This is a genomic window from Actinomadura sp. J1-007 (assembly GCF_009793335.1).
Classification (GTDB): domain Bacteria; phylum Actinomycetota; class Actinomycetes; order Streptosporangiales; family Streptosporangiaceae; genus Spirillospora; species Spirillospora yumaensis.
Genome location: NZ_WING01000001.1, coordinates 3,809,168 through 3,866,838, shown reverse-complemented (window position 1 = coordinate 3,866,838; position 57,671 = coordinate 3,809,168). Strand labels below are relative to the sequence as shown.

Sequence of the window (57,671 nt, the reverse complement as noted above, 5' to 3'; positions counted from 1 at the left end):
GCAGCGGGCGCGGAGGGCGAGGGCGGAGGCGGCAGAGTCCGGTTCAGTGCCAGTGACATCGAGGTCGACGCGGACGGGAGCACGCCGCTCCTGGACGCCGGGGAGGGCGCGGGCGCGCTGCTGCCGAGCGGCTGCCGGATGGGCATCTGCTACAGCTGCGTCGGCCGCCTCCGCTCCGGCCGAGTCCGCGACCTGCGCACCGGCGAGGTGCACGGCGAGGAGGGCCACGTGATCCAGACCTGCGTCTCGGCCGCCGCCGGCCCCGTGGACATCGAGCTGTAAGGAACGAGAGGTCATGACCGCCACCACCGCGCATCTCACCCGCGCCGACTACGAGGCCATCGCCCGCGAGCTGGACGCCATCCGGGACGAGGTGGCCGGCGACCTCGGCGAACGGGACGCCGCGTACATCCACCGGATCATCCGCCTCCAGCGCGGCCTGGAGATCGCCGGCCGCGCGATGCTGCTGGCCTCCTCGCTGCCGCCCGCCTGGATCGCCGGGACCGCGACGCTGGCGTTCGCCAAGATCCTGGAGAACATGGAGATCGGGCACAACGTCATGCACGGCCAGTGGGACTGGATGCGCGACTCCAAGATCCACTCGACGACCTGGGAGTGGGACAACGTCTCGCCCGCCGAGCAGTGGAAGCACTCCCACAACTTCGTCCACCACACCTTCACCAACATCCTCGGCAAGGACAACGACGTCGGCTACGGCATCCTGCGCGTCACGCCCGAGCAGGAGTGGCACTGGGCCAACATCCCGCAGCCGGTCTACAACACGCTGCTCGCGATGTTCTTCGAGTACGGCGTCGCGCTGCACGACCTGGAGCTCAACAAGATCCTGGAGGGCACGAACGACCCGGAGGAGACCGCGGCGAAGCTGCGCGCCATCGGCCGCAAGATCCGCCGCCAGTGGGGCAAGGACTACCTGGCGTTCCCGCTGCTGTCGGGCCCGCAGTTCCTGGCGACGCTCGGCGCCAACTTCACCGCGAACGTCACCCGCAACGTGTGGGCGCACATGGTCATCTTCTGCGGGCACTTCCCCGGCGACATCGAGGTGTTCGAGGAGGGCCGCCTGGAGGACGAGACCAAGGGCGAGTGGTACGTCCGCCAACTCCTCGGCTCGGCCAACATCAGCGGCGGCCCGTTCCTGCACCTGATGACCGGCAACCTCAGCCACCAGATCGAGCACCACCTGTTCCCCGACCTGCCGAGCAACCGCTACGCCGAGATCGCCCCGCGCGTGCGCGCGCTGTGCGAGAAGTACGACCTGCCGTACCACACGGGTTCGCTCGCCAAGCAGGTCGGCAGCACGTGGAAGAAGATCTTCCGCTATGCCCTCCCGGGCCCGCGCGGCGTCGTCCCGTCCCCCTCCCCGAAGGCCCCCGCCGAACACCCCGTCGCCGCCTGACCCCACCCACCGAACGACCGTCCGCTGAACAGGATCGAACGACAACGAGCGACGGGCGGAGGACTGCGGACGGCGCACGCCTCTGGACAGCGCACCACCGCACACGACTGCGGCTGTGGACGGTCCGCTTCGGCACACGACGCCAGCCGATGCCCGGCAATGTCCGGCGGCGCACGCCGCGCAGCCGACGCCCAGCGGCAAGACGCCCGGCGGTGCCCGGCGGCAGCCCACGCCTGGCGGTGCCTAGCGGTGCCCGGCGTCCGCTGCTCGGTGCTCGCCGCTCGGTGCTCGGTGCTCGGCAGTGGCCGGCGTGCAGTGGGGCCCGCCGAAGGGCGGGTTCAGCGGGCTCGGGTCTGAGTCCAGAGGGGGCTGTCGAGGAAGTGGTTGTCGAAGCGTTCCTGCGATTCGAGCAGTTCGGCGAACACGTCCTCGCCCGCCGCGAGCCGTCCGAGCAGGCGGAAGTAGTCGAAGCGCTCGACGCCGGGCGTGATCACGATGAGCAGGTCGGCGTCGTGGCCGGGAGCGGCGCCGAACGCGTGCGCGGTCAGCGGCGGAACGACCAGCAGGTCGCCCTTCCCGGCGGTGATCACTTCCTCGCCGGACAGGACCTGGAGCGTTCCGTCGAGTACGAAGAACAGTTCGCTCGCGGTCTCGTGGTGATGCGGCGTCGCGCCGTCCGCGCCGTCCGCGAGCGTGATCCGCTGGGCGCTCAGCGCTCCCCCGGTGGCGCTGCTGTCGGCCAGCAGCGTCCCCATGACGGGCAGCGCCCCGATCGTCTCGGCGTCGGCGGCGCGGACGACCACCGGGTCATGTGAAGGGATCAACGACATGGGTCATCCCTACAGCACCCCAGCTCACGCCGCCACCCCAAGCCCCTTCGACCCCGCGCCCCCACCAGCCACAGACGCCCAGTACACCCCCGCCTTGCCCAGCCGCAGACGCTCAGGACACTCGGACCGCGCTCTAACCACTGCGCAACAGAGTGAACGTGCGGAGCGCGCCGTTCAGGAGGGCTCCTCGCCGTACATCTGGTCGTGCTGCTTGCGGGGCGAGCAGACGGATGCGGACGGGCAGGAGCAGCGGCGCGAGCCGACCTTGACCGTGACGCGGTCGCCGGGGACGTTGTAGCCGATGACTTGCCCCTCCCCCTCGGGCGTGCTGACAGTGGACCCGAGGCGCGGCGCGCGTTCCTTGAACTCCATGTAGAGCGGGTGCTCGTACTTCAGGCAGCACATCAGGCGGCCGCACGCGCCGGCGATGCGCAACGGGTTGACGGGCAGGTCCTGTTCCTTCGCCATGCGGACGGAGACGGGCTCGAAGTCCTTGAGGAACGTGGCGCAGCACAGATCGCGTCCGCACGGCCCGATGCCGCCCTGAAGGCGGGCCTCGTCGCGCGGGCCGACCTGGCGCAGTTCGACGCGGGCCTTGATGCCGCGGGCGAGGTCACGGACCAGCGCGCGGAAGTCCACCCGGTGCGGGGCGGAAAAGTAGATCTTGAAGACGTTCTCGCGGTCGAGGTAGTCGACGCCGATCACCTTCATCGGCAGTTCGTGCTTGCGGATCAGCCGCTTGGCGATGCTCTTGCCCTCGGCGCGCCGCCGCCGGTTGGCCTCGTCGCGGCCGAGGTGCTCCTCGGTCGCGGGGCCCTCGCAGACCGGCAGGCCGTCGATGTCCTCCGACACCCACTGCGGCGCCCAGACGCATTCGGCCACCTCGGGACCCGAGTCGGTCGGAACGAGCACCCGGTCGCCCACCTTCGGGCTGTGCTCCCCGGGGTCGAGGTAGTAGAGCCGGCCGTACCGGGTGAAGCTGACTGCCATCACCATGCCCACGGTTTCGCTCCGTTCGCCCGGTTTCGTCAGCCCAACCCTACGTCCCCGACCGCCACCCCGCAGCGCCCAGTTTCCCCACAGCGCCCGCACTCCCGCACGGTCCGCACTCCCCGCAGCGCCCCATCCGCGCAGCGTCCACACTCCGCGCAGCGCCTGCGCCCCCCCCGCAGCGCTCGTCCCCGCAGGGCTTGCGTTCTGGGCCCGCGAACGTCGGGGGCGTGGGCGGGCGGTGGGGGGTTACCAGGCGGCGTCGGCTAGGTCTTTGCCGGGGAGGGCGCGGGTGCCCTGGGCGTAGAGGTGGCCGTCGCTGACGGAGGCGAGCAGGTGGCCGCCCGTTCGGTCGGGAACGAGGCGGGCGAGGCTTCCCGCGGCGTTCTGGCGCCACAGCACCTTGGTGGGGCGGCCGGTCTCGGTGGAGTACGCCTGGAACGCGATCTGCGTCCGCTGGGGAACGCCCGTGACGACGGTCCGGCCGTCCTTGCTGATGACGGCGACGCCGCTGCCCCTCGGCAGCTTGAGGACGGGCTTGCTGGCCTTGAGGTCGCCGGACGGAACGGCGGCGGTGTCGATGACGCGCACCTGGTGGCCGAGGGCCGTGGCGCGGCCGTTCACCCTGCGGTACGGGGTCCAGACGAACGAGAGGCGCCCGCCCGCCCACGACAGGCTGCCCACGCGCCCGGCGGCACGGGTCGTCCACGTCTTGCGGGCGCCACCCGACAGCGACACGACGTCCACGCGCGCCCGCGCGCCGCGGTACGTCACGTACGCGAGGGTCTTCCCGTCGGGGGTCACGGCGAGGTCGGACCAGGCGGTGGAGGCGCCCGCGACGGTCGCCTTGGGGAGTTCGGACAGTTCCTTGGGACGGCCGTCCTTCTCCAGCTTCAGCCGTTGGAACGTGACCTTCCGTGCGGCGGACGAGGCGACGATGTAGGAGCGTTCGCCCGCCGACGCGATCCGCTGGAACCGGCGGCCGTTCGACGCGGCGACGGGGAGTCTGACGTCCTCGCCCGTACGGACGTCGCGGACGACGACGGCGGTGCCCGGCGTGCGGACGCCGACGACGAAGCGCGGCTCGGTCCGCTGCTTCTTCGCGGCGGGCTTGGCGGCGTGCTCGGTCTCCTCCGCGATCCGGTGCCGGTGCACGACGTCCATGCCGCCGCCGATCACCAGCGCCGCCGCGGTGGCGACGCCGACCGGGACTAGGCCCTTCCACGCCGCCCCGAGGCGCCCTCGTGGGGCCCGTTCCTTGTGCCTGCCGTCCATCGGGATGTCCCCGCACCCGCCCTTCCGTGGCGCCGAGCCGTCATCGACCCGTCGTTTCTATCTCATCTTCCAGAAGACAAACAGCCATGATTGCGGAGTTACCAAGTCGAAGCGAAAGCGGGGCTCAGCCCCCGGCGCCGAGCGCCGCGGACGCCGCCTCGACCAGCGCCGAACGGTACGAGCCGCCGAACAGCGCGACGTGCACCAGCAGCGGATGGAGCTGGTGCAACGGGACGCGCTCGCGCCACCCGTCCGCGAGCGGCGCGCCCCGCTCCCGGGCCGCCCCGGCGTACGCGGCTAGGATCCGGTTCAGCATCGGCGTGCCGAACAGCGCCAGCATCGCGAGGTCCGTCTCCCGGTGCCCGCCGTGCGCCGCCGGGTCGATCAGCATCGCGCGCCCGTCCGTCCACAGGACGTTGCCGGACCACAGGTCGCCGTGGATCCGGGCGGACGGCTCCGCCGGCCCCGCCAGCCCGCCGATCCGCCCCATGACGCGTTCGACGAGCGCCACGTCGTCCCGCGACAGCGAACGGGACGCGCGCCTCAGGAACGGTTCGAGCCGCCGTTCGGCGTACCAGGCGGACCAGTCGCCGCCGTCCAGGGTGTTGTCGAGCGGAAGGTCGGCGATGAACCCGTCCCACGGCGCCCCGAACGCGCCCGGCGACGCGGCGTGCATCGCGTCGAGCTCGCGCCCGAACCGTTCAGCCGCCTCAGGCCCCGCCGCCCCCTGCTCCAGCCATGGCAGGACGAGCACGCGATCGTCGCTCGCCAGCACCTCGGGAACGGGCGTCCCGTCCCCCGCCTCCCCCAACCAACGCAACCCCGCCGCCTCAGCCGCGAACACCCCCGCCCCACCTGAACGATCCGCACCACCCGAACGATCCGCAGCAGCACCCAAGCCGCCTGAACGAGCCGCACCACCCGAGCCACCCGCAACGCCCGCACCACCCGAGCCGCCCGCGCCTTCCGCACCACTCGCACCACCCGCGCCTTCCGCGCCACCCGCGCCACCCGCGGCGCCCGCGTCAAGCGGGCGGTCGGTGAGGGCCTTGATGAACACCTCGCGTCCGTCGGACAGGGTCGCGCGGTGCAGGGTCCACGCGTGGCTCGATCCGAGGCCGGCGATCCGTTCGACCGGCGTCCCGAGCAGCGCGGCGACGCGCTCCCGCACGGCTCAGCGGTCCTTGAGCGCCGCGCGGACCTCGTCCAGCAGCCCCGGCATCGCGGCCTCGACCAGTTCCAGCGCGTGGTCGAAGTCGGCGCGCCCGCCGTAGTACGGGTCGGGGACGTCCAGGTCGCTCCCCGCCTCGGGGTCGAACTCGCGGAGCAGCCGCACCTTCTCGCGGGCCCCGGCGTCCGGCGCCATCGCCCGCAGCGCCCGCAGGTGCCCCTCGTCCAGCGCGATGATCAGGTCGTACTCGGCGAACCATTCCGGCTCGAACCGACGCGCGATGTGCGCCGACCGGTACCCGGCCCGCCGCAGCGCCGCGACGGTCCGCGCGTCGGCCTCGTCGCCGGCGTGCCAGCCGCCGGTGCCGGAGCTGTCCACCTCGACGTCCAGGCCCTCCTCCTCGACGCGGTGGCGGAAGACCCACTCGGCCATCGGCGAACGGCAGATGTTGCCCGTGCACACGAACGTGACTCTGTACGACCTCTTCGGGCTCATCGGAACGCTTACCACCAGGGAAGACGGGATCACGGGGAAGTCCAGGTCAACCAACATACTCCGTCCCCCTCGACGCCCCGAGAGGCACCTCCGCCCCCCGGCTCCGCCTCTTCCCCGGACGACACCGCATAGCAGCGCGGTCCCCGGCGGAGGTGCCGGGGACCGCGCGGGGAGAACGGGTCAGTGTTGGACGGCGTGCAGGGCGTCCACGATTCCGGCTCCGTAGAAGCCGTTGTGGTCGGACGACCCTTCACAGGTCTGCTTGGAGGTGTTCTTCACCCACTTGCCGTCCGTCAGCTTGTACCAGACGTATTCGACGGTCCGCGGGGACGGGCAGGCCCGCGGGGTCGCGGTCCCGGTGAGGACGCGCTCGACCTTGCCCGGGTCCATCGTGAGGCCGCCGCGGCGCCGGTCCTTCGTGCCGTACCTGCTGACGATCAGGGCGGCGACGCCCACGGCGTGCGGGGACGCCATCGAGGTGCCCTGGATCGACTGGTAGTAGCCGCAGGTCTTGCCGGTGCACTGGCGGATCACGTTCGGCACCTTGGGCGTGCCGTCGGCGTTCAGCTCGCCGCGCTCCTTGGCGAGCCGGGCGGGGTACGCGGCCCAGATGCCGAGCTTGTCGTCGGGCTTGCCCGAGGCGTTGTCGGCCTTGTCGCCGCCGGGCGCGGCCACCGCGACGTACCCGTTGCCGAAGCTGGAGTAGTACGACTTGCGCTTGCTGATGCCCGTCGCGGAGACCGGGATGACGTTGCGGCCCTCCGACGGCATCGACACGCAGCTCGCCGGGACGGTCCGCCTGTACGGCTTCTCGCCCGGAACCGACGGGAAGTCGGGGCTGGTCTCGTCGATGTTGGTCTTGGTGTAGTCGACCAGGTCGTTCCCGGCCGCGGAGATCAGCGTGACGCCGCGCTCGTGCGCGAAGTCCAGCGCGCGCTGCGTCGCCTTGATGATCGTCCGCTGCTCCAGGCGGTCGTTGGCGGAGTCGGCCGGGTTGTTCCCGCAGTTCCACAGCCAGGGGTCGATGTAGTACGACATGTTGACGACGTCGATGCCGTGCTTGCCGGCGTACGTCAGGCCGTCCACGGTCGGGCCCAGGTAGAACTGCCCGGAGTCCTGGCCGACGCGCAGGTTGACCAGCGACACGTTCGGCGCGACGCCCGCCGTGCCGAGCCCGTTCAGCGGCGAGGCGATCTCGGACGCGACGTGCGTGCCGTGGTCGTTGTCGTCCCAGTCGTTCGGGTCGACGCACGACGTGAACTCGCAGGGCCCGTCGACCTCGTTGCCGTCGGCGTCCTTCGGCACGTCGGTGGTGAAGTTGCGGCTGAGCCCGCGGTTGAAGTTCGGCTTGATGTCGGGGTGGTTCCCGTCCACGCCGGTGTCGAGCACGCCGACCAGCACCCGCTTGTCACCGCGCTCGTGCTTGTACGAGCCCTTCACGGTGGCGTGCATCTGCTTCATGTCCCACTGGAGGTCGGCGAGGGGGTCGGCGCCCTTCTCCGGCTTGCCGGGCGGCGCGGCCTTCCTGCCTCCGGCGCCCTTCACCCGTTCGACGGCCTTCCCGGCGCCCTTGGCGGCCTTCGGCGCGTTGCCGATCACGCGGTTGTGCGCCACGCCGTCGATGACCCGCTGCCCCATCGCGGCCTGCGTGAACTTCGCGTTCTCGGTGCGAACGGTCGCCACGCCGACGTCGGTGTTCTCGTGGACGATCCGTCCGCCGGCCGCCTTCACGGCCGCGTGCGCCTTCCCGAGGGAGGCCCCTTCCTTGTAGAGGACGACGTACTCCGACTCCGGTCCCTGCTTGTGGACGGGGTTCGGGGCCGCTGACGCTGGCAACGCGAGCGCCGTCGTGGTGACGACGGCGCAGGCGGCGGAGAGCAAGGCGCGCCGCAAAGCAGACCTCCTGGCTGGGGGGTTGCCCGTTCTGCTGGGCTTAGCCAGGCGACGTTAGGCGTGTGCCGGTTGAGAGACGCGTACGGATATGTAACGAAAAGGGACAACTCTTGTAAGTCGGACGAACCGGACCGCCCGCGCGCCGGAGCACCGCCGCCCGTAACCGGCGCACCGGAATCCGTTCGCCCGCGCGCGGGGTCAGCCGGTGCGGAGGGCCAGGGTCAGGGCCTCGACGGCGAGGAGGGGGTTGACGTTCGCCTCCAGGCTCTCCCGGCAGGCCATGATCGCGTCGAGGCGGCGCAGGGTCCGTTCCGGGGACCCCTGCGACGCGGCGGTGCGCAGCTCCGCCGCCAGCTCGGTGTTGACCAGCTCGGTGCCCGCGCCGAGCTGGAGCGTCAGCACGTCCCGGTAGTACGAGGCGAGGTCGAGCAGCGCGCGGTCGAGCGAGTCGCGCTTGACCCGCGTCGCGCGGGACTTCTGCCGGTCCTCCAGGTCCTTCAGCGCCCCGGCCGTGCCGCGCGGCATCCGGCCCTTGGCGCTCTCGCCGAGCGCCTGCCGCAGCGCGCTCGTCTCCGACTCGTTCAGCTCCTCGGCGCCGGCCTTCGCCTCCGCCTCGGCGGCCTTGACCAGGGCCTCCGCCGCGGCGACCGCCGGGCCGACCGACGTCAGCCGCCGCGGGAGGGCCAGCACCTCGGCGCGCCGGCTCCGCGCCTCGGGGTCGGCCGCGAGGCGCCGGGCGCGGCTGATGTGCCCCTGCGCGGCGCGCGCGACGACCTCGGCGGTGTCGCGGTCGATCCCGTCGCGCTGGACGAGCAGGTCGGCGACCGCGGCGACCGGCGGCGTGCGCAACGTCACCAGGCGGCAGCGCGACCGGATCGTCACCAGCAGGTCGTCGGGCGAGGGCGTGCACAGCAGCCACACCGTCCGGGGCGGCGGCTCCTCGATCGCCTTCAGCAGCGCGTTGGCGGCCGCCTCGGTGGCGCGGTCGGCGTCCTCGAACAGCACGATCTGCCAGCGCCCGCCGCTCGGCGAGGACGACGCGCGCAGCACCAGCTCCCGCGTCGCCCCGACCCCGTACGACAGGCCCGCCGGGCGGACGACCTCCACGTCGGCGTGCGTGCCCTGGAGGACCTGGTGGCAGGACGCGCAGTGCCCGCAGCCCCGGGGCGCCTCGGTGCACTGGAGCGCCGCCGCGAACGCCCGCGCCGCCGCCGAACGGCCCGCGCCGGGCGGCCCGGTGAACAGCCAGGCGTGCGCCACCCGGTCCGTTCCCGCGGCCCCGTCCGCCGCCGCGCTCAGCTCGGCGACGACGGAGTCCTGGCCGACCAGGTCGTTCCACACGCTCACGCCGTACCCCCGCCGCTCATGCCCACCAGGGTAGGGCTCAGTCGGTGATGGCGGGGAACGTGCTGGTGATGTCCTCGGTGGCCGCTGGGACGGGATCGGGGAGCAGCTCGCGGATGCGGTCCTGGATCGCGCGGCTCAGCTCGGCCTGCGGACGGCTCGCGTCCAGCACCAGGTAGCGGTCGGGATACGCCTCGGCGAGGGCGCGGAACCCGGCGATGACGCGCTCGTGGAACTCGTTCGGCTCGGCCTCGATCCGGTCGGCCGGGGAGGTGAGGCGGCCGAGGCCCGCCTCGGGCGGCAGTTCGAGCAGGACGGTCAGGTCGGGGATGAGGCCGCCGGTCGCCCAGGCGTTGACGCGGGCGATGTCCTCGACCTCCTGCCGCCGTCCGAAGCCCTGGTAGGCGAGCGAGGAGTCGATGTAGCGGTCGCTGACGACGATCGCGCCGCGCTCCATCGCGGGACGGATCACGTTGGCGACGTGGTCGGCGCGGTCGGCCGCGTACAGCAGCGTCTCGGCCCGGTCGGACAGCCCGGTCGTCTCGCGGTCGAGCAGCAGCGCCCGCAGCCGCATCCCGGTCTTGGTCGCGCCGGGCTCGTGCGTGGACACCACGTCGTAGCCGTGGTCGCGCAGCCAGATCGAGGCGAGCCGGGCCTGCGTGGTCTTGCCCGCGCCCTCGCCGCCCTCGAACGCGACGAACACGCCCCGCTCGTGCCGTACGGGGACGGCCGCGGTCGCCGCCTCGGCCGGCGCGGGCGGCGTGTAGACCTCCCCGCGGACGGCGGCGGCGAGGTCGGGGAGCAGCGGGACACCGCGCCGGTCGTCCAGCCGCCGGTACGCGACCAGGCCGGACAGCAGCACGAGCACCGCGGCGACGAGCAGCGCGAGGCCCGCCCCGCCGAGGTCGTACGAGCCGCCGCCGACCGAGAACCGGTGCGAGCCGAAGGCCCCGGCGAGCAGCGGCGCGACGATGAACGCGGCGAGCGTCGTGACGAGCGCGACGGAACGCGGGTAGGCGAGCGGGCCGGACGCGCCGTCCTCGCCCGCGTCCTCGTCGGGACCGGCGAGCGCCGCGGTGCCGGTCGCCCAGGCGGCCCCGGCCGCGACGCCGAGGAACGCCGTCACGAACACGACGACGACCAGGTTCTGGACGAGCGCCACGACGAGCAGGGCGAGCGCCGCGGCGACGACCGCGAGGCCGAGCAGGCGGCGGCGGCTGAACGGGCGCAGCACGCGCGGCCCGAGGAACAGCCCCGACGCGACCCCGATCGCGAGGGCCGCCAGGACGCTGCCGTAACCGGCGTCGCCTCCGCCCAGTTCCCGGGCGTGCACCTCGGCGACCGCGGCGACCGCCGCGCCGGCCAGCGTCGCCGCGGCGACCGCGAGGCCGAGGCCGCGCGCGGCCGGCGTCCCGTCCGCCGAACGGGGCGCCCGGAACGCGGCGGCGAGCGGCGCCGGGATCGAGAAGCCTTCGGGCGTCGGGCCGGACAGCTCGCCGAGCGACGCGACCACCGCGCCCCCGCCGAGGAAGACCACCGCCGTGGCGTACAGCGCGAGGTCGGCGCGTCCGGCGGTGTCGAACGCGCCCTCCGCGATCAGCGCGAGCACCGCGAACAGCACGGCCGCGACCGGCGCCGCCCCGTACACCGCCCGCGCCGCCGAACGGCGCGCGGCGCCGCGCAGCCCCTCGGGGACGAGCGCCGGGACGGCCGCGCCCGCGACCGGGATCCACAGCAGCGTCAGGCAGGAGACCAGGAACGCGGCGGCGAGCGTCCACGGCAGCGCGTCCACCAGCGGCACCGACAGCACCACCGCGAACCGCAGCACGTCGGCGACCGCCAGCGCCAGCCGCCGGTCGAGCCGCGCCGTGGCCGGGCCCGCGAGCGGCGCGAACAGCACCAGCGGGAGCACCATCAGCACCAGCGTGCCGCCGACCGCCTGCGCCCGGCCGGCGAGGTCCTCGTCGCGGGCCAGCAGCGCGGCCGTCGCGCTGAGCGCGGGCACGCTCAGCCACGTGCCGAGGCTGGACAGCGAGAGCGCGGACCACAGCCGCCGGAAGGGCCTCATCGGCGTTACCTCCGGCGGCGCGGCGGGGTGCGGCCGGGAGGCGCCCGTTCTGGTCATGTCGGTCAGGGTATCGGCGTAGATGTCCCTATGAGCCGGACTTTGACGAGGTGCGGCGGCGAGTTGGCGTCTTCTTCTTCCCGCCGCCCGCGGCCACCTTCTCACGCCGCTCCGCGAGCAGCTCGGCGGCGCGCTGGATCGTCACCGACTCGACCTCGTCGCCCTTGCGCAGGCTGGCGTTCGTCTCGCCGTCGGTGACGTAGGGCCCGAACCGGCCCTCCTTCACCACCACCGGCTTGCCGCTCGCCGGATCGGCCCCGAGCTCGCGCAGCGGCGCCGCCGCCGCGGCCCGCCGCCCGCGCTGCTTCGGCTGCGCGAACAGCTCCTTGGCCTGCTCCAGGGTGACGGTGAACAGCTCCTCCTCCGAGCCGAGCGAACGGCTGTCGGTGCCCCGCTTGATGTAGGGCCCGAACCGCCCGTTCTGCGCGGTGACCGGCTCGCCGTCCAGCTCGCCGAGCGTGCGCGGCAGCGACAGCAGCTTCAGCGCGTCGTCCAGCGTGATCGTGTCGAGCGACATCGACTTGAACAGCGAGCCCGTGCGCGGCTTGGCCGCGTCGGCCTTCTTCGTCCGCTTCTTCTTCTCGCCCTCGGCCGGCGCCGCCGGCTCGGGCAGGATCTCGGTGACGTACGGGCCGAAGCGGCCGGACTTGGCCACCACCGTGTGCCCGGTCTCCGGGTCGGTGCCGAGCTCGCGGTCGCCGCTCGGCTGCGCGAACAGCTCCTCGGCCTTCTCCGCCGTCAGCTCGTCGGGCGCGATGTCCTCGGGGATGTTGACCCGGTCGCCGTCGCGGTCGAGGTAGGGCCCGTACCGGCCGACCCGCACCATGATGTCGGTGCCCTTGATCGGGAACGAGCTGATGCCCTTGGCGTCGATGTCGCCGATGTCGCCGACGAGCTCCTTCAGGCCCTCCTCGCCGCCCTCGCCGTTGGCGCCCTGGGTGCCGAAGTAGAACCGGTCGAGCCACGGCACGCGCGCCGCGTCGCCCCGGGCGATCTCGTCGAGGCCGTCCTCCATGTGCGCGGTGAAGTCGTAGTCGACCAGGTTGCCGAAGTGCTGCTCCAGCAGGTTGACCACGGCGAACGCCAGGAACGACGGGACCAGCGCCGTGCCCTTCTTGAACACGTACCCGCGGTCGAGGATCGTTCCGATGATCGAGGCGTACGTGGACGGCCGCCCGATCTCCCGCTCCTCCAGCTCCTTGACCAGGCTCGCCTCGGTGTAGCGGGCCGGCGGCCGGGTCGAGTGCCCCTCCGCCTCGACCGACAGCGCGCTGAGCGCGTCGCCCTCGGCCAGGTTGGGCAGCCGCCGCTCCTGGTCGTCGCGGTCGGTGGACGGGTCGTCGGCGCTCTCGACGTACGCCTTGAGGAACCCGTGGAACGTGATCGTCTTGCCGGTCGCGCCGAACTCCGCCACCTCGTTCTGAGTGGACGTGCCCGTCACGCGGATCGACACCGACTGGCCCTCGGCGTTCTTCATCTGGCTGGCGATCGTCCGCTTCCAGATCAGCTCGTACAGCCGGAACTGGTCGCCCCGCAGCCCCGTCTCGCCGGGCGTGCGGAAGCTGTCGCCCGCCGGGCGGATCGCCTCGTGCGCCTCCTGCGCGTTCTTGACCTTCGAGGCGTAGACGCGCGGCTTGTCGGGCACGTACTGCGCCCCGAACAGCGTTGACGCCTGCCGCCGCGCCGCCGTGATCGCCGTCTCCGACAGCGTGATCGAGTCGGTGCGCATGTAGGTGATGAAGCCGTTCTCGTACAGCTTCTGCGCGACCGACATCGTGTACTTGGCGGAGAAGCTCAGCTTGCGGCTGGCCTCCTGCTGCAACGTCGTCGTCCGGAACGGCGGGTAGGGCTTGCGCGTGTACGGCTTGCGCTCGACCGACCTGACCTCGTACGGCCGCTCCTGGAGCCGTCCGGCCAGCCCGCGCGCCGCGTCCTCGTCCAGGTGCAGGACCTCGCGCGTCTTCAGCGTGCCGTCGGACGCGAAGTCGCGGCCCTGCGCGACCCGCCGGCCGTCCACCGAGACCAGCCCGGCCTTGAACGCCGTCGGCTCCTCGTCCTTGCCGGTGTCGAACTGGGCCGCGATGTCCCAGTAGTGCGCCGGGACGAACGCGATGCGCTCCCGCTCCCGCTCCACGACCAGCCGGGTCGCCACGGACTGCACGCGGCCCGCCGACAGCTTCGGCATGACCTTCTTCCACAGCACCGGGCTGACCTCGTAGCCGTACAGCCGGTCCAGGATGCGCCGCGTCTCCTGCGCCTCGACGAGCGCCTTGTTGAGCTCGCGCGGGTTGGCGGCGGCCCGCTGGATCGCGTCCTTGGTGATCTCGTTGAAGACCATCCGGCGGACGGGCACCTTCGGGTTGAGGACCTCCCAGAGGTGCCAGGCGATCGCCTCGCCCTCCCGGTCCTCGTCCGTCGCGAGGAAGAGCTCGTCGGCCTCGGCGAGCAGCTTCTTGAGCTTGGCGACCTGCGCTCTCTTGTCGGTGTTGACGACATAGAGCGGCTCGAAGTCGCGCTCGACGTTGACGCCGAGCTTGGCCCACGGCTCGCCCTTGTACTTGGCCGGCACCTCCGAGGCGCTCCCGGGCAGGTCCCGGATGTGGCCGATACTGGACTCCACGACGTAGCCACGGCCCAGGTACCCGGCGATCGTCTTCGCCTTGGCAGGCGACTCCACGATCACCAGCCGGGTCCCGGAGCCCCCGTCCTGGCCACTCTTCGCAGTGCCGTTCTTGGCTGGCACAGTCGCTCCAACCTCGCTGTCTGGTCTTCTTACACGAGCTTTCCTACAACGTCGCACGGCGCGTCGTTCATGCCCGCGAGTTCCCTACGTCGCGTTGCGATCCTCGTCCGCAGCCGCCGGACGGGGCCGTGGTCTCCCGCCACGACGAGCCTCCGACAGGATGACACGTCACCACGGGAGCCGGGACACAAGGCCGCCACCGTACGGTCCGCCGGCCCTTGAAGGCCAGGCCATAATGGGTCCCGATGGTGGAGTACACCTACCTCGTCCTACGACTGCCGCGCGGCACGACCCGTGACGCCGCCCGGCGGCTCCTGACCGAGCACGCCGAGCACGGCGGCTGGGAACTCGACAGGCTGCGCCTCTACCCAGACGGTAGCCGCCGAATCCAACTGCGCCGGAAGATCATCCGCCAGGTCCGCACGTTCTGACTGTTCCCGCCCGGATCGTAGCACTACGTACGCACATTATGACCACTGGTAACAGCTCGGCGCCCATCCTCGCACGCCCAGAGCCCAGCGACGCCCCCTGGCCCGCAGCGGCCCTGGCCAGCGGCGGCCGCTCGAGGTCCGTCTCCGGAGCCGAGCACCCGATCAGCAGCAGCCTCGGATCCTGCGGCCGCCCACCCGGGGGCCAGGCCGGCCCCCGGGCCAACGGCGGCCCCTGACCTGCGGCTCCCCTGGCCTGCGGCGGCCCGCCTGCGATCTCAGGGACCGACCGACCGTCGCCGGGCAACGGCGGCCCCTGGCCAGCCGCCCAGGGCTAGGGGCCAGGGGCCGGTCACTGATCAGCGATCAGCGACGGCCCCTGGCCCGCGGCGGCCCTGGTCAGCAGCGGTCGTCCAGGGCCTCAGGGTCCGGCCCGGTCACCGGATCAGCGGCGGCCGAGACGGAAGCGGCGGGTCACCGCCAGCGCGCCGGACGCGACCGCGAACATCGAGGCCATCGCCAGCACCCAGAACGACCCGGCCTTCGTGGCGTTCACCATCGGCTCGTCGGCCGCCATCGGCGCCATGCGCACCGGCTCGCCCGGCTTGGCGGGCTTGGCGGGCTTGGCGCCGTCCGCCTGCCCGGTGATCTTGCCGAGCGGGCTCGCGTGGTCCGTCACCCCGCCGATCTCCGGAGCCTTGACCTTCGTGGACACGGGCAGCGGCAACGAGCTGACCCCCTTGCCACCGACCAGCCCCTCGGCCGAGGGCAGCACCCCGGCAACCGAACCGGCCGCCGGAACGCCGTCCACCAGAGAAGCCGCCCCCACCTCGCGCTTCCCGCTGACAGGCAGCCCGCTGATCGGCAGGCCGCTGCTGGGCAGCCCGTTGATCGGGAGGCCGCTGGTCAGACCGTTGACCGGCAGGCCCTTGACGGGAAGGCCGTTGACCGGCAGGCCGTTGGTGGGGAGGCCGCTGGTGGGCAGGCCCTGGACGGGGAGGTTCATCGTGCTGGGGTTGCCCGTGCGGAGGTTGCTCGCGGGGAGCCCGTTGGCGACGGGAAGCCCCCGGAGGCCCTCAACTCCCTTGAGGCCGGCGAGCCCCTGAACGTCCTTGAGGCCGGCGAGCCCCTTGGTGCCGGTGAGGCTCTTGGGGCTGGGCAGACCCTTCGTTCCGGTGATGCCCTGGGTGCCCGGGATGCCGTTCTTGGTCAGGTCGCCGCCGGGGATGCCGGTCGTCGGCAGTTCGGCCCCGGACAGCGGCGAGGTGGAGGCGGTCCGGGCGTTCGGCACCGTACGGGTGTGCGAGGCCGAGCCCATCTCCGAGGCGGGCACCGGCACGACCGGGTTGAGGGCAGCGCCGGAGCGGACGAGACGCCGGGAATCTGCGGGGCATGGACAGCAGCGCCGACGCGTCCGGCAGTCCGGCGCCGTCGGAGACGCCCGAGAGGTCGCCGAGCCCCGGAAGCCGGTCGGTCAGGGGCTGCGACGCCAGGCCGTCGGTAGGCACGCCAGGGAGAACGCCGGTCGCGCCGTTCCTCAGCGCGCCGTTCCCGTTCTCGCGGGCCACATCTCCCTTACCCGAGCCCTTCCCCTTTCCCTGGCCGCCGTCCTTGCCCTTCCCCTTTCCGGCCCCGTTCCCCTTGCCGTTCCCGTTCGCGTTGCCCTTGCCGTTGCCGTGCCCCTTGCCGAGCAGGCCGTTCACGTTCGGGAGGGTGTTGCCGCTGGTCAGGCTGCCGGTGTTCGGGAGGCTGGTGACGACGGGCAGGCCGTCTCCACCGCCGAGGCCGTCAGCGCCCGGGATGCCCTCTCCTGCCCGGAGGCCGTCCACGCCGGGAACGCCCGGGAGGCCCTTTCCGGCGACGAGGGCGTCGGCAGGGACCGTTTGGCGCTCGTTGGAGTCCCCCTTCGGGCTCAGGGGCCGGGGGGCCGGGGCGTCGACCGGTAGCTGGGGCAGGCCCGGGTACACGGCGGACGGGTTCATCGGCAGCGTCCCCGGCAGTTCGGACAGGCCGAGACCGTTCGCGGCACCGAGCGCGTTCGGGCCCCCGACATCGGCGACGCCACCCGTGCCACCGGCGCCACCCTTTCGGTCGGCCGTACGGGTGAACGAGGTGACACCGCCCCACTTCGGGCCGTCGTCGCACTGCGGCTTCGGGAGACCGAGCACGGCGGCGACGTTGCCGCACACGTCCACGGGGGCCTTGGCGGGGGCGTTGGCCTGGTTGCCCGCGCCGACACCGGACGTGCCGGACGTGTGCTGGCCACCGCCCGAGCTGCTGCGCACGTGCGTGCCGCCCTCGCACTTCGCGCCCGCCTCGCCCAGCAGCGCCGCCGCGTTCCCGCACACCTCGATCGGGGCGCTGATCGGCGCGTTGCCCTGGTTGCCGCCGAGAACGCTGTGGTTCCCGTTGGTGGTCTGGCCGCCGGCCCCGTGACCGCCGTTGCGAACGGTCGCGCCCCCTCGCAGTGGGCCGCGGCGTTGCCCACGGCGTTGCCGCAGACGTCGATCGGGATGCTGATCGGCGCGTTGGCCTGGTTGCCGCCGCCGACGCTGGACGTTCCGGACGTGCTCTGCCAGCCGCCGGTGTGGCCGCCGTTCTTGACGGACGCGCCGCCCTCGCAACCGGCGACGGCCTTGCCGAGCACCGCCGCCGCGTTCCCGCACACGTTGACGGGCGCGGAGATCGGCGCGTTGGCCTGGTTGCCGGCGAGGACACCGCTCGTACCGTCGGTGAGCTGCCCGGCGGTTCCACCTTCCTTGCCGCCCTTGCCGCCGTGCTTGCCGTGCTTGCCGGCGGGCTTGCCGTGCTTGCCGCCGTGGCCGTGCTTGCCGCCGGGGCCGACGTGGGCGCCGCCCTCGCACCCCGCCTTCGCGTCGCCGAGGATCGCGATCGCGTTGCCGCAGGCGTTGACCGGGGCGGAGATGGGCGCGTTGAGCTGGTTGCCGGCCGCGACCCCGTGCTTGCCGGAGGTCTTCTGCCCGCCGCCGTTGTTGTCGACGGTGGCGCCGCCCTCGCAGCCCGCTTTCGCCTTGCCGAGCAGCCCGAGCGCGTTGCCGCAGGCGTTGACCGGCGCGGACACCGGCAGGTTGGCCTGGTTGCCGCCGAGGACGCCGGACTCACCGCTGGTGGTGTCGGCGAACGCGACAGGGGAGGGGATCGCCGAGACACCGAGAGCGACAAAGCTCGCGGTGAGCAGCGCGGCACGGGATGTGCCCTTGGCCCACGTACGCATGATGCTCCGTTCGGGGAGTTGATGACTGTTCGTGATGGAATGGATCGAGACCGTGACGGCACCGGGGCGCGGGCGACTCGCGTCGGGTCGCTGGACGCGCCCGTACGGAGCTGGTCTCGATTGGGGATGACGGCCGCCAGAGGACGGCGCGTCCCGGCCTGGCCCGAACCGCGCGGGTCCAGTGCCGGAGTCCTTACAAAGGGAGCGCCTGGTCCGGCGCGATAGAGAGCGCCCGGAACGAGAGGCGGCCCGCGCCGCCGTTCCGGACGAGGCGCCTAGTCAGGCGCGAAGGTCGGCTCGTCCGCCGCTGTGCGGACGGCCGGAGGGAGCGCGCTCGACGCGCGGAGCAGCACCGACGCGTGCCGTACGGGCTCCCATGCCTGACGGCTCGGCAACCCGCCGACACCGCCGAACACCACGGGACCCGCCACAGAGCCCGCGTTGCCACCTTGGGACGGCGGCGCGGGCACCTTTGACACCGGACGCCGAACGGTCCGCTTGCCGTGTGCGCGGTCGGCCTTCTTGGCGGACCCCCGCGGAACGACGCGTTCCCCGACGGCGGCCTTGCGGACCGTTCGGCCCTCGGCCCTGTCAGGCGCGCGTTCCGTGGAACGGGTCCGGATCCAGGAGACACCGCTGTCGCTCCTGTGCCCGCTCGACGACGGCGGCGGCGTGGCGATCTTCCCGACCGCCTCGCCGGGGTCGATCCGCGGCGGGACGATCTTGGGAGCGGTCCCCTCGCCCAACTGCTCGACGACCCGGGGGACCTTCGCGACCGCGGGCGCGCTCGCGACCTTCGTGGCCTCGGCGGCTCCGGCGCGGACCGCGTTCAGAACGGGCACGACCTGGCCCCCGGGCGCCGGCGGCGCCTCATCGGCGGACGCCTGGGCGGCGCCGCCGACCAGCCATCCGGCCGCGGCCAGGCCCACGATCACGAGAACGCGGCGGAGGGCTCGGCCGCACACGGCGCGACGCAGCCGGGCGGTGACCCGTCCCCACATCGCGTCGCCTGCCACCGATCGCCCTCCATCGCATTCCCCAAGAGCACCTCTCGGCGCCCCCTACGAAAGGTGACGCTAGCACCACGCTTCGCACCCGCGACACCAATTCCGGGGAAACTCAAGAACGATCAAGGAAATGGTCGAGAACGCGCACGCCGAAGCGCAGCCCGTCCACCGGAACCCGTTCGTCGACACCATGGAACATTCCGGAAAAGTCCAATTCCGGGGGGAGTCGCAGCGGCGCGAACCCGAAGCACCGCATCCCGAGCCGCGCGAACGCCTTGGCGTCCGTCCCCCCGCTCAGGCAGTACGGCACGGGCAGCGCGCCCGCGTCCTCCGAGGTCAGAGCGGCCTCCATGGCGGCGACGAGCGCCCCCTCGTACTCCGTCTCGACCGCGTGGTCGTGGTGGACGAAATCCCGGGTGACGTCCGGCCCGAGCAGCTCGTCCACGGTGGCGAAGAAATCCTCCTCATATCCCGGAAGGAATCGTCCATCGACCTGCGCCTCGGCGGTCTGCGGAATGACATTGGTCTTGTACCCGGCGTCAAGCCTCGTCGGATTCAGCGTGTGCCGCAGCGTCGCGCCGATCATCCGGGCGAGCGGCCCGATCTCCTTGAGGCACTTCTCCGGCTCCCGGGGGTCGAACTCCACCCCGTACGCCATGCACGCCCGCTCCAGGAAGGCCCGCACCGTCTTGGTCATCTGCACCGGGAACTCGTGCCGCCCCAGCCGCGCCACGGCCTCCGCCACCGCGGTGACCGCGTTGTCGGGATGGACCATCGACCCGTGCCCCGCCGTCCCGCTGGCCCGCAGGTTCATCCACGCGATCCCCTTCTCGGCGGTCTCGATCAGGTACATCCGCCGGTCACCAGGAACCGTGAGGCTGAACCCCCCGACCTCCCCACGGCCTCCGTGCACCCCTCGAACAGCTCCGGATGCTCCTGGACGAGCCACTGGGCCCCCCACTTCCCCCCGGCCTCCTCGTCCGCGAGGAACGCCAGGACCACATCCCTCGGCGGCTTCCGCCCCTCCCGCATCCGCTGCCGAACGACCGCGAGGATCATCGCGTCCATGTCCTTCATGTCCACGGCCCCGCGCCCCCAGACGCACCCGTCCGCGATCTCGCCGCCGAACGGGTCCCGCGTCCAGTCCTCCTTGCGTGCCGGCACCACGTCCAGGTGCCCGTGCAGCAGCAGCGCGTCCCGGCTCCGGTCCTCCCCCTCGATCCGCGCCACCAGACTGGTCCGCTTCGGATGCGACTCGAAGACCTGCGCCTCGACGCCCACCTCGGCGAGCCGTTCCGCCACGTACTCCGCCGCCACCCGCTCCCCGGGCCCGGAGTGGTCCCCCGGGTTGCTGGTGTCGATCCGGATCAGTTCCTGACACAGCCGGACGACCTCGTCCTCCACAGCGATCCCCTTCGCACCAGACCCGTCCCGTACCCGACCATGGTGCCCCCCGATCGACTTCGCCGCGAGTCGGGACCTTTGGTATGGTGAAGCCCGCCGCAGCGCACCACGCTGCGTCCACCGGTCCGGGTGGCGGAATAGGCAGACGCGCTAGCTTGAGGTGCTAGTGCCCTTTACGGGGCATGGGGGTTCAAGTCCCCCCTCGGACACAAACCATTTGCACATGTGGAAGCCGGGACCACCTTGGCTTCCACGATTTTTTCTCCGGGTAGTAGGTCATCGTCAGGCCGAGTTCTGTGTAGAGCTGTGCCTTGTCCTGCGGATGCGCGTGGACGACGGCGTGGGCGAGTTCCCCGGTCCAGTTCAGCAGCTCCTCCAGCCCGTGGCTGGAGACCTTGTGGCTTGGCGGGACGCTGCCCAGCTCGCACTCCAGCCGGGCGCGTTCCTGTTCGGTCTCGTTAATCCATGTGGCGACGTGAACGGCGTCGGCGCCTGCGTTGAGTGCCGCCCGGTACTGGCTGAGGCGCTGGTCGCAGGTCGCGAGCCGTTTGCGGAGCTGGGTTATGGCCGTGTTCTCTGCATCGTCGGCCTGCTCGGTCATCGCCTCGATCGTGGACTTGATCCGGGCGGGTGAGAACGCGGTCGTCAGCCAAGCGTCGATGTCGCCGATGATCTCGGCCTCGCGTAGGTAGACGACCTTGGGGTGGGCGATCTTGTTGGCGAGCGCGTACTCGGCCGGGAACCGGCACCGGGAATAAGCCTGGTCGTTGTTCCAATTGCCCTGCATCCTGCGGTCGCAGTACCCGCACAGCAGACATCCCCGAAACGCGTACGGCCGCCGCGTCCGGTGCGGCTTGTGCGTCGCCGGGCCATGTCCCCTCCGGGCCAGGACGGCCTGGGCGCGCTGGAAATCCTCGACCGACACCAGCGGCTGGTGGGCTTGCCGTTCGGACCAGACCCACTGGTCGCGGTCGTTCCAGCGCAGCTTGGTGGTGTGTCCCAGCGCGACGTCGTCGACGTCGAGGAGGACCTCGTCCTTGCGCTGCTTGTTCCAGACCTGCCGACCGGTATAGCGCGGGTTGGTGATGATCACCCGCACGGCCGACTTCGACCAGGCGATCTGGACGCGATGCCGGTTGCGGGTCGGGTCGGCCGCCGACGGGGACGGCACACCTTGGCGGGTGAGGTCCTCGGCGATGTCGAAGATCCCCCGCCCGCCGATGAACTGGGCGAAGATCCACTTCACCACCAGTGAATACGCCGGATGCGGGACCAGACGGCGAAGGCGCTTGCCTTCGGCCGCTTTGGCGGGGTTGGGGTGCGGCCCGGCGTCGACCAGCTCGTACCCGTACGGCGGGCGCCCACCCAGGTAGCGGCCCTCGGTCGCGGTGATCGCGGCCATCGCCGAACGGACCCGGATCTTGATCCGGTTCCGCTCCCCCTTGGACAGGCCCCCGAACACACCCATGATCATGTCGTGGGCCTCGTTGGCCGGGTCGATCGGGCCGCCGACCTCCGGCACCCACAACGGCACACCAAAGTGCTCGAACAGCGGGAACGTCAGCGAGTACTGGTTGCCGTAGAACGCCCGGTGCGGCTCACCCACCACGACCGCGTCGAAGCCGCGGGCAGGACTCTTCAGCGCCTCCACCAGCGCCGAAGCACGCGGACGACGAGCCCACGGGATCGAACGGGACTTGTCGACATCGAAGTACTCGGCGACGATCACCCCGCCCTTGGGCTCGACCAGCCCCCTCGCGCGGCGCAGTTGCCAGGCGCGAGAGGCGGCGGGGTCCTGGTTGTCCTCGGTCGAGACCCGCCCGTAAAAGGCGAACCTCAAGTCCTGCTGGGCGGCTGCCCGCTGCAGCGGCACACTCGGCAGTGTCATTCATCTTTCTCCTGTCGGCTCTCCACATCCGGGCTCGGCCTGGAGCGTGCGGCGAGCACGATCCGCAGCAGGACGCGAGCCGCATCCGGCGTGAGCCGTGGCGGTTCGTCCGGAACCAAGACCCGGATCTGTCGTTTGGTCTTGTCCGGGGCGCTCACCACGTGACCGCCCCGCCCATCCCGGCGGCGCTGCCGGACCGGAATCGGCCGGTCGATCCAGCCCGCCCTCGTTGGGCAAGGTCAAGCCCCGTCAAGCACGCAGGTCTCGATGGCGAGCGTCTGTTCGGCGAGCCTCCATCCAACTCGCCGGCACCGCACTGAACGGTCGCCGGCGCTCGCGTGGCTTCGGAACGGGCCTGGAACACCAGGAGGTCTTCGTGGGCGGTGGCCAGGGCGGGGATGCCCTTCTGTTGGAGGCGGCGGGCTTCGACCATTTGGAAGAACGAGGCGCGGGTGACGATCTGCCCGCCGCGGATACCGCACAGCAGGGCGGCGAACCGGTCGATCAGAACCAGGCCGTTCTCTTCGGCGATGCTGATCACCTGCCCTGGGAGGTCGATGAGTTCTCCGGCCACGCGGAACGGGCGGACGGTGACGGCCACGACTCCGCCGGGGCGCAGCAGAGTGGCGCTGCCGGTGAGGATCTGCCCGAATCCGGCGACGAGTTCGGCGGTCGGGCGGTGGGCGAGGTTACGGCGGTCGGTGGAGTAGCGGTTGTCGAACTTGTCGACCTTGCCGCCGCCGTTGTCACGGCCGGCGCGTACCTGTCCATGTGTCGTCGCTCCGTAGGGAGGAGAGGTCAGCACCAGCGCGGCGTCCCCGGTTCGTTCGGCGAGCGCGGTGGCGATGTTGCGGGCATCGCCCTTTACGATCTGCCCGGTGCCGATGGCTCCTTGCGAACGGGCGTGGCGCAGATTGCCCGCGGCCATCTGCGCGAAGTGCGCCTCGTACTCCATCCCGGCAGCGTGACGCCCCTGGTGGACGGCTTCGACCAGGGTCGTGCCGATACCGCACATGGGGTCGACCACCAGATCCCCGGGATCGGTGTAGGCGGCGATGACCTGTGCGGCGATCGCAGGCAGCATCTTGGCCGGATGAGCCATCGACTCGGGCGTGTAACGGCCCTTGCGCTGGACCCGTGAAGGCTGCTGACCGGTCAGCAGGACCGACGCGATTGCACGGGGAGTCTTTTGGGCTTGGGTGGTCTGGTTCATCGGGCTCCTTCCCGGCCGCTGCGGATCGGTTTGGTGAGGATGCACACGTCGGCGTGGACACGGGCGACCGGTGGAAGGGAGCCCGAACGGGCATCGCGCAGTTGGCCGAGGTCGGCGGGGCCGGCCTGCACGAGCAGCGTGTCCGCCTCGACGGGCACGCGAATGACGATGACGTGCTGGCTGTAGCGGAACCCGGCCGCCTGGCCCTGCCTGATGATCGCGGGCGCCGGGTCGACGAGTCGGCCGCCGTAGTGCCTGGCCGTGGTGACGATCGCCAGGTGCCCGCCCGGACGCAGCAGGCGGAACGCGGCGGGCAGGAACGACCGCGTCTGGAAGGTGCTGTTGGCCAGGACGTCGGACAGACAGGCCGGGCACCCGCCGGAAGTTCGGATGCTCTTGGGGTCGCTTCCGGCCATGGTCGGGCTGGACGTCGGTGGAGCTGCGATCACGAATGCGACCTGCCCGAGGTGGTCGGCGATGCCGCGGTGCATCTGATCGGCGCGGCACGGCCGCATCTGAACGCGGGCGAGGTGTTCACGCGGTAGCGCGACGCGGAGCTGCGCGCCGACGTGCTGGGCGAGCGGGAAGTGCGGAACGCAGGCCACGGCTCTGCGGTCGAGCTGCGCGGCGGTGCGCAAAGTGGCGGAGTTGGAGGTGAACGCTTCGGCGATTACGTCGCCTTCGCTGGTGGCGGCGGTGATGAGGTGGCGTGCCAGGCCGGTGCTGATGCTCGCCAGGTGCCGGTCACAGGTCCGCGCCTTCGCGGCTCGGTGGGCGAGCCCCTGACCGAGTCGCTGATCATGCGAGGGCGGGTCGGTGGTGTCGTCTGGGCAGAGCCAGACGGTCAGCGGCAGGAACTGCCGCGCGCCGGTGGCCGGTGTTGAGTTCGGCTGATTGGTGCCGGTCATGGCGGGTGACCCGTGACGGTCGCCCGGTCCCCTGTCTCACTAAGTAACCGACACGCTCAACCCCGACCTTGGACACGTTCAGCGCGGATTTCTCTCCAGCACGCGGTCGCAGCCTTGGGCTGACTGGGGTGCTGGAGCGGTGGCATGGCGAGGATAAGAGCGCCTCGCAAGGGGGCGGCGGCAGTGTTTGATCTTCCTTTGCGTGCGAATCTTCTGTAAGCGTGTCCACGCAGGTCAGCGCCGTTCTGCGTACATGCTCACTCTTGACCCGGCGGATCTGTCAGCGGCGTGCCCACCGCGTACAGATCGCGTTCACGCAGGTCACGGCGATTTTGAGCAGATAAGCGACAGCTCGCGGTGACGGATCGCTTGCGCTCATGAGCAGGGCCTGCACACAGAGTGCTCATGATCTGCTCATGGGCTCTGAGGAGATGTCGGCATCCGATCCGGAACCGATCTCTCGGGGTTCGCATGCACACCACCTCAGTCCGTCCCACCGTCCCTTCGGCCGTCCGCGGGGACGAGCACATCGACCGGTCCGCGCGCGGCGGCAAGGACGAGACCGCGCACGTGCTGGACGTCGCGGAGACGACGTTCGACCTGCTGACGCGGGGCCCGGCGCCGCTGGCAGTGGACGGTGCCGTCCTCGGGCACGGTCTGCCCGCACGTCGGATCGCGCTCGATGAGCTGCGCGCGATCCTGCTGCACCCGGCGACCAGCCACGAGGCGCGCGACCTCGTGTGGAAGGAACTCATTGGCCGCGCCAGGCGGGAGGGCGCCTCATGGGTCATGGGCTGTGTCGGTATCGCGCTGCCGGGTCTGAAGGCGATCGTGCGTGACCGGCTCCGGAGGCTGGACACCGAGCCCGACGCCGGCACCTCGCACGTGGCCGGTGAGCTGCTGTCGGCGTTCTATGACGCGCTCCTGCGCATCGATGTGGAGCGCCCGAAGATCGCTCAGCGGCTGCTGGCGCAGTCCGCCAAGGCCGTGGAACGCCGATACCAGGCGCGGGCCCGGGTGGTGCCGGTCGACCCGAGCACGCTCGCGCGGCTGGCCCCGGCCGCGGCGCCGTCCAACGGTGATGTGGATCTGCTGCTGGAGGCAGCGGTCCGTCAGGACGTCATCACCGCCGACGAGGCCGAGATCATCGCCGCGACGCGTCTGGAGGGTTTCGCACCCGCCGTGTTGGCCGAGCACCTCGGAACGTCCTACGACGCGCTGATGAAGCGCCGCCGTCGCGCCGAGATGCGGCTGGTCGAGGCGATGCGCGACAACGGCCTGCGGGACGACTTCGGCTACCTGATGTCCAAAACCGGGGTCTGAGCTGTCGGTTACTTAGTGCGAGGAACTCCAGGGCGAAGACGGGCTCAGGGCCGGATGCTCACCCGGTCCCCACCGTCCGACCATCCGCCGAGTGCCCTTGAAGGAGGACGCCCGCAAGGCTCTGGTCCGGCTTCCCCTGGGGTTCCTCTCCCAGCTCAGAGCGCCGTGCACGCGCCAGGCCGCGCTCCGCGCTCGTCCATCCGTCCGCCGCATCGTCCTCGTGCTTGGAGGGCTCCTTGGTGAGCATCCGCTCGTTGTCCGGTTTCCTTGCGTCCCGCTCGGTGTTCCGCCGGTCCCGCGTGAGCAAGACTCGCCTGGTCGCCGCTGTCCTGGTGGGCTGTGTGGGTCTTCTGCTGTTCACCGCGGTGGTGGCGGTCACGCTGACCTCGGCGGCACAGGCCGGCGACGGACTCCCCGTGCTGGCTGGCAACGCGCGGCTTGAGCAGGTCATCGGCCATCTCCGGAACGTCATCGTCGGTCTGCTGGTCGCGCTGGCCACGCTGTTCGCCACCATCGGCGGGGCCCGTTACCTGCTGGCCGGAGGCGACCCCGGCGAGGCCGAGGCCGGAAAACGCACCCTGCGCAACGCCGCGATCGGTACGGCATCGCGGCTTTGGCTCCGGCGCTGGTGCAAATCCTGCAATACGTCGTCGGAACCTGACCATGCGCGCCTTCCCTACGAGGGTCTCGCGCGTGGCGTTCGCGATCGGTGTTGCTCTGGTGATCGGCGCCTGCGTGATGAGCTCGGCACAGCTTGCTGCGGCTGCCGAGCCGCCGCCCCAGCCTTCGCCCTCTCCGGCGCCGAGCGTCACCTCGTCCCCAATCGCGCCGGCAACGCCCTCGGGATCTCCAAGCGTGGTGCCATCCGGTAGCCCATCCGAGACGCCGTCCACCGCACCGAGCGGTACCGACACCGGCGGCGGAGCCACGACCGGAGGAGACGGCAGGACGAATGCGGCTGGGGCGATATCGGTTGTAAGGCCAAGCAAGCCATCACGGGATGGTTCCAGGCCCTGGCCGGCGGCGCTCTCAAGCCGGTGATGGGCACGCTGGCAGCTACGCAGTTCTCAACGCCTGAGATCGGGTCGGCGCCGATGAAGGGAGCCGAACAGATCTGGCTCACGTCGCTGACGATCGCCGACACCAGTTTCGTGCTGCTGGTCACAGTCGCCGGCGTGCTGCTGATGGCCGGGCAGACCTTCGCGGGCGAGACTTCACCGAGTCAGGTCATCCCCCGTCTGATCGTGGCGTTCATCGCGATGAACACCAGCCTCATCTGGATCGGCTACGGCATCCGGTTCGCCAACGGCCTCGCCACCGCGATCCTGGCGAACGGCACCGACAAGATCGACCCTGACCAGGCCGGACGGGTCCTCGCCGAAGGCATAGAAGCCTCCATCAATACCGGCGGCGCCTTTTACACCATCGTCTCGCTGATCACCGTGACCCTCGCGGCGATCCTGCTGTTCGGGTACGTGATGCGCCTGGCCATCATCATGGTCCTGGTCGGATTGGCTCCGGTCGCGCTGATGTTCCACGCTCTGGCGCTGACGGACGGTTTGGCGCGGCTGTGGTGGCGCGGGATCACCGGCACGCTCGCGATCCAGGTCTGCCAGTCGTTCGTGTTCATCTCCGCACTGCGCCTGCTGCTGTCCCAGCACAGCGACAACAACCACTTCTTCCTCGGCGTCCCCACCGAGCAAGCCGAACTGGTCGATCTACTGCTGGTCATCGCGCTTCTGTACATGCTGATCCGCATTCCTCGTTGGGTCGCGCGGACGGTGTGGCAGCCCGCGCAGCCGCGCATGCTCCGCCAACTCGTGAGAACGCTTCTGGTCTACAAGGTGTACGGAGCCGTCAACCACGCGGCCGGACGAGTCCTTCGCAGCGGGAAGAACTCGCGCGCTGCGTCCGGGAGCACGGGAACCGGCCGTCCTCCCCCGGGCCCCGGGGGCAGGGGCACCGGCGCAACGGCCCGCACCGTGGGCCCCATGGCGGCAGCCCGAACGGCGGGCCCGGCCCCTAACCCGATCACGGCAACGCCCACCGACCCCGTCCCGGCGACCGGCACGGTGGCGACCATCGGCACCGGCGACACCACACCCCCAATCCCGCGCCCCGCGACGGCCATCACACGCCAGGACACACGGGTACCGGCACGCCCCATAGGCCGGGCCATGACGCCGGCTCACGGGCGACCCGACGGCCCCGCCCGCCTGAACCGCCCGGCCCCGGCCGGACACCCGGCGGCGGACGCACACAGCCGCCCGTCCCGACTCAACCACCGGCCCGCCCCTACCGGCGTGCCGACCACCCGCGCCGCCCAACGCCGCACACGCGCGTGCGTCTTGATCCGCCACGTCGCAGCCGTTATGGCAGGAGAAACCGTTGAACGACGACTACGAGCCGCTGTCGGCGCGCATCCCGGCCGACGTCGAGCAGCCCGACAAGATCATGTACGGGCTTACCGGGCGCCAGCTCGCCATCCTTGGCATCACCGCCCTGCTGACGGTGTCGGTCTTCATGGCCGCCGCGCCGGTTCTCCCGGTCGCAGTCGTCGTCGCGGTGTGCCTTCCGCTGGTGGCCGCCGGGTGCTCGCTGGCGCTCGGCCGCCACGACGGCATGGCCCTGGACCGCTTCGCGCTCGCCGCGCTCGACCACTTTCGCCGCCGCCGGACGCTGGTCGCCGCCCCCGAAGGCGTTACGAAGCCTCCGGCGTGGTGCCGGGTGCGCGGCAGGCTCCCCGGCCCGTTGCGGTTTCCCGTGCGCGCCATCCGTCAAGACGGCGTCATGGAGTTGGACGGCGGTGCGACGGCCGCACTCGTCCGGGCGGGAACGATCTCCCTTGGGCTCCGCACCGCCGCTGAACAGGCCGCACTCGTGGGTTTCTTCGGCCGCTGGCTCAACTCCCTCGAAACGCCCGTTCAAATCGTCGTCCAGGCGCGGCCGGTCGACCTCTCCGGATTCACCGAGCGCGTAGCCGAGGCCGCATCGCGGTTGCCGCATCCGGCGTTGCGGCAAGCGGCCGAAGGCCACGCCGCGTACCTCGACGAACTGGACGCGTCCCGGAATCTGCTGACGCGTGAGGTGCTGATCGTCCTGCGCGACCAGCCGATTCCGGGCTCGCCCGGGGCCGGACGGCGAGGCCGGGGGCGCGAGGCGAGCGCCGCGATCGTCTCGCGCCGCGCCATCGACACCGTCCGCTCCTTGAGCGGTTTCGGGATCAGCGCCGAGGCGCTGGGCGCCGACGAGTGTGTCCGCGTGCTGTCCGAGGCGATGTCGCGCGGCGAGGCGCGGCCCGTCCCGTCCGCCGATCTCGACCAGCCCATCAGCAGCCAGTTCCCGACCGAGGAGCCTCAGCCATGACCGGATTCCACGGACGTCCCGAGCAGTACGACCACACCGGCCTGGTCACCGGGCTGCGCACGGCCGCCCGGGGATTCTGCGACGAGTTCGCCGCGGTCGAGTCGTTGATCGCACACCGGTTCTGGCTCACCCGCGCCGACTTCCGCGACCGCTTCGTCCGCACCGGCGCCACCCCACGAGAAGCGAACGAGCCCCCAGCGGCATGGGTGAACTGGATAGGCGCCGCCACTGCTCTGAAGCTCGGATGGCTGGAGTGCTCATCCGACGAGGCCGCCCTCTTGCACATCGCCATCGCCCTGGCGACCAGCGGTCCGTTCCCCACAGCCGCGCTGTCCAGCCTCGACCGCGACAGCCTCGTCAAGGTCCTGACCGCGACCGCCCACGCCGACGGCTACTCCGATGTCCGCGTGGAGATCCGATGAGCGCGCCTACTCGCCCTTCGCTGGCCCGCACCGTCCTTTCACGGATCGCGGGCGCCGCCCCGCCTGCCGCGGAAGACAGCGGCGAGGGGAGATCCGTCGGCCTGGACGATCTGCTCGCGCCGTCCGCGCTGCGGATCAACGCGGCGTCTCTCGACCCCCGCATCACCCTGCACTTCACCCCGACCTCCTGCTCGTGGCTGAACCTGGTCGAGGTCTTCTTCGGCATCATCACCCGCCAGGCCATCCGCCGCGGCACCTTCACCTCGGTCACCGACCTGGTCGACGCCATCCGCCGCTTCATCGACGCCTACAACCAGCGCTGCGAACCGTTCACCTGGGCCAAGACCGCCGACGAAATCCTCGAACACGCCACCCCACACCGTCCAAAGACTTCATTCACGCGACACTAGTTACCGGCTGAGCTCCGGAAATAGGTACGACATCAGCTGTGAGGGTCGGGATCATCAGTAATCATTCACCTTGCTGCCCGAGGTGCAATCTCGGAGCCGTCTTCGGCCACGGCCCCGTAGCCGCTCTGAAGAGGCGGCCCGTAGGTTAGCGGGTGTGAGCGGTTATGACTTGATCGCATATGCCGGGAACGTGGAGGAAGTGGTGTTGATGCGTGCCTTCGCCGGGCGCCAGGGCGGATTCTTCGTGGACGTCGGTGCCGGCGAGCCCGTCAGTGGTTCGCTCACCAAGAACCTGGTGGACCGTCGGGGCTGGCGCGGAATCAGCATCGAGCCGCTGCCTGAGCGTCACGCGCGTCTCACGCGGGCCCGGCCGGACGACGTGTGCCTGCGGGTGGCCGTGGGTGCCGAGCCGGGCACCGTGAGGTTCTGAATCCTCAGCCGAGAGGGTGTTGTTCTCTGAAGAACCCAAGTTCATCAAGGCTGCCGCGCATCCTTATCACTGAAGCGTCCACTCGCCCAATGAAATTGGTCGGATCCCAGCCCTCATCATCGAGAACATCGCATTGCGATCTTCCCCATATCGATAGACCGAGGAATCGAACCCTGCATAGAACCTTCCGTCGCTTCCCGAGTACACGGTCAGATGGAAGCTGTCCACGCCGATCGGGAACAGGGGGGTGTCAGCCACCTCTGTGCATCGGCGAGCCACTTCTGCATCACGGGTGGTACAGACCGCGGACGGATCGAAATGCGTCCAACTTGAGATCCTCTCCCCCGCGATAACGAGGGCTGGGAGGTGGTCGATCTTTAGGCCAAGATATTCGCCCAAGAATTTCCTTGCCTCCTCATGACAGGCGAAGCCGACACACTCCAGACCTGCCACCATGGCATTCGTCTCACGGCGAAACCCAGCCGCCTCCCAGCCACACGAGCTAAGGAATTTATCCAGCTCCGACTCGCGCATCCTTTTCACCTCGATAGGTCCGTCGCTCCACGCCGAACAAGAACACTCTGACAGGATAGGCACGCCGCTTCTGGGGCACCCGTGGCACTGCGAACGGTCAGGAACTCGATGTCACTCAACCGTAGCGAGCGCTCGACTTGATCTTCAAAATCGGCTCCATATTCGGCGACCAGAGCATTGCAGGCCCGGATCTCGGCACAGTTATCGGCTCCGCGGCCAGCGATCTGCCCACCATCCGCGAGAGCGGAATCAATCTCGGGTTCGAAATAGGCGGGGCGGGACGAATGACCAGAGTGACCAGTGGAAACCATATCCGTACCCCGGAACCGAGCTGCTGCGCTCATTGTTGCGTCCGCGGGCGCCGACCGCGCTGCTGCTCTAGCCTCAGGTCCGCAGTTGTGAACCAGGACTGGGGTGGCCCCCGCCAGCACATAGTACGTGTGCTCGTCGGCGATGGTGAGGTTGTGGACGCGTTGGTGGCGGGTGCTCCAGTGTTTGGTTTCGGTGACCTGGACGTAGGTGCCAGCGCTGGTGCGGAGCCACATGCCTGGCTTGAGATCGGTGGCTTTGACCCAGGTGTTGAGGTTGCCAGCGACCCAGAAGGGGTGGGCGTCTGTGGCGATGATCACGCCACTGTTGGCGGTCTTGTGGGTGCGGATGAGTGTTCCGCTGTTTTTAGGTTCTTTTCCGGTGGTCCAGTGGGGACGGGGTGCGTCGGTGTCGACGCTGATCTGTACGAGGTTTTTGTCGCCCTTGCTGGTGATGGTGGCCAGGACTGGTTTGGCTTGGGTTGTCCCGGTCTCGGGATCGGTGGCCAGGACTTGGTCGCCGACGTTGACGTTTTCTATGGGTTTGTGGCTGCCGTCGGCCATCAGTACGGCGGTGCCGGGCAGGAAGCTGCTGCAGGGTGGTGCGCTGCGTGGGGAGGCGCCGAGTGGTCGTCGTTGAAGGATCTTTCTGGTTGCGCCGAGAACCTTTTCAATTTTGCGCGCAGAACGAAGGCCTTTGAGACCGCGGAGGGCGCGGGCTGCTCCCACGCCGGCGGCGCCGGGGGTGGGGGGCCCGAGGATTTCTCCGGCGGCTTTGGCGATTTTGTAGGTTTTGCTGTTGACGTCGCCGCCGGCGGGGATGTGAACGTCGGTTTCTTCGGCGGCCTTCTTCTCAGCGTTGTTGGCTGATCCGCATGCTGCGCCGCTGCCGAGCCCGCCCGCGCAGGACAGTTGAGAGCCGAAGGCCAGCAGGCCCCATTGGACCTGTCGGGGTACGTCGGCGAGCGGCTGGATGATGGATTTCGCGGCTCCGTCGAGGTAGCCGTTAAAGGCGTTCTTGAAGTGGCAGAGGCCGCTGCATTTTGGTTTGGTCGGCGGTGCTCCCCCGCCCCCGCCGCCTCCTCCTCCGCCACCGCCTCCTCCTCCGCCACCACCGCCACCGCCGCGCATGCTGGATGGGAACCAGCCGCAGCGGGGGTCGCAGGGCATGAGGCCGTCGGGGTCGGACAGGGTGGTGGGGTTGTTGTTGGCGTAGGTGTAGCCGTTCATCTGCTGGGGGTCGCCCTGATTGAGGATGGGGTCGACGGAGATGAAGCGGCCGGTGCCGGGGTCGTACTCGCGGGCGCCGAGGTGGGTGAGGCCGACGCTGGTGTCGTTGATGCCCCCGACGAAGCCGTGTTCGTCGCCGGCAGGCCAGGTGCTTCTGGTGGCGCGTATGCCGCCGAAGGGGGTGTAGCGGCGCTGGCTTGAGGTGCCGTCGGCGGAGTTGATCGCGAGTTGGGCGGTGCCTTGAGTGTCGTTGGCCAGGAAAGTGACACCTGCGCTAGTACGCAGCGCGATGGTCTGGTCGTCGACGTTGTAGTAGCGGGTGGCCTTGGGGGTGGTGGTGCCCTTGTCCAGGCGTAGTTCCATGCCGGGCAAGTAGAGAGTGGTGCCGCCTGGGTCGCGGCGGATCAGGCGGTCGCCTTCGGCGTTGTAGGCGTAGCTGGTGTCGCCTTGGGGGTCGGTGACCTTGTTGAGTTCGCCGTCCACGCCCCAGATGAACTTCGTGTCGCCGGAACCGGTGGTGCGGCTGGTGGTGTTGCCGGTGGCGTCGTAGCCGTAGGTTTCGGTGTGGGCGCCCTGCCCGGTCTGGGTTAGGCCGGCGAGTTGGTGGCCGCGGTATTTGGGGTCGACGCCTTCGCCGTTGGCGTAGGAGTAGCTTCGGGTGGACAGGACTTGGTCGCCAGAGCCGTATTGGGTTTCGCCCTTGCGGTTGCCGGTCTCGTCGTAGGTGTAGGCCAGGCGGTAGGGGGCGGGGCCGCCGAGTGTGGTTCCGTGCGGGTCGGCGGCGCAGGCCGGTTCGCCGGTCGTGGGCGTTTGCTGGGTCCAGGCGTCGGTCAGGCGTTGCAGGTCGTCATATTTGAAGCATTGGTTGTCGGTGCCGTCGCGGGAGGTTTCGGTGATCTGGCTGAGGTTGCCGCTGTCTTGGTAGGCGTAGGTGGCATTGCGGTCGATGCCGGCTTGGCCGTCGTGAACGGTGGTGGATGTTCTGAGGCGTTGGGTGCCTGGCTCGTAGGTGTAGGTCAGGCTGGTCTTCTTGCCGGTGTCGCTGGTGGCCAGTTGCTGGCCGATGAGCTTGCCGGTCTTGGTGTAGTCGGTGCCGATCAGGTAGTTGGACAGGTTGCTGGCGGCTTTGGTGATCGAGCCGACGTCGTTGTAGGTGTAGGTGAGCGTTTCGCCGCCCAGGCCGCCCGCAGCGGGTGAGCCGGTGTATCTGACAGAGCCGTCGGGGTTGTAGGCGGTGGTGAAGGTGTAGCCGTTGGCCGCGGCGAGGGGCGCCTCGGCGGCGGGCAGGCCATTGAGTTTGGTGGTGGTGCTGGTGGGGCGGTTGAGGTTGTCGTAAAAGTTGATCTTGGTGGTGTAGGTGGCAGTGCCGTCGTAGCGGGCGGAGCCGGTCAGCTGGCCTTTGCGGACGGTGTCGTAGGTCCAGTCGGCGAGTTTGGTGCCGGTTGCCGATCCGGCGCGCTGTTCGATCTTGCGACCGAGGTTGTCGTAGATGACGGCGATTTTGTCGCCGTTGGCGTTCTCGGTGAGGGCGAGCCGGTCCAGGTCGTCGTAGGCGTACTCGCTGGTGCCCTTGTCGGGGTCGTCTTGGGTGATCTTGCGGCCGCGGATGTCGTAGCCGTAGGTCCAGGTGTGGCCGCCGTGGGCTTTGACCTGGGCGAGTTGGCCGACGCGGTTGTAGTTGTAGGTGGTGGTCGCGTACGCGCCCGGTCCTGCGGCTCGGTGCTGGCGCAGTTCGGTGGTGCGGCCGAGCGCGTCGGTCACGGTGGTGGTCGGCGTGCCGCCCCGGGGTGGGGTGACGGTGACGCGGTCACCGCCGTAGCTGTAGCTGGTGCGCCATCGTTCTTGGGCGTCGCTGTTGCCGACCAGGAGCTTCTCGGCGGTGGTGCGGCCAAGCCCGTCGTAGTCGTAGACGGTCTGGGTCTCGACGGCCCCGGTTTTGTCGATGCCGAACAGGGTGGTGGTGGGGGCGTCGTCGGCGTAGTAGGCCTCGTAGGTTCGGTCGACCATGCCCAGCGGGTTGTAGAAGGTATCACTGATCAGTCTGCCGCCGCCGGGAGCCAACTCCTGGGTTTGGCGGGGACGCAACCAGCCGTCGAACAACTCGTAGGAGTCGTCTTGTTCTGCCTTGCTGTTCAGCTTCTTGGTCTGAATGGCGACGATCTGGTTGGGGACCAGAATGTATTGGTATTCCCGGTCGGGTGTCTGGTTGAGGGTGCGGTTGGGGCTCCAGATCTTGTGGACGCGTCCGAGGGGATCGTAGGCGGTCACGGTGCTTTTGCCGCCAGCGTCGGTCTCCTTGGTGGGCTGGCCCCAGGCGGGTTCGTACTCGGTCGTGGTGGTCAGCGCGGTGGTGGCGTCGCTGCGTTTGGCCGGAGGGCTGGTGACCGTCGATTTGGTCGTCAAGCCCTGCGTGTCAACGTAGGTCGTGGTCGTGGTGGCCTCGACCGGGGTGCTGGTGGTGTTGTCGACGGTGGTGGCGGTGAGCGGACGCCCGTAGGCGTCGAAGGTGGTCTTGGCCGAAGGCACGTACTTCACCGTTGAGGGCGTGGTCCCCGTGGCGGCGACCTTGTCGACCTGGGTGATGTCGCCCCGTGTCGGCGCGGCTTTGAAGGTTCCCTTGTCGAAGTAGTTGCGAACGTCGGAGACCAGTTGCTTGGTGTAGTCGACGTCCTCCCCGCACTTGGCGGCTACGGTCTGTACTTGGGCGGGGACGCCGAGGATTCCCAGCGTGGTGTTGTGCAGCAGTGTTGTGGTGGTGCAGCGGTCGTCGTTGGTGGTGTTGGGGTCGGCGTCCCCCAGGTTCTCAACTTGGACGGGTTGGCCGGTGCGGTCGTCGAATTCCTTGTTGAGCACCTTGGTTTCGCGCCAGCGGTCACCGTCTAGGGCGGTGAGTGTACGGGCGGTGTTGAACCCGACGAAGTTGGCGGTGACGGTTCCCCAGGAACGGGTGCGGGAAGCGGTCTGCTTATGCCACGGCGATTGGATGGTCTTGCTGGCCACAGGACCGCCGGGCTTGGTGTAGCTGACGGTGCGGACCTCGAAGCCTTGGAGGGACTCGTGGTCCTGGTAGGTGCCGCCTTCACCGTCGGCGATGGCGACGGTCTTGGTTCCGCCGTCCTTGCCGGCGCGGTCGCCGTGCATGCCCTGCATGTACCAGTGGTCGGCTTGGGTGGGTGTGCCGTTGGGGTTGCGGGTGGTGACCCGGACCTTGCTGAATCCGTGCCATTGCGCCCAGGTCTTGTACTTCTCCGGGGTCAGGCCGTCATCATCGTCGAAGTGCCATGCGGGTTGCCCGATGCCGTAGTCGTAGTCGGTGACCATGTCCGGTGCTTTGCCGGTGAGGTCGGTTTGAACGGTCTGTTCGACGGCGTACTTGTGGAACCAGTCCAGCGCGGGTTTATCACCGTTGGTGCCGTTGTCCCAGTAGGTGGGGAAACATCGGCGGTGGTTGTCAGTGATGCTGGGCGTGTTACTGGTGGTGCAGTCTTCGGCGGTGTAGTTCACGTCCAGGACGCCACCGGTCTCGTTGTAGACGGTGGCCACACGGTTCTTGATAAACGGTCCGAGATTGTCGCCCAGTTTGTCGACCCTATTGGGGAGCTGCTTGTAGACGAACGAGACCGGTGGCATGTTCACTGGTTTCGCGTCGCCGGTGGTGGCTTCGCCGGTGTGGACAATCGATTCCAGCAGGAGTTGACGGTCAATGTCGGCCATGCCCCAGGCGTGGTTGAGCTTCCAGGAGTCAACCGGGCGATATCCGGAACCGTCGGGCTTGATGATGCTGGTGGTGACCTTGGTCAGGCGTTTGCGGGACCAGAAGGTGGGGCTGAGGGTGCCCTTGCCTTCCTTGCATGTGGTTCCGGGGTTGCAGTTGAGGTCCCAGGGCACATCCCACCAGTAGTCCGGGTGGTCTTTGATGTTTGTCGGATCGCAGTCGGAGGCGGTGTCGCGGATGCAGCGCTCGGAAACCTCAAAGTCGACGCGCGCGGGGGCCTTGTCGGGGAAGAGGTTGTCGCTGCGCAGGCCGTAGTTGATGTGGTCGAGCCAGCCGGCCCTGGTGTAGGGGGTGTCGTCGGCCTCTTTGAGGTTGCGGCCGTAGTGGTTGGTCTCTTTGGAGTAGTGGTAGGACATCGCGTTGCCGTGCGTGTCCACCACATAGTCCAGGTTCCATCGCCACGCTTGCTGGCACCACGAGTCGGCGAATCCCGAGTCCTTATGGCAAGGCTCGTCCTTGTTGTTGCCGTAGACCGGAGTGGTCCACGTCGAGTTCGTCTGTGGCTTGCCGTCGCTCCAGTGAGGCAATTTATTAAGTCCGAAGAAGTACTGCGTGCCTTCGGCGGTCGTGACCTTCCAGTGCTCGCCGTCGTTGTCCCCGTTGTCGGTGGCACTGCTTTTCAGTTGCTCTACGCGGGTACCGTCATCGTTCTTGAGTCGCCACGTGTTGCCGCCTGCGGAGACGAGTTCGCCGCCCTTGCCGTTGAACATCAAGGTGGCGTTGTCGTAGCCCCAGCATTGGTCGCCGGGGTAGCGGTCGTACTCGTCCTTGGCGGCACCGTCGTCCCGGCAAGACTTGTAGCGTCGCTCGATGTAGCCGGGCCACAAGTCGAATCCGTCGCCTACCCATGATGGTTGGGTGTTGGCGTTGGAAGTACGGCCATCGATGCCCGAGGAGGAGTAGCCCAGGGACAGGCTAGGTTCCAGTCCTCCCGGCACCGTGGGCGTGCGCATCTCATACGACCACGAGAAGTCACCGGTCTGCGGGCTGACCTTCCAGGCCGCTGAGGGTTGCAGGGCCGTCGCCTTGTAATCGCCCTTATCACTGGACTCGCTTGCAACAGCGGTGAAGAGGCTTCCCTGGTCCTGCGTGGCAGAGGACGGCGAGGCCGACGCTGCGGCAGTCCTGGCGGCGGCCGGGGCCGCGGTCACGTCGGCGGTGAGCGTTTGGGCCTCAGTGTCGTTGACGGTCTTGACCGGCGTGCCCTGTCGGCACTCGGCACGTTGGGGCGTGCTCAGTGCACATGACGGCAGCTGCACGAGTCGAAGCCGGGATCCGTACGAGCCGCCGAACGCCTGCGCGAACCCCGAGTAGTCGAGTCGGATGCCCAGCCTGCCTGGTTGGGGCGCGGCGCCCTGTGGGGATGAGGCGTCCATCCGTCCGACGGTGAAAAGCAATCCCTCGGTGCCGAGGCTCCTGGACTTGTCGCGCCCCAGGACACGCACCCGGACTTTAGCCGCGGGCTGCACATTGCGCTGGGCAGCGCTTCGGGACGGGATACCTGCTGGTGGGGCGACCCAGATCGGTGTTCGCCCTGCTCGCCGCGCCGGAACCGCCTGGTCCCGGCGTTGAGGCGCCGGCGGAGTTCCTGCGGGGACCTCAGCCTCGACGACAGCCGGTTTGGGCCAGTTCACCGTGGCCGCACCGGCCGGATGGGTGACCGCACGATCGCGTTGGCGTTTGCCAGCCTTGATGATATGGCCATCCACGACCTTTTCGTGGTCCACCGGCCGATAGCGCGCCGTTTCAGGTTCGGCCTGAGCGGGTGGAACCTGGAGCAGCCCCGCTGCTAGGGCCGCGGTGACGAACATGGCGGTGTACCGGGCGGCGCGTCCGGCACCATAGCGAATCAGTACCTTGCTGGGCACAATTTCCTCCATGCACGTCCCGACCCGTGACGACGGGCGTCCAGAAGCGCTTTGAACTGCGAGACCATCAAGTCAAAACGGGGTAGCGAGCGTGGACGTCGTGTCGATTCCTGCCAAGACGTCCCTGGGGTGGTCAGGTGTACAGATCGTCCTTCTCTGTGGGGTCGGAGAGCATGACTATCTGTTCCTCATCGAGCGCTCCGCGCAGGACCCACACCTCATCGAGCTGGCCGGCCCAGTTTTGCCCGCTTGGATAGGAGCCATCGAGCTTTCCTCGCCCGAGCTGGAGCGATGTGGCCGGGGAGAAAACCCGAACGCCTTCCCGGTAGGACACCGACGTGGATTCCTCGCTGCCTTCTTTCCATCCGTTCACCCACAAGGAGATCTCGGAGTCGAACCCGTCGTAAACGACGGCGATGTGATCCCAGTCTCCGGTCGGCCCGTTGTGGTAGCCGGTATGGTCGATGGTGATTTTGCTCGCATCACTCTTGTCGGCTGAGGCGACGTCGAGTACGTAGTGCTGTTTGGCGGCGTCGTAGCGCACCGCTATCGCGCTGTTATTCGCGCCGTCCATCGCCAGCACAGTCCGTGATTTCTCCGGATTTCCAGGCGTCATGACCCAGGCCGAGATGGTAAAGCTTTCGCCGCTGTTGACCACGGGAGCGTTTACCGAGGCGTAGTCGCCGTCGCCTCCCGGTAGGGCGAGGACTCCCTTGGGGCCCTGGGGTGGTGACACTGCGGCGTCGGCGTCCTCCACGACCCGGCCGGCACCGGCCAGTGTCACGGGGTTCTTGACCGTGGCCGGCGACTGGTCCGGGCTGCTGGACCCCGACTGGGTGTTGAGGTGCCAAAGTCCAGCGACCTGCGACCGGACCTTCGACATCGTGTTGACCTCGTCCGGCGTCACGACCCGGTCGTAGATCCTGAGATCATCGAGCGTCCCCTGATAGTGGAAGTTGGTCCCGTAACCGCCTTTGTACTTGAAGCGGCCGATCTGCAGCGGACCGTCGGAGGGATAGCTGTTCGGCTGCGAAGTAATTGTCGGCGCCGCGCCGTTCACATAGAGGCGGATCTCGTGGGACACATGGTCATATCCCGCGGCTAGGTGTACCCACTGGCCGAGTGGAGGCGCCGATGCAGAGATCGCCCGAATCAAGGTCGGGGTGTCCGAGGCGGCATCTTGCATATTGAATACCCACCGGTCGTAATTCGGTGAATAGTAGAGCGCAAAGGAGCTTCCCTTGGCGCCGTCTTGAGCAGTAACGACGGAGGTGTTTGTTTTGCTGCTCAGCTTGGTCCACGCCGAGACGGAGAAGCTCTTTGTAGTGTCCAGGACCTTTTGCGAGGTGGTCGCATACCCAGAACCACTCAGGATGATTGCTTTCCCTACCGCACCGGCCGCCTGATATCCGATGGTGCCACCGATGGAGGCAGGGTACCCTGGATCACCGGCGCTGTCAGAGAGTTGAGTCGAACCGTTGTCATCGTCCATCTTGAAATGTGCCCTGGGACCGGCGCCCTCGGTTACCCAAAATTGGTAGACCCCGGTCGTTGTGTTGTTGTACGCGTCCCAGACCGAGATATAGAGCTGGTTGAGTCCAGAGTGGTTCGGGAACACCGCTACCACTGCTGCGGCTCCGGGCTTGTTCTTCGCGGCAGAGGCTGTAGGGCTGGTGTTGACGGCGTAGGCGTATTTGGTCACGCGCGTGTCGAAGGCGATGTTGAAGTTCCCGTACCTGCCTACCCCCTGGGTGGGCAGAACGTCGGGATCGTCTGGGTCCAGCTCGGGGTAGTCCGTTGAGGTGATGTTCGGGGCGGGCAAAGCTTGCGGATCGTACTTGAAGTAGCACTGAGAGGGCGCTCCGGTCGAGGCCCACGGACTCCACACGCGACCGTCGTAGGCGCGAACGTCCCATCCCAGCTGCACTTTCTCCGGTACGGCTCCCGCAGGGATCTGCACCGAGAACGTGGAGCGGTGCGAGCCTGACGCGGCGTTCTTCTTGATGGCCGAGCCCGCGGGCTTCCATTGTTTGTCGGTGCCCGTGGCCGGATCGGTCCAGCGCACCACGATCTCGGCGGAGAGCTTCTCTCCCTCCACCCCGCCGGCGTCCGGGTCAGTGAGGTTGCTCGCGTACAGAGTCGGGAGCCGATTGATCAGCGCGGGAGACCCCCACTGATGGTCCGAGCACTTGCCGCCCGGGCTCAGCGACATCTGACTCGCCTTGGGCTGCGGCGGCGGGCTGTTGTAGTGGACCTGCAGGTAGCCGTTGCTGGAGAACTTCTTCCACCCGTACTGGTCGTCTTCGTGGCCTGCCTTCAAACCGAAGGTCGTGTAAGACCAGCCCTTCTTCGACGCGTCCTTGACGGCGCTGGCCACGTTGAAGCGAACCTGCCCGCCAGGGCAGGACGAGTTGTACCCCTTCGCGACGTCCTGGTAGGTCAGATAGTCGGCCCAGTTGTCCTTGGTGGAGTTCCACGTCGAAGCCGAGCCAAAGCCTGTCGTACGGTAGATATGCACCGACCGGCCGCTACAGGACGGCGCCCACGTCTCATTGATCGCAAACTCGGCGCTGATGATCTCCTTACCGACGAAAGCACTCGTCGGAATCCGGTAGAACAACCGCTTTACGTAGCTCTCAGAGCAGTACGCCCCGGCCGGCGGCAAGTCGATAGGACACCGTCCCATCCCCATCGACCCTGTGAAGTTATAATCCCGCCACCCGTTGCTGGCCACCATCAGATTCGCCGAGGACTTCGGCGTATACCACTTGGGGTCGAGGTACACAGGAAATCTCGTCTGCGGATCCGACAGCAGTCCCTTGTCCGGCTCCAGCGTCATTGTGCTACCAGCGAGACTGACCTTCATCGGCGCGACACGCGATGTGTTTCCAGGCGCCTCAGCGAGGTCCGCAGAGACCGGCATCGGATCGGGCTCGGCGGCGGCGGAGGGTCCGCTCGCTCCGCGCTTGGCCTGCGCGGTGTAGTCCCCCGGCTGAGCCGAATCCCACATCTTCGGAGTGGATGCCTCAAAAACCGTTCCGCCCGTGGCGGCGTCCTTCATTACCTGGTTACCCTCGGCGTCCATCTGGGTCTTCATGCCAGGCGACGACAGCACCAGTTGCAACTTGGCCAGCTCCGGGTTCGCGGCCGCCTCCGGGGTCTTGACCACCAGAACATGAGCAAACCCATCAGCGTCCGCACGAAGACGCAGATCCACATCCGGCAACACCGACCGGTAAACCGCAGTGTCGCCCTCCAGCACCGGTTCGGGAAGCCGGTCGGGCCATGTCAAAGACATGGTCTTGCCGGCCCGGGTCAACGACACCATCGGCGCCGTCCCACCCGCCGAAAAGCGCATATCTGTGATAGTGGCCTTAGGACTGATGCTCTCACCCGTCCGGCTCAGCCGGGTATCGATATCCATCCACGTGCCGTCCCTGATGGTCCGGACGGGCTCCAAATGCTCCCGAGCCATGAACTGACCCGCAGCGCCCGGCATCGCGAACACCTCCCGGCTTTCACCACGCCTGGCCAAAACCTCGACCGGCTGGCCGGTTCTGCGTGCCGCCGCAAGCGCCTGCGCATCGGTCACCTGCGGTACCCCGTCATCAGCCGCCGCCGACGGTATCCGCGAGGGGGTAACGCACAACAGAAGCCCCCCCAGCATCGCCAGACCGACCGTTACAGCGACCAACTTGAGCAATCGTCCGGACGGCAGCGACACCCCGAACCGCGACACCCGACCACACGAACGAAACAGGGAACGGAGAGGCACAAATGCTCCCGAACTAGGCAAGTCAGCACAAAGTCGCCGTAGCTTAACGTCACGAATGACCGGGCGTGAAGATCAAAGTTCCCCGTAAAATTGTGATCTACATCACTTCATTTGTCGCCAACCCTGCTCCTGACCTGCGCGTCACCAGAGTCCCAGGGGACTTCGTCATTCGTGGAGCTAGCTGCGTACGGATACTCTCTGTAGTTGTCGTGACCATGGTCAATGTGTCACAGCGGTGGGTGAGTGGATCGGTTGCCGAGCTGAGAGATGGCAGCCCGGAAAACGGTCCAGACACACCGAGCACAAGCGGGGCAGAGGTGGCAAAGGCGGGCGGGGCTGGAAATGCTAGGAGCTCCCGACGCTTTTGAGCCGGACTCCACGCCGGCCGGATTGTGGTTCTCCTGCCGGGACGGCGGACGGCGTCGAGACTGCCCTGGACGGCGCGGAGCTGGTTGGTGGATGCCACCAAAGCGAGCGGCTGCGCCGCCTGGTCGCCGAGTACGGCGCCCTCGGCATTCTGTTCCCCCACACCGCGACAGCCCGGGACGCGGTGGTGGACGAGCGCGGCGCGCCGGTGAATCCGCACGCCGCCCCAAGCGTCGCGGTCAGGGTCACGGCCGTCGGCTACCCCGGGGCCGACCTGGTCGTCACCCTGAATGAGACTGACCATCCCGGTCATGGCCCCTGCAGTCGCCACCTGGCACCTGGGCGCGCCCAAAGGCCACTACCTGTTGAATCCGACGCCGAGGCTCGCGCACCAGCCCGACCGCAAAGATCAGGATCGGACCCAACAAATTCAGCACGGCTGGATAAAGCAGCACGTGAAGCTCTCGCGCGAACCAGGTTAATCTTGATCGACAACTTCGTCTAGCAAAAAGCGTCACACATTCCGCAACCATATCCATCACCCGCCACCAATCCGTGCCCTCCACATCCAGGTTGAAATCACCTCAACGCCGTAAGTGACGGTATCCGCGTGGTGTCGTCGCTCCACGCCAACGAGGAACCTGCTTCCACGCCTCCTGCGAAGATTGGATCGAGGAAATCGCATCGTGGCCGCTTGGCTGCTACGTAGTGGGCGAAGGGAGCTCTGAGAAGAGGCCGGCTCCCTCTCGCATCCCATGGATGTATCCGGTGACTCGCCGCAGCGACACGGTCCGGATGGGGGAGCGGGACGGGATCGTTAGGCGGACGCGGGGGTGGGCGGAGCGGGTTGGGGAGCTTCCCCGTTCTTGGTTTAAACCGGTGCGGAAATCCATTCCGCGTCTTTGGTGCCAACTGGCACTCAAGCCAGCAACTCTCGATAGCGTTAAGTTCGTGCACAGTCACGCCGTATACGAACCCGGGATGTCGCTACGGCGGGCAGGTGGATAGCTATCCCACCGCGACGCGGTAGACGTCACCGATCGGGGTGGTGGCAGGCATGTGCGAATGGTTGTGATCGCCCCTCGGACACCGAAGCTTATATGTGGATGCAAAGTGGGACAGAGATTACTCTGTCCCATTTTTTTGTTTCGGGATTCAGGGAACGTTGCTGTTCTCTGTTCCGCTCAGGGTTGAAGAGCAAGCGGCTTGGCAGACTATGGCGGGCGCATCGGCGGATAGCGAATCCACAGCTGCAGGCTCCTGCGAAGTGTCCTGGTCGGAGCGGCTAGGTTTCGTCTGGCGTCGCTACGGTCAGGAGGTCAAACCCGGTCGAGGGCGGCAAGCTCTCGTTCGAGCTCCCTTTGACGTTGACGCAGCTCAGCCAGCTCTGCCCTGATCTCACGAGGGCGGAGGAGCCGTTGGAGCGGTGTTCCTTCCTCGAAGGACCTTGATCGAGTGCCGGGTGACCTCGTGAGGAGGGCGCGGGCGAGATCTGTGAAGGTCCAGTGAGGTGGTCTCAGCGAGTTCGGGGTGGGTGGTCGTGCTCGAAGTGGGTGAGGACGAGGGCGGTGTCGCCGATTTTGCTGGGGCTGGCGGTGATGTGCTGGAGGATGCGCCGGCGGCCTTTGAGTAGGGCGAATCCGGGTTCGCCGAGGTGGCGCAGGCCGCGCTGGAGCCAGTTGCAGGTGCGGTTTCCGTTGCTGAAGGGCCGACCGTCGGCAGGGGGGTGAGAATGCCGATTCCGGGGCTTTGGTAGCCGCCGTCGGCCAGGGTGGGAAGTCCTTGTGCCGCTGCGCCGAGGACATGGGGCGGGCTGCTGACAGGCCGTGGAGCGAGCCGTGCCCGGCAGGGCCCGGACGTTACCGGCGTGCTCGTGGGCCTTGCCGGAGTATCCCAGGTCGATCGGTTCGCGATTTGACGCTGAGGGTCTGCTGGGCGCGGCGATCGGCGGAGGCGTTCCAACCAGGGATGACCGTCGTCGCGGGGGTGGGCCAGCGCCTCATGCAGATCGGGGGCCTGGAGCGCCGGAACGGCGCTCCCTGGTTGATGTACCGGGAGGCCCGCGTCACCTTGTGGCCACGGTCGAGTTCGGGGATGTCGCGCTCACCGCGAACCAGCGCGACACCATGACCGCCTGCCCAAACCTCCCAGCCTCTGTGTCCGGTTCGGAATCCCTGAGATCACCTCAGTGGCAGGATCGGGCGGTGTCGTCGAGGGCTCGGCGAACGGCGGCCACGTCGGGGGCGAGGCCCTCGGGTGGGACACCGTCCAGCGCGCGGCACATCAGCGCGGAGGCGATGACGACACCGTCGGCCCACCGGGCGGCCTCGACCGCGTGGGCGGGCGTGGAAACGCCGAAGCCCAGCAGCGTGGGACGGTCGGTGACGGCCTTGATGGCGAGGCTCAGTTTCGCCGCGCTCTCGGCGAGGTCGGTACGCTCGCCGGTGGTGCCCATGAGGCTCACCGCGTAGACGAAACCCCGGCTGCGGTCTGCGATCTCGGCGAGCCGGTTCGGCGATGACGAGGGCGCGGCGAGCAGGACCAGGTCGATGCCGTTGCGTACGGAAGCCGCTTCCAGGCCCGCGGCCTCCTCCAACGGAGCGTCGGGGACGACCAGCCCGGCGACGCCAGCCTCGCGCAGCGCGGCGCAGAAGGCGTCAGGGCCTTCCTGGACGACGAGGTTGAGGTAGGTCATCGCCACCAGGGGGACGTTGGCGCGTAGGCGAGCGAGCTCCTCCAGGATCCCGCGCGCTGTCGCGCCCCGGGCCAACGCCCGGTCGGACGCCTCCTGGATGGTGGCACCGTCGAGCATCGGGTCGGAGAACGGCAGGCCGATCTCAACGGCGTCGGCCCCTGCGGCCTCGAACGCGGTGATGTAGTCCGGCCAGCGAGAGCTGAGGCCGCCGGTCACGTAGGGGACCAGCAGCTTGTGGCCGGCGTCGCGGCGGGCGCGCAGATGCGTCTCGAGGTTCATCGGCGCTCCGCCAGTGCCTCGATGTCCTTGTCGCCGCGGCCGGAGAGGACGAGTAGGACGGTCGAGCTCGACGGCAGGTCGGCGGTTCCGGCGGCGCGCAGCACCCAGGCGACCGCGTGGGCCGACTCCAGAGCGCAGAAGATCCCCTCCGCACGGGCGAGCCGCTCCACCGCCGCCAGGACCTCCTTGTCTCCGACGCTGACGTACCGGGCCCGGCCGGTGGCGTTCAGGTGGGCGTGCTCGGGGCCGATGCCGGGGTAGTCCAGGCCGGCGGCGATCGAGTGGGCCTCGGTGATCTGGCCGTCCTCGTCCTGGAGCACCATCGAGCGGAAGCCGTGCAGCACGCCCACCCGGCCGAAGGCGATGGCGGCGCCGCCCTCGGCCTCGACCCCGACCAGCCTGGCGGAGGTCCCGGTGAAGCCCGCGAACGTGCCCGCCGCGTTGGAGCCACCGCCGACGCAGGCGACCACGTAGTCGGGGACGGCGGAGGGCAGTTCGGCCGCGCACTGCGAGCGTGCCTCGTCACCGATGACTCGTTGGAGTTCCCGCACCATCCACGGGTAGGGGTGCGGTCCCATGACGGAGCCGATGCAGTAGTAGGAGTCCGCAGTGGAGGAAACCCACTGCCGCATCGCCTCGTTGCAGGCGTCCTTGAGCGTCCGGCTTCCGGTGCCGACCGGTACGACCTCGGCGCCGAGCATCCGCATGCGGAACACGTTGGGGCCCTGCCGTTCGATGTCGCGTTCGCCCATGAAAACCGTGGCGCTCATGCCGAGCAACGCGGCGGCGGTCGCGGTGGCGACGCCGTGCTGCCCGGCGCCGGTCTCGGCCAGCAGCCGCTTCTTGCCCATGCGGCGGGCCAGCAGTGCCTGGCCGAGCACGTTGTTGATCTTGTGGGAGCCGGTGTGCGCCAGATCCTCGCGTTTGAGGAGCACGGTGACACCGAGTTCGGCGGAAAGCCGCCAGGCCGGGGTCAACGCGGTCGGGCGCCCCGCGTAGACCCGCAGCAGGGAGTCGAGGTCATGGCGGAACGAATGGTCGGCCCACGCGTCCCGGAACGCCGCCTCCACCTCCTCGCAGGCGGGCACCAGGGACTCGGGCACGAACCGGCCGCCGAACTCGCCGAAGCGCCCGGTCCCGCCCGGATCACTCATGATCGCCGTCTGCCGGACCGCTATCTTCCCCATCGGCTCGCTCACTCCGGATCCCTTCGGTGTCGTCAGGAGAACAGCGGCCCGCGGTGGACCTTGTGCTGGGCCGCCTGCGCGAGCGGTCGTACGGTGATCTGGTCGATGTTGACGTGCGGCGGCAGCGATACCGACCAGGCCACGCATTCGGCCACGTCCTCGGCGACCAATGGGCGGTCCACACCGGCGTACACGGCCGCCGCGCGCTCGGCGTCGCCGCCGAAGCGGTTCAGTGCGAACTCCTCGGTCCGCACCATGCCGGGCGCGACCTCGATCACCCGGACGGGCTCGCCGCACAGCTCCAGGCGCAGCGTCCGGGTGAGAGCGCGCACCGCGTGCTTGGCGGCGCAGTATTCGCCGCCGCCTTCATAGGCGACCGATGCCGCGGTGGAGGAGACGTTGACGATCGAGCCGCCGCCGTCGGCCCGCAGCAGCGGCAGCAGGGCCTGGGTGACGCGCAGGGTGCCGACCGTGTTCAGCCGGAAGCCGCGCTCCCAGTCGTCCGGGTCCGACGTCTCGCCGGACGCCGCGGTGAACGCGCCGCCGGCCGCGTTCACCAGTACGTCGCAGCGGTGCAGCGCCGCCGCCAGATCCGCGACCGAGCTCGCGTCGGTGACGTCCACGGTGACGGACCCGCCGCCGATCTCGGCGGCCAGCTTCGCCAGCCGCTCGGTGCGCCGCGCCGCGACGACGACGTGGTGGCCGTCGGCCGCGAGCCGCCGGGCGCAGGCGGCGCCGATGCCGCTGCTCGCTCCGGTCACCACGGCGACTCCGGAATGTACGGTCATGACTCCCCCGGCAGGTCTCGCATCCCGCGCAGCGGCGAGAAGTAGATGATCATCCAGACGCAGGCCAGTCCCGCCGCGCTCACCCACAGGGCGGCGCGCGCACCGGCGAGCTGCGCGACCAGGCCGCCGACGCTCGCGCCGATTGCCAGCGCCCCGGTCATCAGGAAACGCATGGTGGCGTTCATCCGGCCGAGCATCGCGTCCGGAGTGGCCCGCTGGCGGAAGCTGACCTGGATGACGTTGTCGATGCCCGCCTTCATGGTGACCAGCAGCCACGCGCCGCCCGCCACGAACAGCCACGGGCCGTTGTCGATCAGCGGCACGAACAGCGCGATCGGAGCGACCGCCGCACCGGCGATCCACAGCATCCGGCCGTGCCCGACCCGGTGCGCGACGCGCCGGGCCAGCAGCGCGCCGGTGAGCACGCCGACACCGCCGATCGACAGGTACGCGCCGAGCGCGGTCTCCGACAGATCGAGCTGCCGCATGAAGATGATCGGCATGATGACCAGGTTGACCTGGAACGAGAAGTTGGTCAGCGCGCCGGCGAAGGCGATCGGCCGCAGGATCGGATGGCTGAGGACGAACCGCAGCCCCTCCCACATCTCGCGTCGCAGATCGCGGTCGGCCCCCCGCTCGGCCTTCGCCTCCGGCCGCCGGATGCGCATCAGCATCAGCGCCGACAGCAGGAAGCCTGCGACGTCCACCATGACGGCCCCGGCGGCGGTCGCGGCCGCGACCAGGTAGCCGCCCACGCTGCGCCCGGCCACCTCGCTGCCCGCGTTCAGGCTGCTGATGCCGGTGTTGGCGGCCATCAGCCGGTCACGGCCGACCACGTGCGGCAGATAGCTTTGCCCGGCGACGTCGTCGAAGACGGTGCCGACACCGCTCAGCAGGACCACCGCGTACAGCTGGTAGATGGTGAGGGAGTCCAGCGCCCAGGCGATCGGCACGGTGACCATCAGCACGGCCCGCGACACCTGCGCGGCGACCATCACCGGACGCCGCCTCATGCGGTCCACCCAGACCCCGGCGGGGAGCCCGACCAGCAGGAACGCGGCGAAACTCAGCGCGCCGAGCAGGCCGACCTGGCCCGCGGTGGCGTTCAGCTTGGTCACCGCGATCAGCGGGATCGCGATATAGCTGACCTGTGCGCCGATCTTGCTGACCAGCGCGGCGCTGAACAGCCACCGGTAGCCGGGCTCCCGGAAAATGGACGGCTCGCGCTCCGGAGCCCGCCTGGTCCGGCCGCCGGGCTCGGTCGCGACGGCGCCCTCCCGCGGCGCCCGTTCCTCCTGCGTGCTCATCGCGTCTCGAACCTGACGCGATCGACGGCCTCGTCGCCTCTGGCCACGGCGTCGCCGGCGTCCTTGCCCGAGACGATGACGTAGCCGTTGACGCAGTCGGCCACCGACCTCAGTTCGCGCACCTCGTCGCCCACGCCCTTGCCGACCACGACGCCGAGTTCGGCGTCGGCGAACCGGTTGATGTAGGGGACGATGTTCGGCAGCGTCACGCCGGGCGGCACCTGGACGACCTCCACGCCCTGCTCGACCAGCGAATCCACGCCCTCGATCGCGGTGATCGTCCCGGGCGGCGGCACGAAGAACTGGATGGCCGCGCCGCCGGTCCACTCGGGCGGCTCGGCCGGCAGCTCCTCGATGCCGAGGGTGACCGACAGGAACATCCGCGACAGGCTGAGCCCTGACACCCGGCGCACGAGCTCCGGCGCACCGCTGCCCGCCAGCCGGTTGTGCGTCTCCAGCACACGGGCCCCCTCCGGGGTGAGGATGAACTCGCTGTGCGCGGGGCCGTCCTTGAGCCCGATCGCGTCGAGCAGGTGGTAGGTCGTCTCGCGAAGCTCGTCGCGGTGCGGGATCGCGACGCGGCTCGGCGTGCTGACCTCCCATTCGGCGAAGTACTCGTTCATCCGGTACTCCGACATGCCGATCGCGAGATGACGGCCTTCATAAGAGAAGGTGTCGACGCTGACGACGGGTCCGTCCAGGAACTCCTCGGCCAGCGCGGACTCGTGCCCGGCCTCCCGCAGGCTCTTCCAGGCGGTCCTCACATCCTCGGCGGTGTCCGCCATGTGGATCTGGATGCTGGCGACGCCGTCCACCGGTTTGACGACGATCCGGCCGTTCACGGTGTAGAAGAAGTCGGCCAGCTCGTCGGCGCTGCGCACGACGCGGTGGCGCACCGGGCTGAGGTCGTGCTCGGCGAGACGCTTGCGCATCGCCCCCTTGTCCTTGACGACGCGCGAGGTCTCCGGGCTCGTCCCGGTCAGCCCGAGCAGCTCGCACAGCTCGCTGGTCGCGACCGCGCCGTCCTCGCTGGTGGTGAGCACCCGGTCGAACGGGCGCTCGCGGTGCAGCGGGGCCAGCACCTCGTACATGGCGCCGCTGTCGGTGATGGGCGCGTGGATGATGCGCTCGCAGTAGTCGGCGAACTCCGCCTCGTACTTGCCCTCCTCGTGCACGAGGACGACCTCGACACCGAGCTCTTGGGCCGCCGCCACAGCATGGGGTTGGCCCCCGATGACCGCCACACGGTACATGTTCTTCGCTCCTCGTCTAGCTGGCGTAGCACCGGCGCAGCCACCGGGCCTGGTCGTCGGGCGCCGGCTCGAAGGCGTCCCGGCGGTGCACGACGCGGTAGTTGTCAAAGATCAGGAAGTGCCCCGGCCGCAGCACGGGCCGCCGGCAGGGGACTGTGGCGAGCGCGGCGGCCCACGTGTCCAGCGCCGCGTCCGCGGCCTCGTCGCGTCCCCGGGTGGTGCCCCGGTCGTAACGGGCCCGCGGCCCGTCGTCGCCGTCGAGCTCCAGCACGGCGGTGCGGCCGTGGAAGCGACGCGCTCCGTCGTCGGCCAGGTCGTTGGACTCGGGCGCGGCGATCTCGAACACCGGCGCGGCCAGGACCCGCAGCGTCTTCTCGGGAATCCGGTCCAGAGCGGTCTCCAGCGCCATGACCTCGGTCGGCACCTCCTCAACGTTGCGGGCGACGCAGAAGGTCAGGTAGCGCGGGACGTACGGGCGGGGGTTGACGTCGGGGCCGCCGAACGGCAGGTGCGGGTTGTCGGTGTGCCAGAAGAACTCCGAGTCCGAACCCCACGAGCTGGCAGTGCCGGTGGCCTCCGGATTCGGCACCACGTTGCGGATGAGGCGACCCCGGTTCTCGTAGCCCACCGCGTACGGGGTGAGGCCGAGCAGCCGGATCAGCCCCAGGTGCAGGGCGTTGGTGACGGCCAGGGGCCCCTCGTCGGCGAAGCCGTGCACCGGTGTCGGCGGCGCTTCCGGACGCGGGAGGTTGCTCAGTAGCAGTGCGTGGTTGCCGGAGGCGGAGAACCCCTTCAGGGCTCCCAGCACCTCGGACGGCAGCGTGCGCCGCAGCGCCCAGGCGCCGATCCGGGCCAGGATCTCGCTGTCGCGGTCGGGATCGAGGTCGCTCTCGGCGACCCGTTCCTCGGTCTCCTTCTTCAACAGGTCGCGCGTTTCGTCCTCTATCCGGCGTTGGACGAAGCGCATGTGATCCTTCATGATCGCTCTCCCTCGGACGGTTAAGTCCGGCTAATCGGCGACCTCTAGCCGGACGAGTCTGCGAAATTCCTTGAAGACCTCGTCGAGATGGCCGGTGGAGTCGGCCGTGAAGATGAGATGGCCGTGCCCCTGGAAGGTCTGCGGGGGAACTCTCAGATATTCACCGATCCGCTTGTAGATCTCGATTTCATCGATGCGCGGATCGGCCTTGGCCTCGGCGAGCCCGTGGACGGCGGCGAGCGTCCCGGCACGATCGGGGAAGATGTTGCGGAACCCCACCGCCACCGGCTCGGCGCAGGGTTCGATGACCGGCTCACGCCCCAGCGACAGGTCCAGGGCGGCTTCCACCATGTCCACCCCGGTGCTGAGCTGGACCGACCGGTAGATCGGCCCGCCGCCCATGCGGGCGGCCGCCTCCAGCAGCACCGGCTCCTCGCCGCGCAGCCGGAACTCCACGTGCGTGACGCCGACCTCGATGCCCATCGCACAATGCACGGCGGCCGTCGCCTCGTAGAGCCGCTCGACGGTCTCGCGCGACAGCCGGGTGGGCGTGCAGGCGTAGACCTCCTCGAAGGTCGGCCCGGTCGGCAGCGGCTTGTCATGGATGGCGAACGACGTCGTGCGCCCGCCCGACACCACCGACTCGACGCTGATCTCGGTTCCCGGGACGAACTCCTCCAGCAGCAGCGCGCCGCCGTACTCCTCCTTGGCCCGGACGTACAACGGGTCGTAGTCGAGGCTCTCCCAGGAGCCGCGCCGCACCGTCTCGAAGTGCCGCTCCAGTTCGGCGTCGTCGGCCACGCTGCGCACGTACATGCTGCCGGTCCCGATGATCGGCTTGAGCACCAGCGGATAGCCGATCGAGTCCGCTGCTCGGCGGGCCTCGGCCGCGTTCGCCGCCAGGGCGAACTGCGGCTGTCCCGACTGGTCGCCGACGGCGGTGCGCATCGCGTACTTGTCGCGGGCCAGGAGCGCGGTGCGCTCAGGCACGGCCGGCAGGCCCAGGTCGGCGGCCACCCGCGCCACCGCCGGGACGGGAGCCTCGGCGAAGGTCAGCACCGCGTCCACCGGCTCGGCCAGGCCGCGCGCGGCGACCAGGGTGTCGTCGATGCTGGAGGTGTCGGCGACGACCACCTGGTCGACGTATTCCTTCTCCCAGGTGGGGTCCTTCATGATGAGAACCAGCCGCTGCCCGGTGTCGCGCGCGTACTGCCAGGCTCGGGCCAAATGGCGACGCCGACTCAGATTCTTTTTATGCAGAACGAGAATGCTCAATTTTCCGCCGCCTTTCGAGGGGATTGGCCGCAATTCGAAGATACGACGGCCGTGCGCCGCGAATCGACGGCTGTGGCATGAATGTTTCTGGCCTGCGTCTTTCAGTGACGCTTAAACCGGCAGCTCGGTGAGCCATTCAGAGTGCCGGGTGTCCACACCGCGCACCGTCGCCCGGTAGGCGCCGGCGAGGCGCCGGGTGAGATCTCCGGGCTCGCCCTCTCCGACGGACAGCCCGTCGATCGTCGTGATCGGCAGGATCTCCCAGGCGGTGCCCATGAAGAACAGCTCGTCGGCGAGGTAGAGCTCGGTGCGGTCCACCTCGCGGACCTCGACGGGGACGCCGAGGTCCGCCAACAGGTCCAGGGCCGTGGCGCGGGTGAGGCTGTCCAGCACGCCGCTGGTGAGCGAGGGGGTGATGACGGTGCCGTCGCGGACGAGCGCCACGCAGGAGCCGGGGCCCTCGCTGACCTTGTGCCTCTCGTTCAGCAGGATCGGCCAGTCGTGGCCGTTGGTCCGCGCCTCGATCGCCGCCAGCCGGCCGTTGTGATAATTGGAGAAGGCTTTGACGCGCGGCGGCATAGACGCGTCGCCGATGCGTAACCACGAGCTCACCGCCGCGCTGCACCCCTCGGCGGCGGGCGGACGGGCGTGGAACGGCCAGCTGTCGATGACGGCCTCACAGACGCTGCCCGCGGGCGCCATCTGCTCGCGGATGATTCCGGAAGGGAACACCCAGGGGCGCAGGTACGTGTCGTCGTGGTATTCGTTGGCGCGCAGCAGACCCAGTACCGCGCGGCCCAACTCCCCGGGTGTGTGGCGGAGCTCCAACCGGCAGATCCGCGCCGAGTCGGCGAGCCGCCGCATGTGGTCGTCGAGCCGGAACACCAGCAGCCGCCGTCCGTCGTCGGCCAGGTACGCCTTGACGCCCTCGAACACCGCCGCGACCGAGGCGTGCCCGACCGCGTTGACGTGCACGGTCGCCTGCTCCCACGGGACCAGTTCGCCGTTGCGCCAGATCCAGCGCGGGTGCCTGGCCCGCGGGGAGGCCAGCGAATCGAGCGTCATGCGATCACTTCGACCAGGTCCACCGCCGCCAGGTCGATGGCTCCGGGGTCGAGCACCGCGTCGGCCGCCCCGAGTCCCGCCGCGCCGGTGACCGCGTTGGGCACGGCCACGCACCGCAGCCCGGCGGCGCGGGCCGCCGCGACGCCGGGCGGCGAGTCCTCGATGACGGTGATCGCCTCCCGCGCCAGGCCGGAGCGCGCGAGGGCGTGCAGGTAAAGGTCGGGAGCGGGCTTGCTGGGGATGCGCCCGTCGCCGGTCACGATCAGGTCGAACCCGTCGCGCAGTCCGAGCCGATCGAGGTGGCCGCCCACCCACGGCTCGCGGGAGCTGGACACCACCGCCAGATACCGGTCACTGCGGGCGGCCGCCGCGAGGATCACCGCGATGCAGGGCCGCACCGGTTCTTCGTCGGCCAGCCGCTGCTTGCGCTCCAGCCGCCAGGCGATCTCGTCTCCGGTGAGCGGACGCCCGATCCGGGCGGCGGCATCGGCCATCGCCACGTCATGGCCGTTCGCGTGCCCGGCCATCGCCGCCCACACGGTCGCGGGGAACTCCAGCCCCAACCGCGCGTACAGCTCCTGCCACGACCGGTTGGCGGCGCGCTCGGTGTCGCAGATGACCCCGTCGAAGTCGAAGAACAGCGCCCGCCTCATGCGTACACCTGCTGGGCCGCGTCCACCGGGCCGAGCACCCTGCCGACGTACTCGTTGCAGAACATTCCGGTGGGGTCGAGCTTGCCGCGTATCGCCTGGAACCGGTCCCACTGCGGGTAACGCGGCCGCAGCACCTCGGCGGTGGCGGTGTGGGCCTTGCCCCAGTGCGGACGTCCGTCCAGGTCGCGCAGCAGGTGTTCGGCCGTGCGCAGGATCTCGGTATAGCGGGCGGTCCGCGGAACGGTCAGGTTGACGTATCCGGTCAGGCGGCCGAATACGGGGCTCAGCGGGGAGTCGTCGGCCGCGCCCACGCGCACCAGCACCGAGTAAGGCGAGTACGCGCCGAAGCGCCGAAGCGCCACCCGTAGCTCGCGCAGCGCCGCCGGCACGTTCTCCAACGGCAGCGCGTGCTCCAACGCCAGGAAGCGGACCGGCTGGGGGAAGCTGAACACCCGGTGGCCGGCGTCCACGTACTCGGTGGGGACGCCGGCGGCCAGCAGGCGCTTGGCCCAGGGAACGGCGGCGGGCCGCCGGTGCCCGGCCAGGCCCGCCAGTCCGCAGCGCATCTCGTCCACGGTGGTCGCATACCGCTGCCGGACCGCGCCGCGGGTCGGGACCTCATCGGTCCGATGCCAGGCCCGTGTGAAGGCCTCCTCGGTCCACGGCAGCCAGTTGAAGGACACATGGTCGGCGCTGTGCGCCCACTCCTCGAAGCGGTCCAGGATGCCGTCGAGCCGTTCGGCGCCGGGAACGCTGCGCAGGTTGAAGCGCGGGACGCAGCGCAGTGTCACCGTGCTGATCACGCCGAGCGTGCCGAGCGAGGTGCGTGCGGCACGCATCAACTCGGACTCCTCATCCACGCACAGCACGGCCCCCTCGGCGGTGACCAGTCGCAGCGCCGACACCTGGGCGGAGAACGGCCGGTGCGTGATGCCCGTGCCGTGGTTGCCGGTGGAGATCGCGCCGGCGACCGTCTGGGCGTCGAGTGTGCCGATGTTGGCCAGCGCCAGGCCCGCGCGGTCGAGCGCGGCGTTGATCTCGGCGAGCCGGGTGCCCCGCGCACCGTCACCGTCGCGGCCCGGCGGTCGATGTCGAGCACCCCGGTGTAGCCGGACAGGTCCAGGAGCATGTCCTCGGTGCAGGCGAGTTGGTTGAACGAGTGGCCGGAGCCCGCGACGCGGACGCCCAAGCCCTGTTCGGCGGCTGTGCGCACCGCCTCGGTGAGCTGCCCCTCGACCCGTGGGGTGATCCACCGGGCCGGGCGGCAGCGCACGGTTCGCGACCAGGTCTGCCAGATGTGCCGTCGGTCCGTCATTGGGCCTCCTTCCCGTCAGTGGTGTCCGGCGGGCAGCCGGCCGGTGAACCGGCGCACGGCGTCCTGCCAGGTCGGCATGGTGAATCCCAGAGCGTCGAGCCGGTCGGTCGCCAGCGTGGAGTCGCGCGGCCGCTCGCCGCGGAACCCGCATTCGTCCAGCGGCATCGGCTCGGCGCGGTTCCGGTGACCGGGCCCCAGCGCCACGCCGGCGACCTGGTACCAGCTCGCGCGGCCCCGGTTGGCGACGTGGACGGTGCCGGTGACCCGGCGTTGCAGGAGGAAGACCAGCGCGCGGGCGAGGTCCTCGGTGTAGGTGGGGGCGCTGAACTGGTCGTCGATGAGCCTGACGCGCTCGCCGCGCTCCACCCGGCGGACCAGTGCGAGCACCTGGTCGGTGATCTCGTCCCGGCCGCCGAACAGCCAGGACGTGCGCACCGACAGATGGCCCTCGACCGCCGCACTGATCCGCTCGCCCGCCAGTTTCGTCACCCCGTACACGCTCAACGGGTTGGGCAGGTCGGTCTCGCGGTAGCCGCCCGTCGGCGCGGCGGCGCCGTCGAAGACGTAGTCGCTCGAGATGAAGACCAACCGGGAACCGGCCTGGCGGCAGGCGGCGGCGACGTTGCGGGTCCCGCGCAGGTTCACCCGGAAGGCGTCGGCGGGACGGTGCTCGCAATCGTCGACGATGGCGTTGGCGGCGGCGTGCACCACCACGGCCGGCGCGAACGCCTCGATGGACTTGGCGACCGCGTCGGCGTCGCTGATGTCGAAGTCCTCGCGGGAGACCCCGAGTGCGGCCCAGCCGCTCGGCAGCGCCCTGAGCAGGGCGCTGCCGAGCATTCCGTTCGCTCCGGTGACGTAGACGCGCATCACAGGTGCCCGAACTCGGCGAGCAACTGCGACACGCTCGCGCCAGACGCGATCTTCTCCCGGATCACCCGTTCCTTGTCGATCTGGGCACGGGCGCGCCCCAGGGTCTCTTCGGCGAGCGCGGGCGGCACGACCGCGATGCCGTTCTCGTCCGCCACGATGATGTCGCCGGGGTTGATGACCTGGCCGCGGACCACCACCGGGACGTTCACCTGGACCGGCTCGGTGCGGCCGTGCACCGCGGTGGGCGACGGGCGGGGCACGGTGCCGCGGTACCAGACGGGGAAGTCCAGGTCGCGGATCTCGTCCACGTCGCGGATGGCGCCGTCCACGATGCCGCCCGCGACACCCGCCTTCTGCGACAGGGTGGACATCAGCCCACCCCACATCGCGGTCTCCCACGCGCCCCGGCAGGCGACGATGATGACATCGCCCGCCTGCGCCTTGGCCAGCACCGGCATACAGTCGACCAAGTCGTCGATCGACAGGTTCACGGTCAGCGCCGGACCGGCGATCTTGGAGTGCGGGCTGACCGGGAGCAGCCCGCCGATCGCGCCCACCCGACGGCGGGCGTCGGTCACCAGGCAGCTCGGGCTGTACTCCTTGAGCACTTTGCGGAACGCGTCCATCAGCTCCTGCGGTGGACGGTTCAACTCGTTGTAGACGGTTTCCACCTGTTGCCTCCTTAGGGGCGGGTGAGGACGTCGGCCAGCCGGGCGGCGCTCAGGCCATGGACGAAGAGGACCTCGTCGGAGGTGCCGCACGCGGGGACCTCGGTGAGTCCGACGCCGTGGAAGCGGGGTGGGGCCGCCAGCCCGAGTTCGAGCAGGGCACGGGCGACGAGGTCGGCCTGTCCCCCGTGGGTGTAGTGGTTCTCCACGACGACGATGCGCTCGGCGCGGGCCGCCAGCCCCGCCAGCCAGTCGGGGTCCACGCGGTTCAGCCAGGGCAGGTTGACCACCGTCAGGTCGGTGGTCTCGGCGGCGAGCAGGAGTTGGCCGAGAACGACCGGACCCGCGCCGACGGCGACGGTGGGTCCGCCCTCGCGCACGACCGTCCCCCGTCCGACCTCCAACGGCGCCGCACCGGAGGTGTCCGCGTCCATCGCGACGACCTCGGGCGGCACGGGCGCGCTGACCAGCCGCAGGTAGACGCTGTCGGAGGTGGACGAGCAGTACTCGACGGCCGCGCGCACCTGCTGCGGGCCGGCCGGCTCGACGACGACCAGGCCCGGCACGGACCCGACGGCCGACACATCCCGGACGGCCTGGTGCGAGTGCCCCGGCGCGGCAGGCAGCACCCCGCCAGCGACCCGACGTAGACCACCCGGCGTCCCTCGGTGGCGTTGTTGTAGATGTGCTCGTTCGGACGCGCGTGCAGGAAGCACGAGAACGAGTGGACGAACGGGACCAGGCCGCGCGCCGCGAGGCCGGAGGCCATCGAGACCATGTCCTGCTCGGCGATCCCGCACTCGATGAACCGCTCCGGCAGCCTCTCCATGAAGGGGACGAGGCCGGTGTCCAGGACCAGGTCGGCGTCCATGGCCACGATCCGCTCGTCCCGGAGCGCGACGTCCACCAGGGCTCGGCCGTAGGCGTCGGGCAGGGACGGGCCGGTCGCCTTGGCCGACGGACGCTCGTCGGATCTCCGCGGCGTCAGCGCCGCCAGGCCGTTGCGGGTGACGACGGCGTCGGCCGACGCGAGCAGCTCGTCGCGGGCCCGCTCGTAGACCTCGGGCGCGGGCGCGCCGCTGTGGAAGCGGTAACGCCACTCGTCCGGCGCCATGGACGTCGCCGCGAAGGCCGGGCAGCCGCCGCCCTTGACGGTGTCGGCGA

At 69.5% G+C, this 57,671-nt stretch carries 40 protein-coding genes, 1 tRNA gene and 5 pseudogenes (2 of these 46 running past the window's edge); 10 read left to right on the top strand and 36 right to left on the bottom strand.

Annotation, left to right across the window (positions count from 1 at the left end; all coding sequences use genetic code 11):
* On the top strand, positions 1-282 hold the end of the coding sequence (locus tag GEV43_RS17555; RefSeq protein ID WP_160821637.1) for a ferredoxin reductase. It extends 792 nt beyond the left edge of the window; only the last 282 of its 1,074 coding nucleotides appear in the window; its start codon lies off the left edge, out of view; its stop codon occupies positions 280-282.
* Positions 283-295: 13 nt separating this feature from the next.
* Positions 296-1,414 carry an acyl-CoA desaturase gene (locus tag GEV43_RS17550; protein ID WP_160821636.1) on the top strand — a complete coding sequence of 373 codons (1,119 nt, stop codon included), beginning with the start codon at positions 296-298 and terminating at the stop codon, positions 1,412-1,414.
* 338 nt (positions 1,415-1,752) lie between these two features.
* On the opposite strand, the gene GEV43_RS17545 is transcribed toward GEV43_RS17550, so the two are convergent.
* The 9 genes from GEV43_RS17545 to topA form a co-directional block, all read right to left on the bottom strand.
* Entirely contained in the window at positions 1,753-2,244 is a 492-nt protein-coding gene (locus GEV43_RS17545; protein ID WP_160821635.1) for a cupin domain-containing protein, read from the bottom strand.
* Positions 2,245-2,418: 174 nt separating this feature from the next.
* Complete coding sequence (locus tag GEV43_RS17540; RefSeq protein ID WP_160821634.1) at positions 2,419-3,240, bottom strand: regulatory iron-sulfur-containing complex subunit RicT; 822 nt, start codon at positions 3,238-3,240, stop codon at positions 2,419-2,421.
* A 243-nt stretch (positions 3,241-3,483) separates the two neighbouring features.
* Entirely contained in the window at positions 3,484-4,509 is a 1,026-nt protein-coding gene (locus tag GEV43_RS17535) for a hypothetical protein (RefSeq protein WP_160821633.1), read from the bottom strand.
* Positions 4,510-4,633: 124 nt separating this feature from the next.
* A complete protein-coding gene (locus GEV43_RS17530) occupies positions 4,634-5,353 on the bottom strand; it encodes a fructosamine kinase family protein (RefSeq protein ID WP_309239683.1) in 720 nt (239 codons plus the stop codon).
* Between the two features lie 330 nt (positions 5,354-5,683).
* Positions 5,684-6,142, bottom strand: a complete 459-nt coding sequence (locus tag GEV43_RS17525) for a low molecular weight protein-tyrosine-phosphatase (protein ID WP_309239682.1) — start codon at positions 6,140-6,142, stop codon at positions 5,684-5,686.
* 213 nt (positions 6,143-6,355) lie between these two features.
* The gene (locus tag GEV43_RS17520; protein ID WP_160821631.1) at positions 6,356-8,068 is read right to left on the bottom strand and encodes a S8 family serine peptidase; all 1,713 of its coding nucleotides are present in this window, start codon (positions 8,066-8,068) and stop codon (positions 6,356-6,358) included.
* Between the two features lie 198 nt (positions 8,069-8,266).
* Positions 8,267-9,415: a DNA polymerase III subunit delta' gene (locus GEV43_RS17515; RefSeq protein ID WP_160821630.1), complete on the bottom strand. Its 1,149-nt coding sequence runs from the start codon at positions 9,413-9,415 to the stop codon at positions 8,267-8,269.
* Positions 9,416-9,452: 37 nt separating this feature from the next.
* Entirely contained in the window at positions 9,453-11,537 is a 2,085-nt protein-coding gene (tmk, locus tag GEV43_RS17510) for a dTMP kinase (RefSeq protein WP_160821629.1), read from the bottom strand.
* Positions 11,538-11,565: 28 nt separating this feature from the next.
* Entirely contained in the window at positions 11,566-14,280 is a 2,715-nt protein-coding gene (gene topA / locus GEV43_RS17505; protein WP_164717199.1) for a type I DNA topoisomerase, read from the bottom strand.
* 245 nt (positions 14,281-14,525) lie between these two features.
* Between topA and GEV43_RS17500 the strand changes: the two genes are divergently transcribed.
* On the top strand, positions 14,526-14,711 hold the full coding sequence (locus tag GEV43_RS17500; protein WP_160821628.1) for a DUF5703 family protein: 186 nt from the start codon (positions 14,526-14,528) through the stop codon (positions 14,709-14,711).
* 442 nt (positions 14,712-15,153) lie between these two features.
* Here the strand turns inward: GEV43_RS17500 and GEV43_RS50415 are convergent, their stop codons facing one another.
* From GEV43_RS50415 to GEV43_RS17475, 5 genes and pseudogenes are all read right to left on the bottom strand, one after another.
* The gene (locus GEV43_RS50415; RefSeq protein WP_241682942.1) at positions 15,154-16,041 is read right to left on the bottom strand and encodes a hypothetical protein; all 888 of its coding nucleotides are present in this window, start codon (positions 16,039-16,041) and stop codon (positions 15,154-15,156) included.
* Between the two features lie 868 nt (positions 16,042-16,909).
* Positions 16,910-16,993 (bottom strand): annotated as a pseudogene (locus tag GEV43_RS56150) (hypothetical protein); the annotation flags it as partial.
* A gap of 362 nt (positions 16,994-17,355) precedes the next feature.
* A pseudogene (locus GEV43_RS56145) lies at positions 17,356-17,943 on the bottom strand (chaplin family protein); the annotation flags it as partial.
* A gap of 275 nt (positions 17,944-18,218) precedes the next feature.
* Entirely contained in the window at positions 18,219-18,959 is a 741-nt protein-coding gene (locus GEV43_RS17480) for a hypothetical protein (protein ID WP_160821624.1), read from the bottom strand.
* Positions 18,960-19,062: 103 nt separating this feature from the next.
* Positions 19,063-20,360: pseudogene (locus tag GEV43_RS17475) on the bottom strand (M20/M25/M40 family metallo-hydrolase).
* Between the two features lie 117 nt (positions 20,361-20,477).
* Here GEV43_RS17475 and GEV43_RS17470 point away from each other — a divergent pair.
* A tRNA-Leu gene (locus tag GEV43_RS17470) sits at positions 20,478-20,563 on the top strand.
* Here the strand turns inward: GEV43_RS17470 and GEV43_RS17465 are convergent.
* From GEV43_RS17465 to GEV43_RS17455, 3 genes are all read right to left on the bottom strand, one after another.
* Positions 20,545-22,242: a recombinase family protein gene (locus GEV43_RS17465; RefSeq protein ID WP_160821623.1), complete on the bottom strand. Its 1,698-nt coding sequence runs from the start codon at positions 22,240-22,242 to the stop codon at positions 20,545-20,547. The two genes, GEV43_RS17470 and GEV43_RS17465, sit on opposite strands and share 19 nt — an antisense overlap.
* A gap of 154 nt (positions 22,243-22,396) precedes the next feature.
* Positions 22,397-23,455: a TRM11 family methyltransferase gene (locus GEV43_RS17460; RefSeq protein WP_206681200.1), complete on the bottom strand. Its 1,059-nt coding sequence runs from the start codon at positions 23,453-23,455 to the stop codon at positions 22,397-22,399.
* On the bottom strand, positions 23,452-24,363 hold the full coding sequence (locus GEV43_RS17455; RefSeq protein ID WP_160821622.1) for a hypothetical protein: 912 nt from the start codon (positions 24,361-24,363) through the stop codon (positions 23,452-23,454). Before GEV43_RS17455 ends, GEV43_RS17460 begins: the two co-directional genes overlap by 4 nt.
* Positions 24,364-24,933: 570 nt before the next feature.
* Here GEV43_RS17455 and GEV43_RS17450 point away from each other — a divergent pair.
* The gene (locus tag GEV43_RS17450) at positions 24,934-25,686 is read left to right on the top strand and encodes a hypothetical protein (RefSeq protein WP_160821621.1); all 753 of its coding nucleotides are present in this window, start codon (positions 24,934-24,936) and stop codon (positions 25,684-25,686) included.
* Between the two features lie 239 nt (positions 25,687-25,925).
* The gene (locus GEV43_RS17445) at positions 25,926-26,558 is read left to right on the top strand and encodes a pilin (RefSeq protein WP_160821620.1); all 633 of its coding nucleotides are present in this window, start codon (positions 25,926-25,928) and stop codon (positions 26,556-26,558) included.
* Between the two features lie 342 nt (positions 26,559-26,900).
* Here GEV43_RS17445 and GEV43_RS17440 read toward each other — a convergent pair whose 3' ends face one another.
* Positions 26,901-27,389 (bottom strand): hypothetical protein, encoded by a 489-nt coding sequence (locus GEV43_RS17440; RefSeq protein ID WP_160821619.1) that lies wholly within the window; start codon positions 27,387-27,389, stop codon positions 26,901-26,903.
* A 685-nt stretch (positions 27,390-28,074) separates the two neighbouring features.
* Here GEV43_RS17440 and GEV43_RS17435 point away from each other — a divergent pair.
* From GEV43_RS17435 to GEV43_RS17420, 4 genes and pseudogenes are all read left to right on the top strand, one after another.
* A complete protein-coding gene (locus tag GEV43_RS17435) occupies positions 28,075-29,052 on the top strand; it encodes a PrgI family protein (protein WP_160821618.1) in 978 nt (325 codons plus the stop codon).
* Complete coding sequence (locus tag GEV43_RS17430) at positions 29,049-29,474, top strand: hypothetical protein (RefSeq protein WP_160821617.1); 426 nt, start codon at positions 29,049-29,051, stop codon at positions 29,472-29,474. The genes GEV43_RS17435 and GEV43_RS17430 overlap by 4 nt, the downstream gene beginning before the upstream one ends.
* Before the next feature lie 152 nt (positions 29,475-29,626).
* Positions 29,627-29,884 (top strand): annotated as a pseudogene (locus GEV43_RS17425) (IS630 family transposase); the annotation flags it as partial.
* Between the two features lie 154 nt (positions 29,885-30,038).
* A complete protein-coding gene (locus tag GEV43_RS17420; RefSeq protein ID WP_160821616.1) occupies positions 30,039-30,314 on the top strand; it encodes a hypothetical protein in 276 nt (91 codons plus the stop codon).
* 66 nt (positions 30,315-30,380) lie between these two features.
* On the opposite strand, the gene GEV43_RS17415 is transcribed toward GEV43_RS17420, so the two are convergent.
* The 18 genes and pseudogenes from GEV43_RS17415 to GEV43_RS17335 form a co-directional block, all read right to left on the bottom strand.
* A complete protein-coding gene (locus tag GEV43_RS17415; protein ID WP_160821615.1) occupies positions 30,381-30,848 on the bottom strand; it encodes an SUKH-3 domain-containing protein in 468 nt (155 codons plus the stop codon).
* A 5-nt stretch (positions 30,849-30,853) separates the two neighbouring features.
* Entirely contained in the window at positions 30,854-38,029 is a 7,176-nt protein-coding gene (locus GEV43_RS54935; RefSeq protein ID WP_160821614.1) for an RHS repeat-associated core domain-containing protein, read from the bottom strand.
* Between the two features lie 133 nt (positions 38,030-38,162).
* Positions 38,163-41,621, bottom strand: coding sequence for a LamG-like jellyroll fold domain-containing protein (locus GEV43_RS54930; RefSeq protein WP_160821613.1), 3,459 nt, complete (start codon positions 41,619-41,621; stop codon positions 38,163-38,165).
* Positions 41,622-44,355: 2,734 nt separating this feature from the next.
* Entirely contained in the window at positions 44,356-45,144 is a 789-nt protein-coding gene (gene trpA / locus GEV43_RS17400) for a tryptophan synthase subunit alpha (protein WP_160821612.1), read from the bottom strand.
* The gene (gene trpB, locus GEV43_RS17395; RefSeq protein WP_206681475.1) at positions 45,141-46,331 is read right to left on the bottom strand and encodes a tryptophan synthase subunit beta; all 1,191 of its coding nucleotides are present in this window, start codon (positions 46,329-46,331) and stop codon (positions 45,141-45,143) included. Before trpB ends, trpA begins: the two co-directional genes overlap by 4 nt.
* Before the next feature lie 32 nt (positions 46,332-46,363).
* Positions 46,364-47,119: an SDR family oxidoreductase gene (locus tag GEV43_RS17390; RefSeq protein WP_160821611.1), complete on the bottom strand. Its 756-nt coding sequence runs from the start codon at positions 47,117-47,119 to the stop codon at positions 46,364-46,366.
* Positions 47,116-48,426 (bottom strand): MFS transporter, encoded by a 1,311-nt coding sequence (locus GEV43_RS17385; RefSeq protein ID WP_160821610.1) that lies wholly within the window; start codon positions 48,424-48,426, stop codon positions 47,116-47,118. Before GEV43_RS17385 ends, GEV43_RS17390 begins: the two co-directional genes overlap by 4 nt.
* Positions 48,423-49,679 (bottom strand): ATP-grasp domain-containing protein, encoded by a 1,257-nt coding sequence (locus tag GEV43_RS17380; RefSeq protein WP_160821609.1) that lies wholly within the window; start codon positions 49,677-49,679, stop codon positions 48,423-48,425. The genes GEV43_RS17385 and GEV43_RS17380 overlap by 4 nt, the downstream gene beginning before the upstream one ends.
* 16 nt (positions 49,680-49,695) lie before the next feature.
* A complete protein-coding gene (locus tag GEV43_RS17375) occupies positions 49,696-50,658 on the bottom strand; it encodes a TauD/TfdA family dioxygenase (RefSeq protein ID WP_160821608.1) in 963 nt (320 codons plus the stop codon).
* Between the two features lie 30 nt (positions 50,659-50,688).
* The gene (locus GEV43_RS17370; protein ID WP_302930853.1) at positions 50,689-51,885 is read right to left on the bottom strand and encodes an ATP-grasp domain-containing protein; all 1,197 of its coding nucleotides are present in this window, start codon (positions 51,883-51,885) and stop codon (positions 50,689-50,691) included.
* 159 nt (positions 51,886-52,044) lie between these two features.
* Positions 52,045-52,998 (bottom strand): aminotransferase class IV, encoded by a 954-nt coding sequence (locus GEV43_RS17365; RefSeq protein ID WP_160821606.1) that lies wholly within the window; start codon positions 52,996-52,998, stop codon positions 52,045-52,047.
* Positions 52,995-53,651, bottom strand: coding sequence for an HAD family phosphatase (locus GEV43_RS17360; protein ID WP_160821605.1), 657 nt, complete (start codon positions 53,649-53,651; stop codon positions 52,995-52,997). Before GEV43_RS17360 ends, GEV43_RS17365 begins: the two co-directional genes overlap by 4 nt.
* On the bottom strand, positions 53,648-54,490 hold the full coding sequence (locus GEV43_RS17355) for a D-arabinono-1,4-lactone oxidase (protein WP_160821604.1): 843 nt from the start codon (positions 54,488-54,490) through the stop codon (positions 53,648-53,650). Before GEV43_RS17355 ends, GEV43_RS17360 begins: the two co-directional genes overlap by 4 nt.
* A gap of 84 nt (positions 54,491-54,574) precedes the next feature.
* Positions 54,575-54,966: pseudogene (locus GEV43_RS50400) on the bottom strand (FAD-binding protein); the annotation flags it as partial.
* 15 nt (positions 54,967-54,981) lie between these two features.
* Positions 54,982-55,836 (bottom strand): dTDP-4-dehydrorhamnose reductase, encoded by an 855-nt coding sequence (rfbD, locus tag GEV43_RS17345; RefSeq protein WP_160821602.1) that lies wholly within the window; start codon positions 55,834-55,836, stop codon positions 54,982-54,984.
* On the bottom strand, positions 55,836-56,510 hold the full coding sequence (locus tag GEV43_RS17340) for an RraA family protein (protein WP_160821601.1): 675 nt from the start codon (positions 56,508-56,510) through the stop codon (positions 55,836-55,838). The genes rfbD and GEV43_RS17340 overlap by 1 nt, the downstream gene beginning before the upstream one ends.
* 11 nt (positions 56,511-56,521) lie before the next feature.
* Positions 56,522-56,887: a transketolase C-terminal domain-containing protein gene (locus GEV43_RS48090; RefSeq protein WP_206681197.1), complete on the bottom strand. Its 366-nt coding sequence runs from the start codon at positions 56,885-56,887 to the stop codon at positions 56,522-56,524.
* A protein-coding gene (locus GEV43_RS17335) for a 1-deoxy-D-xylulose-5-phosphate synthase N-terminal domain-containing protein (RefSeq protein ID WP_206681196.1) crosses the window boundary here: on the bottom strand, positions 56,800-57,671 show its 3' portion. It continues 709 nt past the right edge of the window; 872 of the gene's 1,581 nt are visible here — the last part of the coding sequence; the start codon falls outside the window, past its right edge; it ends in the stop codon at positions 56,800-56,802. The genes GEV43_RS48090 and GEV43_RS17335 overlap by 88 nt, the downstream gene beginning before the upstream one ends.

What these genes read in the sequence shown, in the direction of transcription:
- GEV43_RS17550 (WP_160821636.1), top strand. Translation starts at nt 296, where the DNA reads ATGACCGCCACCACCGCGCATCTCACCCGCGCCGACTACGAGGCCATC.
- GEV43_RS17545 (WP_160821635.1), bottom strand. Translation starts at nt 2,244, where the DNA reads ATGTCGTTGATCCCTTCACATGACCCGGTGGTCGTCCGCGCCGCCGAC.
- GEV43_RS17540 (WP_160821634.1), bottom strand. Translation starts at nt 3,240, where the DNA reads ATGGTGATGGCAGTCAGCTTCACCCGGTACGGCCGGCTCTACTACCTC.
- GEV43_RS17535 (WP_160821633.1), bottom strand. Translation starts at nt 4,509, where the DNA reads ATGGACGGCAGGCACAAGGAACGGGCCCCACGAGGGCGCCTCGGGGCG.
- tmk (WP_160821629.1), bottom strand. Translation starts at nt 11,537, where the DNA reads ATGACCAGAACGGGCGCCTCCCGGCCGCACCCCGCCGCGCCGCCGGAG.
- GEV43_RS17500 (WP_160821628.1), top strand. Translation starts at nt 14,526, where the DNA reads ATGGTGGAGTACACCTACCTCGTCCTACGACTGCCGCGCGGCACGACC.
- GEV43_RS17465 (WP_160821623.1), bottom strand. Translation starts at nt 22,242, where the DNA reads ATGACACTGCCGAGTGTGCCGCTGCAGCGGGCAGCCGCCCAGCAGGAC.
- GEV43_RS17460 (WP_206681200.1), bottom strand. Translation starts at nt 23,455, where the DNA reads ATGAACCAGACCACCCAAGCCCAAAAGACTCCCCGTGCAATCGCGTCG.
- GEV43_RS17455 (WP_160821622.1), bottom strand. Translation starts at nt 24,363, where the DNA reads ATGACCGGCACCAATCAGCCGAACTCAACACCGGCCACCGGCGCGCGG.
- GEV43_RS17430 (WP_160821617.1), top strand. Translation starts at nt 29,049, where the DNA reads ATGACCGGATTCCACGGACGTCCCGAGCAGTACGACCACACCGGCCTG.
- GEV43_RS17415 (WP_160821615.1), bottom strand. Translation starts at nt 30,848, where the DNA reads ATGCGCGAGTCGGAGCTGGATAAATTCCTTAGCTCGTGTGGCTGGGAG.
- trpA (WP_160821612.1), bottom strand. Translation starts at nt 45,144, where the DNA reads ATGAACCTCGAGACGCATCTGCGCGCCCGCCGCGACGCCGGCCACAAG.
- trpB (WP_206681475.1), bottom strand. Translation starts at nt 46,331, where the DNA reads ATGGGGAAGATAGCGGTCCGGCAGACGGCGATCATGAGTGATCCGGGC.
- GEV43_RS17390 (WP_160821611.1), bottom strand. Translation starts at nt 47,119, where the DNA reads ATGACCGTACATTCCGGAGTCGCCGTGGTGACCGGAGCGAGCAGCGGC.
- GEV43_RS17385 (WP_160821610.1), bottom strand. Translation starts at nt 48,426, where the DNA reads ATGAGCACGCAGGAGGAACGGGCGCCGCGGGAGGGCGCCGTCGCGACC.
- GEV43_RS17380 (WP_160821609.1), bottom strand. Translation starts at nt 49,679, where the DNA reads ATGTACCGTGTGGCGGTCATCGGGGGCCAACCCCATGCTGTGGCGGCG.
- GEV43_RS17375 (WP_160821608.1), bottom strand. Translation starts at nt 50,658, where the DNA reads ATGAAGGATCACATGCGCTTCGTCCAACGCCGGATAGAGGACGAAACG.
- GEV43_RS17365 (WP_160821606.1), bottom strand. Translation starts at nt 52,998, where the DNA reads ATGACGCTCGATTCGCTGGCCTCCCCGCGGGCCAGGCACCCGCGCTGG.
- GEV43_RS17360 (WP_160821605.1), bottom strand. Translation starts at nt 53,651, where the DNA reads ATGAGGCGGGCGCTGTTCTTCGACTTCGACGGGGTCATCTGCGACACC.
- GEV43_RS17355 (WP_160821604.1), bottom strand. Translation starts at nt 54,490, where the DNA reads ATGCGTGCCGCACGCACCTCGCTCGGCACGCTCGGCGTGATCAGCACG.
- rfbD (WP_160821602.1), bottom strand. Translation starts at nt 55,836, where the DNA reads ATGCGCGTCTACGTCACCGGAGCGAACGGAATGCTCGGCAGCGCCCTG.